Here is a 56253-nt window from a genome sequence, read left to right as displayed (position 1 = left end):
CGAGATTCGGGGGCAACTACGAGTCCGTCGTCGCTGCGATGGCGTCGGCCGTGGAGGCGTGGGAGGAGGTCGCGGACGTCGACTTCATCCACGTCGAGTCCGCCGACTCGAACTGCACGTCGAGCACCAGCAGCGTCCTGTTCGACGTGAACCCCGTGAACGCGGGCGGCCAGTACCTGGCGCGCGCCTTCTTCCCCGGCCAGTCGCGGTCGTCGCGGAACGTCCTGATCGACAGGACCGCTCACAACAGCTCCCAGCCCGATCTCACGGGCATTCTCCGCCACGAGCTGGGTCACACCCTCGGCTTCCGCCACGAGCACACCCGTCCTGAGTCGGGCGCCTGCTTCGAGGACGACAACTGGCGCGCCCTCACCGCGTACGACGGAGCGTCCGTCATGCACTATCCCCAGTGCAACGGCACCGGCGACAGGACGCTCAACCTCACGGAGAAGGACATCGCGGGCATCCAATCGCTCTACGGCGCCCCCGGCGGCGGCGGCGGCGGTGGCGGCGGTGGCGGCGGTGGCGGCGGCGGTGGCGGCGGCGGTGGCGGCGGCGGCGGTGGCGGCGGCGGCGGGGTGCCGACCACCGAGACCTTCAGCGGCCGCGTCGCCCGGGGCGCGTTCGACGCGGTCGGGCCCGCCGAGGGGATCGAGGTCGTCGCCGGAACGACCCTCACCGTGGTCATGACCGGGACCGGGGACCCCGACCTCTACGTGAAGTTCGGCGACGCGCCGACGGCGCGCTCGTTCGACTGCCGGCCGTACCTCAGCGACGCCAACGAGACCTGCACGCTCGAGGTGCCGGAAGGCGAGACGAGGGCCTTCATCAAGGTGCACGGCTACACGGCGTCGAACTTCGAGATCGAGGTGAGCTACTCCGCGCCGGGGGCGGCGGAAGGCGGCGGCAGCGCGACGTCCACGAGCTTCGAGGGCAGCATCTCGCGGCGCGAGACGGCAGCCCACGGGCCGATCGCGGTCGTCCCGGGCACGACCTTCCGGGCGGTGATGAGCGGCTCCGGGGATCCCGATCTCTACGTGCGGTTCGGCGAGCAGCCGACGCTGAGCGCCTACGACTGCCGCCCCTACCTCGACGGCGCGGACGAGACGTGCGAGCTGACGGTCCCCGAAGGTCAGTCGGAGGCCTTCCTCCTCGTGCAGGGATACGCGGCCAGCACGTACACGGTGAACGTCGACTACACGACCCCGTGAAGCGGAGAGGATCCGGGAAGTAAAGGCGATCCGTCTCGCGGAGAGACGCCGAGGAGAGCGGGCGCTCGTCTTCGGTGTCTTCCGCGATCGCGGCGCGAGCGCGGCACCGGATCGCCCGCGGGTGGGCTCACCCGCAGCGCCAGGGAGCCGCGGCGCCGCTCCCCCCCGCCTCGCAGGCCGTCGCCGACGCGGCGGCGCCGAGCGGGAGGGAGGTGATGAACTCGTCATCGGCCGACAGCGCCGCATCGCCGAGCACCACGAACGTGTCGCGACCGTCCTCGACGACCAGCTGATCGCTCAGGACGGCGTGGCTCTCGGCGGTCCCCTCGTCGAACATGCGGACGCTCGGCGCCGCGAGCGCCGCGCGCCGGGCGACCCACGCCGCGACCGGCGTCACGATCGAGCCCACCGGCGCATAGATGGTGGCCTCTCCGGTCGGGATCCGGACGAAGCCGGAGGCGCGGCCGGCCCTGCGGAGCAGCGCGGCGCCGTGCTGCGGATCGAGGATCATCCGCTTCACCACGCCGGCGGCGTCGCTGAGGGAGACGTCGGCGTAGACGAGGCGACCCGAGGGGTCGAGCTCGGCGTACTCGCGGAGAACGCCGCCGGTCGGGGGCGCGCCCTGCGCCGCTGACCCCTGGCCGGCGTCGGCGGGCGAGAGGCGGGTCTCGCTCGAGAGGGTCTCCGACCCATCCGGCCGGATCGCCCGCTCGACCCGGCTCTGCGCGCTGGGGCTGCCGAAGAACGTGTAAACCTTCTTCTCGGCCCGCTCGATCGATTCGCCCGGGAGGCAGGCCGCTGCCCCTCGAGCGACCCGATCCCCGACCGAGCTTGTCGCGCCGTCGCTACAGCCCACGAGCAGGCTGCCCGTGAGCGCGACCGCGAACAAAAGGGAGGTGCGTGTGCTCATACCCACTCTTCGCCGCAGCCTCCTGTTTATTTCGCGCGCGCTCCGTTTTTCGCGGCTGCCGGTTTCGGGCTGGCGGAGCGCGCGGCGAAAACGTGCGGCGCGCGGCGAAAACGTGCGGCGCACGGCAACGGCGAGCGGCGAGCGACAAGTGACAAGAGCGAGCGGCGAGCGGCAAGAGCGGCGAGCGGCAAGAGCGAGCGGCACGGGCGCGCGGCGACGGCGCATGGCGGAGCGCGGCGAAAGGCTGGGGGACAGCGCGCGGCAGGGGCATCGCGAACGCGCGGTGGGGTCGGCGCAGGCAAAATTCGCGGAGAAAGCGCGGCGGGCGGGCCGCCGATGAGGACCTGCACCGCGGGCTCGCCTGCGAGGAAATCGATCTCTGCGCCCCGGTGGATGGTAGGCTGCAGGCCCGGATCCATCACGGACGCCGCCGCTCGCCCATGCCGAACGAGACCCCTCACGCCCATCGCTCCACCCGGCTGCTGGCCGCGCTGCTCGTGGAGTTCGTCGCGCTCGCCGGATGCGTTGGAGAGCCCTTTCAGGTCGGTTACGGCGCCGGGACCGGGGGAGGGACCGGCGGCGGAAGCGGCGGGAGCGAGCCGATGGGCGGCGGCGGGAGCGAGCCGATGGGCGGCGGCGGCACCGGAGGAGGGACCGGCGGAGGGCCGCCCACCGCCGAGGTGACGTGGCCGGACTCGCCGACGAGACGCTGCTCCGACGGGACGATCGTGCTCGAGGCGTGCCCGGGACCGTCGGATCCCTTCTTCGGACAGGACGGCAACTACGAGATCGCCGTCCCCTCCTACACGGAAGGCGACGGCACCGTGAAAGACTCGGTGACCGGGCTCACGTGGGAAAAGGTGACGGAGAACGGGCTGTTCAAGCTGGAGGGCGCGCTGGAGCACTGCACGACGCTCAGCGCCGATCAGGTCGGCGGCATCGCGACGTGGCGCCTGCCGACGCGGCGCGAGCTCGTCTCCATCCTGGATTTTGGCCACACCACGGCGTTTCCGGACGTCTTCTTCACGAGCACCCAGGACAGCTTCTACTGGTCAGCGACCGACGTCGCCGACGACGACAGCTATGCGTGGGGCGTGCTCGCCGCCGACGCGTCCGTGGGGTTCTTCCAGAAGGACATGTCCGGCGCGCGAGCGCTGTGCGTCGGGGGCGAGGGCGGGGTGGAGTCGCCCGATCTGTCGTTCGGCGAGGAGTGGGTGCTCGATGGGCGGACGGGGCTCGTCTGGGAGCGTCACGCCTCCCTGACCCGCTTCATCTGGAACGGCGCGCTCGCCCACTGCGAGGAGCTCACCCTCGCCGGCAAGGGCGACTGGCGGCTGCCGAGCGCGAAGGAGCTGCTCTCGATCGTCGACGATCGACGCTCGGGGCCGGCGATCGACCCAGAGGCCTTCCCGGGGGCGCCGTCCGACGTCTTCTGGTCGTCGACGCCCGCCATCGGCAGCGCCGACAAGGCGATCCTCGTCAACTTCACGAACGGCACATCGCAGGACCACTCGGTCCGCGATCGGCGGCTCACGCGCTGCGTCCGCTCCGACGGGTGAGCGCCGCCCCAGCTCCGCCCGCCAGCAATCCCCGGCGGGATTTCTGACACGCGGAGCGGGCCGCGCGCTCCCTGCCGCGATGGCCGCCGCTCCGCGGCCCGGGCCGATCCGCCGCCCGCCGCGGCTCAGCCGCCGGGCTTGACGAACTTCAGCACGAAGCGGTCGCTCATGCCCCGCTTGTCGCCCGCCACCATGGGCGAGGCGTTCCAGTCGCGCGTGTCGCTCGGCGTCCGGAGGAAGCTCGCCTCGGCCGCGAGCCGGAAGCCGGCCTGCTCGATCTCCTGGCGCACGACCTTCTCCTCGATGCGGTGGAGCGTCTTCACCTCGGTGACGCCCGTCCCGTCGCGCCCCGCGTGATCGATGATCGCGAACACGCCGCCGGGCTTGAGCGCGCGGAAGATCGCGCGGTTCATCGCGGCCCGGTCCACCTCCATCCACACGGCGTCGTGATAGAAGAGGACGAGGAACACGGCGTCGAGATCGCGCGCCTCGGGCGGCAACGGGTCGTCGAGCTCGCGGTCGACCCGGACCACCTGCTTCATCGCGGGCTTCTTGAGCCGCTCGCTCCACGGCTTCTCGGCGAAGCGCTCGAGGACGAAGCGGTTGTTCTGCCCGTAGACGACCCCGCTCGGGCCGACCGCCCGCGCCAGGAGCTCGGCCGTGTAGCCGCCCCCTGCCATGAGCTCCGCGACCTTCATCCCCGGCTGGATGCCGAAGAAGGCGAGCGTCTCCGCGGGCTTCCGGCCAGCGTCGAGCGCCTTGTCGGCGTCCGCGCGGTCGGCGGCCTCCACGACGGCGCGCAGGGCCGCGGGCACGTCGACCGAGGTGGCCTGGGCGGGCGCCGAGGCGGCCGCGTCGGTCGGGGCGGGGGCCGTCGCGGCCGGCGCCGCATCGGGCGAGGCGGCCGGCGCGGCGGGAGGAGCGGACGGCGCCGCAGGAGACGCGGAGGCACACCCGGTGAGCGCGGCGAGGGCGAAGGCGAGGAGGGCGTGAGGACGTTGCACGCAGCGCTGCTAGCCGAGCGGGCTGAGCGCCGCAAGCGGCTCGGGCTGCGGGCGGTCAGCGCAGGGTGGCGGCGGGTGTCGCGCCCGCGGCGGGTGTCGCGCCCGCGGCGGATGTCGCGCCCGCGGCGGGTGTCGCGCCCGCGGCGGGTGTCGCGCCCGCGGCGGATGTCGCGCCCGCGGCTGGCGCTGCGTCGGCCGGGGAGCTCGCCGGCGGCGTCGCCCTTCGCAGGGGCAGGAGCGCCGCCTGCACCGCGGGGGCGAGCCGCGGCTGCGCCACGGCCGCAGCGCGCTGCGCGGCCGCGGGGTGCGCCGCGCTCAACCGGCCCTCACCGACGCGCACGCTGGCGACGGCGATCCCGGCCAGCGCGGCGCAGGCGATCGCCGCCGCGAGCAGGCGCTGCCGCGTCGCCCCGGCCGCCGGGAGGGCCGCGCTCGGCACCGACGCCGGCCGGAGCTCGTCCCGCGGCCGCTGCGAGGGGCTCCCCGGCCTCACGGACGGGGCCAGGAGCGGATCGAGCGAGCTCTCGTCGCTGGAGGGCGGCGCCACCGCATGGAATCCGCCGCTCAGCGGGGCGCTCGACGGCTCCGGCAGCGCCGCGCCGTCCGCGTCGAGCGGCTCGGCGTCGCCGCCGAGCGCCTGCGACGGACCGCTGAGCCGCCGCGTCACGCGCAGGGTGAACGGGCTGTCCTCGTCGACGCGCGCCAGCTCGCCCCCCTCCAGGTCGTCGTCGCCGTCGGCGTCCGGGCGCTCGGACACGGGCGGGCCCGCCGGGCGCGGCTCGGACGGCTCCTTCAGCGCCGCGCCCACGAGCGCCGCGAGATCCTCCGGCGCGCCGATCTCGTGGGCGGCCTCGCGGAGCGCCTCGATCGCCTCCAGCATGGCGCGCGCATCGGGGAAGCGATCCTCCCGCCGGGGCGCGAGCGCGCGCGCGAGGAGCGCCTCGAGGGCGGGGCTCACCTCGGGGCGCAGCTCGCTCGCCCGCAGCATCTGCCCCTCGCGCGCCGCGGCCATGCGCGTGGCGGCGCTGGTCCCGGAGAACGGCCGCGTGCCGGTGAGCATCTGGAAGAGCACCACCCCGAGCGCGAACAGGTCGGCGCGGGCGTCGACCCGCTCCCCGTCGAACTGCTCGGGCGGCATGTAGGTCGGCTTCCCGACGAGATCGCGCCTGGCCGCGTCGCCCGCTTCGCCCCGCGTCGCGATCGCCACGCCGAAGTCCGCGATCTTCACCGCGCCGGCCAGCGAGATGAGCACGTTCCCCGGGCTCACGTCGCGGTGCACCATCAGCCGCCCCTCGGCGGCCGAGCGCTCGTGCGCATAGCCGAGCCCCTTGAGCACCTCGGACGCGACGAAGAGCGCGACCGGCACCGGGACAGACTCCCCGCGCGCCCAGATCCATCGGCAGAGCCGGCCGAGGTCCGTTCCGGACACGAGCTCGAGCACGAGGTAGAAGTCGCCCGCCTCGTCGATGCCGAAGTCGAGCACCTCATCGATGTTGGGGTGCTTGAGGCGGGTCATCATGCTCGCCTCGGCGATGAAGAGCTGCTTGAGATCGTCGCTGCCGGCGTGCATCGGGACGATTCGCTTGATGGCGACCGGGATCTCCTCGCCATCCGGCCCGAGCGCGGCCGCGCGGAACACCTCGCCCATCCCGCCGCGCGCCATCCGCGGTCCGATGGCGTAACGCCCCAGCACAGACCCCCTCGATGGCGCGCTCTCCACGGTGCCCGACTGTAAATGGCTCCGAGGGGCCGGGTAAAGGGGCGACCGCGCTCGACCATCCTGGATGCCGGGGTCGATTGCACAAATCGACTCGCGGTGCTCCCACGCGGCCGAAGCCCGGCTGTCACGCGCGCGAGCGCGGCGGCACGTCCACGACGAATCTACGGCGGTCCGGTGGGGTCGCGCAGGGCCGACGTGCGCCGCAGGGTGCGGTGGATGTCGCTGGACCTGCACCGGTCTGGTACAAGTCCGCTCTGGACATGATGCACGCAGCCCTGAACGATTCGACTCCGGTTGTCTTCATCACCGGCGCTTCCGCTGGCTTCGGCGCGGCGATCGCCCGTCGCTTCGCGGGCCTGGGCGCTCGGCTGGTCCTGGCCGCGCGCCGTTACGAGCGCCTGGAGGCGCTCGCGGCCGAGCTCACGGGCGGCGGGGCGGGCTCGCCGCCCGGGGGTGGGCGGGCGGCCGCGGTCCACCTCGTCCGGCTGGACGTCCGGGATCGGGGCGCGGTGGATCGGGCGATCGCGGAGCTCCCGCCGGAGCTGTCCGAGGTGTCGGTGCTGGTCAACAACGCGGGCGGCGCGCTCGGCCTCTCGCCGGCGCAGACGGCGGATCCCGACGACTGGGAGCAGATGGTCGACACGAACATCAAGGGGCTGCTCCACTGCACGCGGGCGCTCTTGCCCGGGATGGTGGCGCGCGACCGGGGGCACATCATCAACATCGGCTCGGTGGCCGCCGAGACGCCGTATCCCGGGAGCAACGTCTACGGAGCGTGCAAGGCGTTCGTGGCGCAGTTCTCGCTGAACCTGCGCGCGGATCTCCTCGGCAGCCGGGTGCGCGTCACCGACATCGAGCCCGGCATGGCCGAGACGGAGTTCTCGCTGGTGCGCTTCAAGGGCGACCAGGAGAAGGCCGCCGCCGTCTACCAGGGGGTGAAGCCGCTCTCGGCCGAGGACGTGGCCGAGGCCGTGGTCTGGTGCGCGACGCTCCCGGAGCACGTCAACGTGAACCGGCTCGAGCTGATGCCGGTCATGCAGGCGTTCGCCGGCTTCGCGGTCAAGCGCGCTTAAGCGGCGTCGCCAGGGCACTCCCCTGGATGCAGGAGAGAGGGAACCACAGAGGGCACAGAGGAGAGAACAAGAGGAGGAGAGAAACAGCGCTTTTTATTCTTCTCTCCTCTGTGCCCTCTGTGCCTCTGTGGTTCAATCTTCTTCCCCGCGCGCGGCCCGTGCCTCACGCCTGGTGGAGCAAGATCTCGAGGAGCCCGAGCGCCGCGCGCTTGCGCTTCGCGTCGATGGCCTCGGTCGCGCCGACGCACAGGGGGCAGCCGGCCTGGTCGCAGCCGCACCCCGCGATGAGCTGCCGCGTGCGCGCGAGGAGCTCGTCGCGCTGCTCGTAGATGCGCTCGGACAGGCCGACGCCGCCGGGCACGTTGTCGAACAGGAACAGCGTCGGATCGAAGACCCCGGCCCGCTCGGCGCCCTCCGGGACGTCCGGCGTTCGCGCCTCGCTCCCGTCCTCGAGCGTCTGGCCGATGTCCCGCGGATCGCACATGAGCGAGAGCGTCGCGACCGTCTCCAGCGCCCGCGCGATCCCGCGCAGGCCGTCGATCGCGGTCGCGCGGCCGAGGCCGAGCTCCTCGCAGAGCGCCTCGGGCACGGTGAGCCAGAACGAGGTCGTGTGCATCTGGATGTCGGGCAGCCGCACGTCGCCATACCCCGTGTTCTCGTGCGTGTAGAACTTGATCTTCTTGTACCCAACCACCTTCTCCACGATGCTCACCTCGCCGAACGCGGCGGTCGCCCGGCCGAGCTGGGCGCTCGCGCTCTCGTCGAGGATGCTCACCTTTCGATGGGTGAGCGCGGTCGTGAAATAGTCGGGGACGACCTTCGTCACGAACGCCTTGTGGTTCTCGTAGTCGAGCCGCTCGACCTGATACTGCTCGCCGTCGTGCTGGTAGATGGCCTGTTCGTGGAGCATCGTCGGCGCCGCGCGCCAGTCGAGCTCCGCCAGCGTCTTGCCGAGCGCCTTGTCGATGATGACGAAGTTGTCCCAGCCCACCGAGCGCAGGCTCACGTGGTTCGCCGGATAGGCGTCGGTCGCCCAGTGAAAGCGATCGTTCGACTCGTGGACGACCCCGTTGTCCTGGAGGAAGCGGAGCGCCGCGACGGTGTCGTCCGCCGGCATCGCCGCGTAGGGCTCCCCCTTGAGGAACGGCAGCTCGAACGCCGCGCACTTGAGGTGCTGCACCAGGATCTCGGTGTTCTGCGGATCGATCCGGGCCGACTCGGCCCCGCGCTCGAGCAGGTAGCTCGGGTTCCTCGCGAGGTACTGGTCGAGCGCCGCGCTCGTCGCGCACAGGACGGCGATGCTCGTCTTGCCGCGCCGACCCGCGCGGCCGAAGCGCTGCCACGTCTCCGCGACCGACCCGGGGTAGCCGGCGCAGATCACCGCGTCGAGCTCGCCGATGTCGATGCCGAGCTCGAGCGCGTTCGTGGCCACGACGCAGAGGATCTCGCCCTCGCGGAGCCCCCGCTCGACCCGGCGGCGCGTCTCCGGGAGGTAGCCGCCGCGGTACGCCATGATCGCGTCCTCCGCCCCGATCTCCTTGCCGACGCCCTCGCGCAGGTACTTCAGCATGATCTCGACCGAGTTGCGCGACTGGCCGAACACCAACGTCGGCACGCGGGCCCGCGCGAGATCCCCGGCGAGGCGGACCGCGCTCTTCAGCGTGCTCGCGCGCACCCCGAGCTCCGCGTTCACGACGGGCGGGTTGTACAGGAAGAAGCGCCGCGGCCCGCGCGGGGCGCCCGACTCGTCGATGAGCTCGAGCTCGTCCTCGGCGACGCCCAGGAGGCGCGCGGCGTGCGCCCGCGGGTTGCCGATCGTCGCCGTCGCGCAGAGGAACGTCGGGCTCGAGCCGTGGAAGGCGGCGACGCGGCGCAGCCGGGCGAGCACGTGGGCGACGTGCGAGCCGAACACCCCGCGGTAGGTGTGGAGCTCGTCCAGCACGACGTAGCGCAGGCGCTGGAACGTCCGCGCCCAGTGCGCGTGGTGCGGCAGGATCCCCGCGTGAAGCATGTCGGGGTTGGTCATGACGATGGGGCTGCGCTCGCGCGCCGCCCGCCGCGCGTCGCCCGGCGTGTCCCCGTCGTAGACGATGGCCGGGATCGTGAGCCCCGCCTCGCGGATGAGCGCGTGCAGCCCGGCCTCCTGGTCCCGGGCGAGCGCCTTGGTCGGGTACAGGTAGATCGCGCTGCCGCCCTGGCCCGACGCGGCGCCCTCCGCCAGCGCGTCGAGCACCGGGAGGTGGAAGCAGAGGCTCTTGCCGCTCGCCGTCGGCGTCGCGACGACCACGTGCCGCCCGGCCTGCGCGGCCTCCGCCGCGCCGCGCGCCGCGCGGGCCGCCGCGAAGGCCCGCGCCTGGTGGTCGTAGAGCCGCGAGATGCCCCGCCGCTCCAGGGCGCCGCGCAGCGCCGGCGAGAGCGCCTCGGGCATCGGCGCGGTGCGCGCCTCGGCCGGCGGCATCTCGCGGTCCGCGGTGAAACAAGGGCGAACGTAGCCCGACGCGAGCCACGACGCGATGACGCTCTCGACGCCGGTCTCGATCTTCCAGGGGGGCGACGGCATGACGCCGGCATACTAAACAGATGCGCCGTGTCGCTCAACCGGATCGGGCGCGGGTGGGCGCGATGGGTGGATCTGTGGGAAGCTGCCGCACCCGATCGCGGCGGGCGGGTGCCGCGGATGGGCGCGGGGGAGGGCGAGGGCGGGCAGGGCAGGCGCGCGTACAGGGGAGCGGGGAGCGCTCGTGTCCTCGAGCGAATTCGGAGCTCGGCGGCCCTCCCGCCGTGGAGTCGCTGCTCGCGAGGCGCGCGGCGGCGCCGGCGAATGGCTCGTTTGCGCGCAACGGTTGGGCAGCGCGGATACGGCGCGTGAGCCGACGTCTCAGCGCGCGCGGCGATCCTGCTGCACCGACGGACGCCGGGCGGCGCGCCGCGCGGGGGCGCTCAGGCAGAGCCCCACCGCGGGCAGGCCTGGTGTGCTGGTTGCCTGAGGGAGAGCCGACCGGCGACGGAGATCCGACGGAGATCCGGCGTCGAGGTCCACATCGCTCTTTGCCCCGCCTGCTCCGCGCGATCGCTCGTCCGGGGCTGGCCACGAGGTGTCGCACATGAGAAAGGCAGTGATCTTGACGCTCCTCGGCGCGTCGGCGGCGGGGTGCGCCGCGCGCACGGCGACGTTCGGCGATCGGGTCGTCGCCTCGGAGGCGATGATCCGGGCCGCGGAGGAGGGCGGCGCCGACGAGGTCCCGCTGGCGGACGTCCACCTGCGCCTCGCCAGGGAGCAGGTGGAGCGCGCGAGGCGGCTGTCGGCCGAGGGCGTGGCCGATCGGGCGCGGCGCATGCTCCTGCGCGCGCAGGCGGACGCGGAGCTCGCCATGGTCCTCGCGCGGGAGGCGCGGGCCCAGGCGCGCGCGCGCGAGGCGGTCGGGGAGGTCGGATTCATCCATCAGCGGCTCCGGTAGGGGCGCGCGGGAGGAGGCGCGGAACCATGCGATGCAACCCGAGGATGGCGGCCACGACGGTGGCCATGCTGCTCCTCGGCGGCCTCTTGGGGTGCGCGAGCGCCCCGCTGCCGCCGAAGGAGCTCATCAGCGCGCGGGAGAGCTACGCGCGTGCCCGAGCGGGCGCGGCGGCGGAGCTCGCGGCCGCGGACCTGGAGGGCGCCGGCGAGGCGCTGGAGCGCGCAGAGCGCGCGTTCGCCGCGGGGAGGGAGCTCGCGGAGGCGAGGGATCTCGCGTACCTCGCGGGGCGCCGGGCGCAGCTGGCCGACGCGCTCGGGCGCACGGCGGCCGCGGAGCGGCAGCGAGGCGCGGCCCTCCAGGCGTACGCCGAGGTGCAGCTGGCGCTGCGCAGGAAGGGGGCGCCGCCGGCCGACGCGGCGGAGCCGCTCGAGCCGGGCAAACCGACGCAGCCGCCGAAGGCGCCGGCCCGGGCACGCGCCCCGGAGCGCTCGCTGACGCGCGCCCCGGAGCGCTCGCTGACGATCCTGGACGGGCGGTGAACCGCGCCCGGCGCGGCAGACGCCGCGCGGCGGACGGCGCATGGCGACGGACGACAGCGGAGGCGGAGGACGCAGGCGGCGCGAGGACGGCCGACGGCCGGCGGACGGCGTCGCCCTGCTCCGGGCCGTTTGCTCCGCGCGGCGCCATCGCGTAGAAGCGAGGGTGATGTCCTCTGGCGCACCGCAGGCGTCGCCCGCTGCACTCCTCCCGGACGAGCTCCCCCCGGGCGAGCGCGCCTCGCTCGCCTTCCTGGCCGTCGTGTCGCTCGTCTCGTGCGCCGCCGATCTGGCGACCAAGGCGTGGGCGCACGCGCGGCTCGCCGGGTTCGACGCGAAGCGGTCGGGCCCGAAGATCTTCACGGTCATCCCGGACCACCTGGATTTCATCTTCGCGCAGAACCCGGGCGGCGCCTGGAGCTTCCTCCGCAGCCTCCCGGACGGCCTGCGGCGGCCGTTCTTCCTGTTCGTCTCCGCCGCGGCGATCGTCTTCATCGTCTCGATCTACCGGCGCGTCCACAAGGACCAGGCCGCGATGAAGTGGGGGCTCGCGCTGGCGCTCGGCGGCGCGATGGGCAACCTGGTCGACCGGATCCGCTACGGCTGGGTCATCGACTTTATCGACGTCTACGTGATCCGCGGCGGCCAGGAGTTTCACTGGCCGACGTTCAACGTCGCCGACATCGCGATCGTCGCCGGCGTCATCCTCATGTCCACGGACATGATCGCCTCCGCCCGCAACGCGAGCGCTCCCTCGTCAGCGCCGAGCGGCGGGCCCGGCGGCCCGGCGGGCGGCGACGCCGCCCCTCCGCTATCGACGGAAGCGCCTCCGCCCGCCCCGCCGGCCGGCTGAAGGGCCGAAGCGGCCGCGCGGCGCGCGGTCAGAGAGCGGGCTGCGCGCGCACGCGCGCACGCCCGAGAAGCACGACATGACGACGCGCGAGACGGGCGAGGGCGCACAGGGCAGACGGGCGAGACGGCGCGCCCGGAGGGAAGCCTTTGCCGGAGAGCTCGGTTTGTCGTAGAGGAACGCGCTCCGCATGACTGAAGACGCCACGCCGCGAGATGCTGCCGTGAAGACCGAGGGTGCCGATGCGGAGCCGGACCGCGCCGCGCCCGTGAAGGCGCCAGAAGGCGCGCCGCTGGCCGCCGGCGAGCGCGACCCCGAGGGGCGCGGCTCCTCGCTGGAGGACGACGCCGACGATGTGGTCGCGCCGGCGAAGCCGACCTACCGGCCGTCGTACGTGTTCCTGCTCGTCGTGTCGGCCGTCACGCTGGCCGCCGACCTCGGCACGAAGTGGTGGGCCAAGGACCGGCTGGAGCCGCGGGCGCTCGCGGACCTCGCCGACGCGCCCCGGCCGCTCGCGCTCCGGAAGATCGAGGTCATCCCGGATCACCTGAACCTGATCTTCGCGAAGAACCACGGCGGCGCGTGGGGCATCCTGGGCGACGAGAGCGAGGCGATCCGCCGCCCGTTCTTCCTCGTGGTCTCGCTCGCCGCGATCGTCTTCATCGTCTCGCTGTACCGCAAGCTCCACCCCTCGCAGATCGCGCTCCGGTGGGGGCTGCCGCTCGTGCTCGGCGGTGCGCTCGGGAACCTCGTCGACCGGATCCGCTACGGGTACGTCATCGACTTCATCCAGGTGCGGTTCACGCCGACGTTCGTGTGGCCGACGTTCAACGTGGCCGACATCGCGATCGTCGTGGGCGTCGGGCTGATGGCGATCGACATGTTCTCCCCGCAGCGCCCCGAGCTCGCGAGGAAGCCCTCCGGGGCGAAGGCGTCGGCGGGCTGACCATGCGACCCGAGCTGTTCCGCCTGCTCGACGTCGCGTTCCCCGCCTACTTCCTGCTGCTGCTGACCGGCTTCCTCTTCGCGACCGCGATCGGCGCCCTGTGGGCGCGGCGCATCGGCGAGGATCCGGACGTGATCGTCGACCTGGGGCTCGCGTGCCTCCTGGCCGGCGTCGTCGGCGGCCGGCTCCTCCACGTCCTCGCCGACGGGTACTTCTGGGATTACGTGCACCTGTGCACCGACCCGTCGCTCGTCGACTGGAAGGTCGAGCAGGCGCTGTGCGAGCCGCGGTACCACGGCGTCTGGGACGCCGCGAAGGGGGTCTGCCACCCGACCGAGCGCGATTGCCTGGCGTGGGCGAAGTTCTGGGCGGGCGGCCTGACGTACTACGGCGGCTTCGTCGGCGCGTCGGCGATGGCGTACTGGCTGCTGAAGCGCGATCGGTTCCCGTTCTGGAAGGCGGCGGACATGGCGGGCTTCGCCGTCCCGCTGGGCCTCGGGTTCGGGCGGATGGGCTGCCTGCTCGCCGGCTGCTGCTTCGGCCAGCGCACCGACGGCGCGCTCGGGCTCTCGTTCCCGCCGAACAGCCCCGCGAGCGAGGCGCAGTTCAAGCTGCACGAGCTCGCGAGCGCGCGCCTGCCGTCGCACCCCGTGCACCCGACGCAGATCTACGAGTCGGCCATGTCGTTCGCCATCGCGGCGATCTGCCTGCTCTACGTGCACGGGCGGAAGCGGTACGACGGGCAGGTCTTCGCGACGTTCCTCGGCCTCTACGCGCTCGGGCGCTTCACGCTCGAGTTCGCGCGCGCCGACGACCGGGGTGGCCTCATCGGCCTGTCCACGTCGCAGCTCATCGGGGTCGCGATGCTCGGCGCCGCGATCGCGATCCACGTGGCGCGGAGCCGGAAGACCGCGCCCGCGGCGATCGCGCCGGCCGCCTGAGCCGCGGCCCTGACGGCGCGCGGCATGCGCCGTCCGCCAACCGCGACGCTGGAGCGCCGATCACGTCGATCGAGCGAGAGACAAACCGCCGAGGCGCCGAGCCAGGGTCTTTCTCTTGGCGCCCTTGGCGCCTCGGCGGTTCGAGCTCCTGCTCGTCTCAGGCGCCTTCGACCCGTTCGTCGCGCTGGGGACACCGACGAGGCGCGGAGGCGTTGCTGCCTGCGATGTCCGCGCCGCGCCGGACGTCAGCCCTGGGAGACTTCCTTCTGCTTGCGCTTCTTGTACGCGGCGCGCTGGTCGTCCGTCGGCGGCTTGCCGAAGACGTACGCGAGCCCGATCGAGAGCACGTAGAGGAGGCACATCGGCACGGCCATGACCAGCTGGCTGGTGATGTCCGGCGGCGTCAGGATGGCCGCCAGGACGAAGGCGCCGAACACGAACCAGCGGCCGAACAGGATGAGCTGCAGGTAGTTGACGATGCCCGCGATCGAGAGAAACAGCACGATGAGCGGGATCTCGAAGATGATCCCGAAGCCGAGCAGGAGCTGGGCGACGAAGTCCAGGTAGTCGCCCATCATCACCGTCGGCGTGATCGTCACCCCGTCGCCGCCGACCGTGCCGGCCATGCTGAGGAAGTAGCCGAACGAGATCGGAAAGGCCGCGCGCCAGCCGAACAGGCCGCCGCCCACGAACAGGATCGTCGAGAACAGGACGAACGGGATGACGTAGCGCTTCTCGCGGGCGTAGAGGCCCGGCGCGACGAACGCCCACAGCTGGTAGAAGATGAACGGCGAGGCCAGCGCCGCGCCGCCGATCATCGACAGCTTGAAGTAAGCGACGAACGCGGCCGCGGGCGCGCCGAAGTGGAGCGAGGGGTTGCCCGGCAGGCTCTGCTCCCGCCACGCCTGCACGAATGGGACGGTCAGGAAGTGCAGGAGCTTCTCGCGCACCTCCCACCCGGCGATGCAGGCCGCAAAGAAGACGAGGATGCTCCGGACGAGCCGCTTGCGCAGCTCGTCGAGGTGCTCCCAGAAGGACATCGGTTTGTCCTCGTTGAGGTCCTCCTCGGTGTTGTCGCTGGACGCGCCGGCCGCCCCCGGGGAACCGCTCTTCGCCGCCGCCTGCTCCTGGCTCATGACGCCGCTCCGTTCCCCGTCGCTGTCGTCTCCTGCGCCGCCGCGGTCTCCTGCGCCGCCGCGGACCCTGCCGTGCTCGCCGCGCCCTGCGGCGCTGCCGCGGCCGCCGGCGTCGCCGTGGTCGCCGCGCCTGCCGCGCCCTCCGCGCCGCTCGCCGCTGCCGCGGCGGCTCCGCCCTCCACCGGCGCCGCGGCGCCTCCGCCCTCGGCCGCGTCCGCCGGCTTGGGCGCTCCCTCGATCTCGGCGCCGTAGGCGTCGCAGCCGAGGACCGGGTACTCGCGCTCGCGGAGCGGCGGCACGTTCTGCGGCGGCGGCGGCACGTCCGGCGGCGGCGGCAGGGGCTCGGGCTCCGGCGGCCTCACGCGCGGCGTCGCCGAGACGACCGTGCCGATGGTGCCGGCGTCCATGACGGGCTTCACCAGCGTCTCGATCACGTTGACCCGCGAGAGCGCGCGGAGCTCGCGGAGCTCGCGCTCCAGCCCCTCCTGGCGGATCAGGTCGTCGATGCCGCTCTGCGTCCGGAGCTCGGTGGTCATGCGGCGGAGCTTGGCGATCCAGCTCCCCGCCGTCCGCATCATCGCGGGCAACCGTCGTGGGCCGACCACGATGATGCCCACGATGACGAGCACCATTACCTCGCCGAAGCTGAAGCCGAACACGGGCGCAAGCTAGCGCGCGCCGGAGCAGGGATCCATAGCGACCCTCACGCCGGCCGCGGCGGCGCGCTCGGCCCGACGCCGGCCGCCTCCGCCGCCGCGCCGGGCCGGGGCGACGCCCGGCGGCCGCCTGGCCGCTGCGCCTCCGCCGGAGGCCGCGCGAGCTGCCCGCAGGCCGCGCCGACGTCGCCGCCGCCGGAGTAGCGCACGATCGAGCCGACGCCGGCGGCGGAGAGGACCGCGCGGAACGCCTCGAGCCGCGCCGAGCGCGCGAACGGATCGGCCGGCGCGGCGCCGCCCTCGGCGCCGCCGGGCGGGGGAGCGTCGGCCGCGCCGATGGCGTTGTAGGGGATGAGGCTGAGCCGAGGCGAGATGCCGTGCTGCGCGGCGAAGCCGCGGGCGAGCGCGGCCAGGCTCGCGGCGTCCTCGTCCGCGTCGTTCTGGCCCGCGAGCAGCGTGTACGCCCACATCGGCGCGTGCCCGGTCGCGCGCGCGTGCTCGCCCACGGCGGCGAGGACCTCGTCGAGCGGGTGCGCGCCGTCGATCGGCATGAGGTGGCGCCGCCTGCCGGGCCGCACCGAGCCGAGCGAGAGGCCGAGCCGGACGCCCGGGACCTCGGCCGCGAGCCGCCGGATCCCCGACGGGAGCCCCGCCGTGCACACCGTGATGTTGCGCATGTCGATCGCCTGCGCGCTCGGCTCCGAGAGCACCCGGATCGCCTGGATGACGCGATCGGCGTTGGCGAGCGGCTCGCCCATGCCCTGGAACAGCACGCCGTGCACGCGCGCGCCGCCGCCCACGGTGGCGCCGAGATCCCGGCGGATGAGCCGCACCTGCTCGACGATCTCCCAGGCCTCCAGGTTGCGCGCGAGGCCCATGCGCCCGGTGGCGCAGAAGGCGCAGGCGAGCGCGCAGCCGACCTGCGAGCTCACGCACGCCGAGTACCGGCCCGGCCGCTCGAGCGGGATGCGCACCGACTCGACCGCCGCGCCGTCCTCCAGACGGAACGCGTACTTCACGAACGGATCCTCGGCGCTCGCGCGCCGCTCCACGAGCGCGAGCGTCCTGATCTCGCCCGCCGAGCGCGCGGCCTCGAGCGCGGCGCGCCGGACGGTCGCGGGCGCGCGCGCGGGCAGCTCGCCGAGGCGGTGCGCCAGCGAGACGATGCGGCGCGCGTCGGTGAGGTCGATGCCGCAGGCGCCGGCGAGCTCCTCCGGCAGCACGGCCTGGAGCGCGAGGCGGGGGCGGCGTTCGTCCGAGCTGCTTTTAGGGCGGGGATCCACAGCGGATACCGACTAGCGCGCCAGGGCGGCCCAGTCTACGGTCGCCCGCGCATGCTTCGCCCGATCCGCTGGATGCGGCGCGGGTTCGCGCCCCTCGCCGCGGCGGGGCTCGCCCTCGCGCCGGCCGGCGCCGCGCGCGCGTCGCCGGAGGACGTGCTCGGCTTCGGCGCGCGCGCGAGCGCCATGGGCGCGACCGGCGCCGCGGTCGCGGAGGGCTACGAGGCCGTCTACGCGAACCCGGCGCTCCTGTCGCTGTCGCGCGAGCGCCGGCTCACCCTGGGGCTCGAGGGCGCGATCTTCGACCTCCGCGCGGGCGGCCGGCGGCTCTCGTACCCGCCGCTGCGCGGCAGCCTGATCGGCGCCACGGTGCCGATCCCGTTCGGCGGCGCGCTCGCGGACCGCGTGACGATCGGCCTCGGCTTCTTCGCGCCGTTCGACGTGGTGGTCCGCGGGCGGATCCTCTACCCGGAGACGCCGCAGTTCCCGGTCGCGGACCGGACCCAGTCGGTGGCGGTGCAGGCGGCGCTCGGCGCGTCGCTCGGGCGCGGCGTCCGGGTGGGCGCCGGCTTCGCCGCGCTGGCGGCGCTGTCCGGCGCGGTGACGGTGGCGACCGACGCGTCCGGCCGCGTGGGCACGCTGGTCGAGGACACCCTCGTCGCGAGCTACGGGCCGATCCTCGGCGCGAGCTACGACATCGGCGCGTACCGCGTCGGGGCCGCGTTCCGCGGCGAGCTCGCCGGGCGCTTCGACGTCGTCATCCGCGCCGAGGATCTCGGGGGGATCGCCGTGCCGCCGCTCCACATCGCGGGGATCGCGCAGTACGATCCGGCGCAGGTCGCGCTCGAGGTGGCGCGCGTGAAGGGCCCCTGGAAGGTGGCGATCGGCGCGACGTACAAGCGCTGGTCGGCGTACCCCGGCCCGGTCGAGGCGACGGTGCGCTGCCCGGACGTCGACCCCGCCACGGGCGAGCCGTTCGCCGGCCCGTGCGGGGCGCCGGCGCCCGCGGATCCGGGGTACTCGGACACGGTCGTGCCGCGCGTCGGCGTGGAGCGCAGCCTCGCGCTGCGGCCGGGGGCCACGGCGCACGCGCGCGGCGGCGCGTACCTCGAGCCGTCGCCGGCGCCCGAGCAGACGGGCGCGTCGAACCTCTACGACAACGCGCGCGTCGCGCTGTCGCTCGGCTACGGGCTCGCGCTCGCCGCGCCGCTGCCCCGGCTGACGCTGGACCTGTTCGGCGAGGTGCAGCTGCTCCTGCCGCGCGCGCACCGGAAGCGCGGCGAGCCTGCCGCGGGCGGCGGCGAAGGCGGCGCCGGCGCGGTGCGCACGGGGGGCGTCCTGGTCGCGGGCGGGACGACGCTCGGGGTGGCGTTCTGATGCGCCGGCCCGCCTGCGCCGCCGCGCTGCTGGCCGCGCTGACCGCCGGGCCAGCGCGCGCGCACGCGCCCGACGCGTACGGCTTCGGCGCGCGCGGCGCCGCGATGGGCGGCGCGCTCGCGGCGGACGCGACCGATTTCTCGGCGAGCTACTACAACCCGGCGGGCCTCGCCGGCGCGACGGGGCTCGGCCTCTCGCTCGGCTACAGCTACGCGTCGAACGGCCTGCGCACGAACGGCCGCGACAGCGGCGTGCGCGACGTCCACGGGCTGTCGGGCGGCCTCGTCGCGCCAGGCGAGGTGCTCGGCGTCCCATTCGCGTTCGGGCTGGCGACGTTCCTGCCGGACGACGGGCTGTCGCGGATCGAGGCGATCCGCCAGGAGACGCCGCGCTGGGAGCTCTACGACGACCGGCTCTCGATCCTGTTCCTCGCCGCGAACATCGCGGTGCGCCCGCTCCCGTTCCTGGAGCTCGGCGGCGGCGTCGCGTTCCTCGCCTCGACGCGGGGCCGCTTCTCGGTGACGGGCCGCGCCGACGCGCTGTCGCCCTACGACTCCGCGCTCCGCCACGAGGTGGACGCGGATCTCACGTCGATCCGCTACCCGCAGCTCGGCGCGCGGGTGCGCGCCTGGGATCTCGGCTTCGTCGGGGTCGTCTACCGCGGGGAGGCGAAGCTCCCGCTGTCGATCGACGCGCGGCTGCAAGGGGTCGTCGACTTCGCGGGCATCGAGGTGCCGCTCCTCTACGAGCTCGAGTCGCGCACGGTCGACGCGTTCCTGCCGCAGCAGGTCGTCGTGGGGGCGAGCTTCCAGCGGATCCGGGGCCTGCGCGTGAACCTCGACGTCACATGGGTGAACTGGTCGGCCTACGAGAGCCCGGTGGCGAGGGCGCGGGCGCACCTCGAGGCGTCGCCGCCCCCGGAGGTGCCGCTCGACCTGCCCGACGATCCGAGGCCCACGTCCGTGGTGCCGCTCCGGTTCGAGGATCGGCTCGTGCTGCGGCTGGGCGTCGAGTACGCGATCGCCGCGGCGGGGAGCCCGCGCGAGGCGGCCGGGCAAGGCGGGCCGGGGGGAGCGCGGCACGCGATCGAGATCCCGCTCCGCGCGGGGTACGTCTACGAGCGCTCGCCGGTCCCGCCGCAGCGGGGGGTGACGAACTACATCGACGCAGATCGACACACGCTCTCTCTGGGGGCGGGCGTGGTCCTGAATCGGCCTCTGCCGGAGCTGCCGGGCTCGCTCCGGATCGATGTGCACGGGCAGCTGTCCGTGCTGCCGGAAGTGGTGGTGGAGAAGGACAATCCGGCTGATTTCGTCGGGGACTACAGAGCAGACGGCACGATGGTGAACCTTGGAGCGACGGTGACGGCTGCGTTCTGATCCCGTGAACGAGGTGAATCGCGCGGGGATCGACGGTGGCCGTGGCACTCGATGGCTCTTCGCCGGAATGTCGATTCGCCACCTGCGGGGTCGTGCAGGCTTGACATCAGATCGCTTTGCACCGCCATCGCCGCGCGCTTGACGCGCGCTCCAGTTCTTGCGAGACCACCTCATGCCAACGGATGCACCTTCTTCGTCGTCAGGCGAAGCACCCCGCTTCGATTTGAAGGGTCAGGTAGCGCTCGTCACCGGGGCCGCTCGCGGCCTCGGGAACGCATGCGCGCTCGCCCTCGCGCACGCCGGCGCGGACGTCGCCCTTGGCCTGCGCGAGATCGGCTCAGCGGGGGAGCTCGCCGAGTCCATACGCGCCCTCGGCCGACGCGCGCTCCCGCTGCAAATGGACGTGACGCGCACGTCGGAGATCAGGAGCGCGGTGGCCGAAGCGATCCGCCATTTCGGTCGCATCGACATCCTGGTCAACAACGCCGGAATCGGCCCGCCGAGCCCCGCAGAAGACGTGACCGAAGAGGACTTCGATCTCACGGTTGCGGTGAACCTCAAGGGCACGTTCTTCGTGAGCCAGGAGGTCGGGCGGACGATGATCAAGAACCGCAGCGGCAAGATCGTGAACCTGAGCTCGCAGGCGGGGTTCGTCGGTCTACCGACCGAGTCGGTCTACTGCATGACCAAGGCAGGGATCGCGCACCTGACCAAATGCCTCGCGGTCGAGTGGGCCAGGTACGGCATCAACGTGAACGCGGTCGCCCCGACGTTCATCCGGACGCCGGGCACCGTCAAATGGCTCAAAGACGAGGCGTTTCGAGACGATCTCCTGTCGAGGATCCCCCTCGGGCGCGTCGGCGAGCCCGTCGACGTGGCGGGCGCCGTCGTCTTCCTCGCGTCGCCTGCCGCGTCGCTCATCACCGGGACCACCCTCCTCATCGACGGCGGCTTCACCGCCCGGTGACTATCTCCCTCGCACCGACTCCTCCAGGCAACGGTAGGATCCGAGTTTGCGCCCTCGCAGGCCGCTCCCCGCGGGGATGCACTCGTGACTAGTTCCGCCCCGCCAGAAGTCCGGCCAGGGATCCGGAGAGAGAGTTCAACGCCAAGGCGCAAAGACGCAAAAAAGATTTGTAGTTTTGCGCCTTTGCGCCTTTGCGCCTTTGCGCCTTTGCGCCTTTGCGCCTTGGCGTTTATTTCTCTGTCGCTCGCGAGGCAGATCCCTGGCGGGAGTTCTGACCGGCGGTACTAGGATGGAGCGGTGCTCCAGGATCCGACGCGCATCCCCATCCGTGAACCTCGGGGCCCACGCAGGCCTGCATCACGCCTCCGTCCGCGCTTGCCGATGCTGCTCCTCCTCCCTCGAGCGCTCGCCCTCTGCGCGGTTCCGTGGCCGCTCGCTTCCTGCGCGACGCTCCCCTCGGAGGAGGCCGACGAGGGCAGCCTGCCGAACGCCCTCGCCGGTCCGTTCCGGGAGATCGACCAGGAAGAGCTCGGCAACTCCAGGGCGGCCCCGCACGTCATGAACGACGACGAGCGCTTCGCGCGCGACGCCTCGGTGGTCGATCTGGACGGCGATCCCTCGACGCTCGCGGCCGCTGGCTTCTTCGCCGCCACGCTCGGCCCCGACGACGCCGAGCCAGACCCGCTCGCCCCGCCGAACGCGATCGTCCGCTACGAGGCCGCGGACGGCCGCTCGTTCGAGCGATCGCCGGTGACGGTCCTCGCGCCGGAGCTGCCCTGGGAAGGCGGCACGGTGGCCGCCCCTTCGGCGCTCCTCCTGGACGGCGAGATCTGGCTCTACTACGCGGCGGAGGGCGGCATCGGCCTCGCGCGCAGTACCGACGGCGTCGCCTTCGCGCGCGAGCCGGCGCCCGTGCTCGCGCCGACCGCGCCCGACGACGGCGGCTGGGAGCGCGGCGCCATCCCCGGCAGCCCCGGCGTGGTCCGCCTGCCCGACGGCTCGCTCCGGATGTTCTACGTCGTCGCGGGCGACGGGGGCGCGTCCTTCGTGGGCGAGGCGCGCAGCGACGACGGCCTCGCCTGGGCGCGCGTCGGCGACGGCCCCGCGCTCGCGCCGGCGCCCCTGCCGGCCGCCGGCGCGAGCGCGGCGGAGGACGAGCCCTTCGACAGCGCCGCCGTCTTCGATCCCGCGCCGGTGCTCGCCGTCTCCGCGACGGGCCGGCCGAGCCTGCGCGTCTACTACGCCGGCCGCGACAGCGCCGGCCGCTCCGCGATCGGCCTCGCGGCCCGCTTCGGTCACGACGGGCCGCTCCAGCGCGCGGCGGCGCCGGTGTTCGGCGCGTCCTCCGCGCTCGCGCCGCGCGCGCCCTGGGTGGCCGCTTATCCCGGGTTCTCGCTGCTGTTCGTCACGCAGGCGGCGGGGACGCGCGACGGCCAGGGCTACCCCGCGGTCGCCGCCGGCGTCGCGCCGGCCGACGCGTCGCTCCCGCCGCCCGAGCCGTGAGCGCGCCCCGATCGCCCGCCCGCCGCGCCGCCCCGGCCGCCCGCGCCGGCGGCCCAGCGCTCCGCCGTTGACGCTGCGGGCCCCGGCACCACGACCTCCGCGTCGATGCCGTCGATCGACGTCATCGATCGACGTCATCGATCGACGAAATTGCCAGCGCGCCGGCCGATCGAGCTCGCGCTCGACGAGGCCCTCGGAGGAACCATGTCCGTCGCCAGAGTGGGCGAGCCCGCCCCCGAGTTCACGCTCCCCGTGTTCGATCCCGCCGCCCCGAACCGCCACGATCTCACGGTCTCGCTGTCGGATCACAGCGGCCGGTGGCTCCTCTTCTTCTTCTATCCGATGGACTTCACCTTCGTGTGTCCGACGGAGATCCTCGCCCTGGCCGATCGGCGCGCCGACTTCGATCAGCTCGGCACGAGCCTCCTCGGCTGCTCGACCGACACGACCTACACCCATCGGGCCTGGGCGATGACGCCCCGGGAGCAGAACGGCATCGCGGGCGTGAACTACCCGATCGCCGCCGACCACTCGGGCGAGGTGGCGCGCAGGTACGGCGTGCTCATCGAGGGCGTCCACGCGGCGCTGCGCGGGCTCTTCATCGTCGATCCCAAGGGCGTCCTCCAGTACGCCGTGATCCACTCGCTCAACATCGGCCGCTCGACCGACGAGACCCTCCGCGTGCTCGCGGCGCTCCAGACCGGCGGCCTGTGCCCGTCCGACTGGAAGCCGGGCAAGGACACGATCGAGATCGCGGCGGAGCAGCGCCGTGCTGCCTAGCGGCGCGCCGATGCCCTCGTTCGAGGGCGCGACGCGCTGGCTGAACGGCGAGCCCACGCCCGCCGCGCTCCAGGGCGCGCCGGTCGTCGTGCAGTTCTGGGCGGTGTCGTGCTCGCTCTGCAAGGACAACCTGCCCACCCTGCGCGCGTGGAAGGACAGATACGGGCCGCGCGGCGTCCGCTTCGTCTCGGTCCACATGCCTCGCCAGGAGTCCGACACGCGCGTCGATCGGGTGGAGGCCGTCGTGACGGAGAGCGCCATGGACGAGCCGGTCGCCATCGACAACGCGCACGCGATCGGCGACCGCTTCCAGACGGGCGGCCTCTGGCCCGCCTACTTCCTGTTCGACGGCGAGGGGAAGCTGCGGGCGCGATCCGCGGGCGCCGCAGGGCTGTCGCACCTGGAGCGCGCGCTCGCGCAGCTCACGGGCGAGGAGGGCGGCTGAGCGACCCGGCCGGCCGCGCGGGGAGCGCCGGCCCGGCGCGGCCCGCGAGGTCGAGGGCGACCTGGCGCTCGATCCAGAGCAGCAGCGGGCAGAAGACGAGCGCGCAGGCGATCGCCAGCGCGGCCACGCCGGCCATGCCGTCGAGGCGCCCGTCCGGGAGCTCGCGGAGCATCCTGGCGGACACGAACGCGGCGAGCGCGGACGCGAGGTGCTGCACCGCCGACTGCATCGACGCGAAGCGCGCCCGCTCCGAGGGGAGCGGCACCTTCGAGGCGAGCGTGCTGTACGAGATGTTGCAGATCGTCGTGCCGGTCATGAAGCCGACGAACACCGCGAGCACGGGCAGCCCCGGCACGTACGCGTGGAACCCGGCGTAGAGGACGGCCACGAGCAGCGCCGCGCCGGAGAGGCTCGTGCGGAACGCGCCGAGCCGGTCGAGCAGCGGGCCCGCCGTGCGCATCACGACGAAGCTGAGCGCGCCGCCCGCGAGGTAGAGCAGGCCGAGCCGCTCGCGCGGGTAGCCGAGGTTGTTCTGCACGTAGGCCGAGATGTTCGGGATGATCAGGAACGACGCCATCATCAGGGCCGTGGTCGCCAGGTACGAGCGCGCGACGAGCGGGCAGCCGAGCAGGGCGCGGAGCTCGCGGAGGGCGCTCCCCGGCGCCGCCGCGCCGCCGATGTGGCCGCGCATCGAGGGCAGGAGCGCGGTCGCGAGCCCCGCGACGAGGACCCCGAGCCCGGCGACCGCGAAGAAGGGCACCTGGAAGCCGCCGCGCCGCGCGAGCTCGAGCCCGGCCGGCACGCCGAGCACGGCGGCGAACGAGTAGGCGCCCATCACGACGCCCATGGCCTTGCCGCGCCGCTCGGGCGGGATGACGTCGGCGACGATCGACAGGGAGATCGCCGCCGCGGGCCCCCCGAAGGCGCCGGCGAGGACGCGCGCCGCGAGCAGGGTCGAGAGCCCGGTGGCGAGGCCGCCCGCGGCCGTGGCGACGACGAGGCCGAGCATCGCGACCGCGAGCGCGCTGCGCCGGTCGAACCGGTCGAGGAAGAACGCGCCGGCGACGCCCGAGAGCGCCGCGGCCGCGGTGTAGCTGCCGCCGACGAGGCCGAGATCGGACAGCGGGATGCCGAGCGCCGCGGCGAGGTCCGGCCCGAGCGGCATGACCATCATGACGTCGAGGAGGTTGACGAACTGGACCGCCGCGACGAGGAGCAGGATCGTCCGTTCGGAGCGCGCGCTAGCCATGATCGCCTCGCGCCCGGCCCTGGGCCGCCTCCCGTGTCGCGGCGGCGCCCCGGCCCCCGCGCGGTCCCTTTGCGGCGCTCATGACGCCAGCGTGGCCGCCGCGGGCGCGTCGCAGCCCGCGTCCAGCGCCGCCACGAACGCCTGCTGGTGCCCCTCGAGGGTGGCCCGATCGTAGAGCGACGGGTGCCCGTCGAGCGTGAAGTGGATGTCGTCTCCCCAGCTCGAGAAAGCGAAGGAGAGGTCTTCCACCGGGCCGGACGCGACGTTGGTCACGGTCGCCTTGAGCTCGGGGCCGAAGTCGAGCGGCGCGCTGAACGGGATGACGTTCACCTCGGGGCCGAACAGGCGCTTGTGATCCATGTCGCGCCAGAGGTGCAGGTAATGGTACCGCTGGTGGGCGCGCAGGCCGTCGAAGGCGCGCCGCGCGCGCTGCGCGAGCTCGGGGAGGGCGGCGTCCGGATCGACGCGGACCCGGACGGGGATCATGTTCATGGCCATGCACGGCACGTTGAGCGCGGCGCTGCCCATCCGCTGCATCACCGGGACGCCGAGGAGCACGTCGCGCTCCCCGGTCAGGCGCGCGTGGAACGCCGCCACCATGCCGAAGAGCAGGTTGGGCCAGCTGGTCTTGAGCTCGATCGCCCGCCTCTTGAGCTTCGCGCCGAGCCGCGCGGGCAGCGCCGTGCTCGCGCGGTTCCCCCGCAGGAGGCCCAGCTCCTCGAACAGCACCGGCGGCAGGTCGAGCCCGTCGTAAACGCGCATGAGCGCCTCGCGGTCCCGCGCGACCTGCGCGGAGCCCTGGTAGGCGACGTCCTCGGCGATCACCGGGGCGAACCCGGCGAACCGCGGGGAGAGCGGCCCGCCGCCCCCGAGCGCGCGGTAGTGCTCGGCGACCCGGCTCTTGCAGAGCTGGAAGCCGTAGCCGTCGAGGGTGATGTGGTGCGCGCGGAAGACCCAGAGGTGGTGATCGGGCGCGAGCCGGTAAATCGTCTGGTCGTAGAGCCGCCCCTCCTCGAGCGAAAAGGGCGCGTCGAGCCGCTCCAGGATCTCCCTGTCGGCCGCGCGCCGCGGGTCCTCCGCGCCGGTCAGATCGCGCAGCGCGACGGGGGGCTGCGCCGCCTCCCCGAGGCGCTGGCGGGGCTCGCCGTCCTGCTCGAAGAAGCGGATGTGCAGGGCCTCCGCCTCGCCCTGCATGGCGATGAGCGCCTGCCTGAGCCGATCGAGGTCGAGCGGCCCGCGCAGCTCGACGCGCTCCGCCGTGTTGTTGACGGTGCTCTGCGGATCCCTCTTGTGGTCGAGCCACATGGCCGCTTGCGCTTGGGTGAGGGGGTGACTGACGCTCATGGATTCAGGACCTCAGGACGCGGCTTCCACGAAGCGCGCGTGGCTCGTCGTTGTTGTCTTCACTCCGCCGCCGCGCGCCGCCGCCCCTCGCGGGGGCAGCGCGCGGCCTGCGCGCTCGCACGAGGGCCCGAGACGGCGCGCATCGGGCGACAGGGCTGACCGACGTGGCCTCGCCGCCCCGGAGACCGGTCCCGGCGCGCTCGCCCCGGAGCGGTGAACCGGCACTCGGTGGAATACTCGAACATGAAAGTGAAAGCTGCTTTCAATTAGCTAGAGGATCGGGTAGATCCCGTCAAGCGGATTCGCTCGGAGCGGCGCATGGGCCGATTTTCGCGGGATCGCCGTGCGCCGGCCCGAGCGGGCCGCCTCGATGGGCGACCCAGGCCTCCAGGCGCCGCTTCCGCTGCGAGCGATTTTCGATTGACGAGCTGCCAAATTCCATGGTAGACGCTCGATTCGATTAAGTTGAAAGTCACTTTCATTATCATTTCTCGGATCGTCGTGGACGGGAAAGAGGGCCAGGGATGAACGACCTGACGCTGAAACGGGAGGCTCCGTCCGGCGGCCGGTGCGAGCGCTGCGGCGTCGCCGGCCATGGGGGGACCGAGGCCGTGCGCTGCGACTGCGGCAGCATGCTCGCGCGGCACGTGGCCGGCGGCATCGAGCTGAAGTGCCGGCGATGCAAGCGCGTCGTGGTCATCCCGATCGCGCCGGCGGGGGACGACGCGACGGCCGAGACCGAGGTCGAGCTCTGACCCATGCACGCCCGCAGCAGCGCCGAGATGCGAGCGCCGATCGCGGCCCCGCGGGCGAGCGCCGGGTCGACCCGGAGGCGGAACGCCGAGGGCGGCGCGGCGCACGGCCGTCCGGCGCGGCGGCCGGCGGCGATGCGGCGCGCCGGGTTGGAGAGGTGATGACCGGCGGACGCGCCTCCCGCCGCGGCGGGACGTTCTGGATCCTGGCCCTGCTCCTCTGCGGCACGCGCGCCGCCTCCGCGCAGGAGGCGCGGCCGCGCGACGAGGCGCCGCCGAGCGGGGAAGCGCGCGCCGAGGCGCCGCCGAGCGGGGAGGAGCGCGAGCGCGGCGCGGCGTCGGAGGGCGAGGCGGGGCGCGGGGCGCCGGGCGACGGCGCGGCGCTCGAGGCGCGCGCGCCCGAGCTCATCGAGCCCGTGGAGGCCGCGTATCCGGAGGAGGCGCGCGCGGCGGGCAAGGAGGCGAGCGTCGTCCTGAAGCTGACGATCGACGCGGCGGGGCGCGTCACGCAGGCGGACGTCGCGTCGCCCGCAGGTCACGGGTTCGACGAGGCCGCGCAGGAGGCGGCGCTGCGCTTCCGCTTCCGGCCCGCCCTGCGAGGCGGCCGGAGCGTCGCGGCGCGCATCCTCTACCGCTACGACTTCCGGCTGCCCGCGCCGCCCGCGGCGGCGGCGCCGATCGCATCGCCGCCCGCGGCGGCGATGGCGGCGCCAGCGACGTCCGCGGCAGCCACGCCCGCCGCCGCGAGCGTGGTCGGGCGGGTCCTCTGGTCAGGGCCCGGCGCCGAGCCCGTGGCCGGCGTCGAGGTCGCGGTGGCGTCGCCGGACGGCGCCGCGCGCCAGGTCGCGCGCACCGACGAGCACGGCCGCTTCCGGGTCGACGCGCTGGCGCCGGGCCCGTACGACGTCATCGCCGAGGTCGCGTTCGCGCAGCGGCTCCGCGTGCGCGTCGAGGCCGCCGGCGGGCGGGAGGCGGAGGCGACGCTGCGCCTCGTGCCCCTGGCCGCGGCCCCGCCGCTCGAGGTGAGCGTGCGCGGCGCCTCGGAGGCCGAGCGGCTGCGCCGATCTGCCGAGGCCGTGCGGGTCGTCGAGACCGCGCAGGCGCGGCGGCAGTCCGCGGATCTCGGCGAGGTGCTCGCCCGCTCCGAGGGCGTGAGCGTGCGCCGCGGCGGCGGGCTCGGCTCCGCCGCCCGCTTCTCGCTGAACGGCCTCACCGGCGACCAGATCCGCTTCTTCCTCGACGGCGTGCCGCTCGCGCTGGCGGGCTACTCGGCGGGGATCGCCAGCGTCCCGGTCAACCTCGTCGAGCGGGTCGAGATCTACCGCGGCGTCGTGCCCGTGCGCTTCGGCGCGGACGCGCTCGGCGGCGCGGTGAACCTCGTGACCGATCGCGAGACCCGCGGGACGGGCGGCTCGGCGTCTTACCAGGTCGGCTCCTTCGGCACGTACCGGGCGACCCTGAGCGCGCGCCACGCCGACGAGCCGAGCGGGCTGTTCGCGCGCGCGAGCGCCTTCGCCGACCACGCGCGGAACGACTACCCGATGCAGGACGTCGAGGTGGTGGCCGCGAACGGGCGCCTCACGCCCGCCGAGGTCCGCCGGTTCCACGACCGCTACCGCGCGGCCGGCGGCTCGATCGAGGGCGGGTGGCTCCGGCGGCCCTGGGCCGATCGGCTGCTCCTGCGGGCCTTCTACGCCGCGCACGACCGCGACGTGCAGCACAACCTGTACATGAAGGTGCCCTACGGCGAGGTCACCTACGGCAGGCAGGCCGGCGGCGGCCACGCGCGGTATGCGCAGCCGCTCTCGAAGAGCCTCCGGCTCGACGCCATGGCGGGGTACGCGCTCGCGCGCACCGTCTTCCGCGATCTCGGGACCTGCCGTTACGGCTGGCGAGGTCGCTGCATGGCGCCGCTCCCGCAGCGCGGGGAGATGGGCCGCGCGGCCGACCAGGCCGTCCTCCAGCACACGGCGTTCGCCACCGTGAGCCTGGCCTACCGCGCCGCGCCCGATCACCTCCTGCGCTTCGGGGTGTCGCCGACCTACGCGACCCGCACCGGGAAGAACAGCGCGATCCGCGACCGGTACGATCCGCTCACCGCGCGGCGGGCGGTGCTCGGCGGCGTGGCAGGCGTCGAGTACGAGGCGAAGGGGCTCGATGGCCGGCTCGCGAACATCGCCTTCGCCAAGGGCTATGCGCAGGTGATCGGGACCAGGGAGCTGCTCCCGAGCGGCGCCCTCCGCGATCTCGATCTGACGCGCCACAGGTTCGGGATCGGCGACAGCCTGCGCTTCCGCTTCACGGACGCGCTCTACGCGAAGGCCTCGTACGAGCTGGCCACCCGGCTGCCCAACGCGGAAGAGCTGTTCGGCGACGGCGGGGTCATCACCGACAGCCTGCACCTCGCGCCGGAGGTGAGCCACAACGTGAACGTCGGCGTGACCCTGGAGCGCGCGGAGACCGGCTTCGGGGAGCTCCGCTTCGACGTGAACGGCTTCGGCCGCTTCGCCGAGGATCTCATCCGGCTGGGCGGAGAGGCCAGCTACGCCAAGTACGAGAACTTCCCGTCGGCCCGGTCCGTGGGCTTCGAGTCGGCGATCGGGTGGACGTCCCCGGGGGAGTGGCTGGCCCTCGACGGTCAGCTCACATGGCAGGACTTCCGCAACACGACCGGCACAGGCCCGCTCGCCCGCTTCAAGGGCGAGCGCATGCTCAACCAGCCTTACCTGTTCGCCGACGCCTCCGCGCGCCTCACGTGGCCCGAGCCGTTCCACCCGCACGACGCGCTGTCGCTGACCTGGAGCACGCGTTACGTCGGCGAGTTCTTCCTCGGCTGGGAGAGCGCCGGGGACGAGAAGCACGCTTTCGAGCCGCAGCTCCTGCACGCGCTCACGCTCGCCTATGCGGTGCAGCGCGGCGGACGATCGGTGAGCGGTAGCCTCGAGGTCCACAACCTCACTGACGAAAAAGCCTTTGATTTCTTCGGTGTACAGCGTCCCGGTCGAGCGGCTTACGCCAAGCTCGTCCTCGATCTGTAACCACGTGATCGATCGAACCAAGGAGTGTTTTCCATGTCGCGTTCTCTGCGCCTGCTCACGCCGTTCCTGTTCACCCTGATCGTCCCTTGCCTCGCCGCGTGCGGCGACGATGAGAGCGACGGTGTCGGCGGCAACGGGGGTGACAGCGGCACCGGGGGCGAGGGCGGCGCCACGGGGGAGGTCATCGCGCTCACCACGCAGGTGTTCGGCGTCGAGGCGGCCGACACGCTGAGCTACATCCTCCTGACCGATACGCTCGACAGCGATCAGCCGCTGTCGCTCGACAGCGGCACCGAGATCCTGGGGCGCGGCATCGGCGCGGGCCCCGACGGCGGGGGCGCCCTGTTCGTGGCGAGCGACGCCGGGCCGACCGTGACCCGTTACGACCTCGGGGCGAACGGCAGCCTGAAGAAGGGCGCCACCGTGAGCTTCCAGGGCCAGGGGCTCGCGAAGATCGACGAGTACGGGGGGCAGTTCCAGTTCGTGTCGGAGACCAAGGCGTACTTCTTCGACGGGTACACCGCGCAGGTGGTGATCTGGAATCCGAAGGAGATGACGGTCACCGGCGCCATCCCGCTCGACGCGCTCGTGCTCGGGGACGCGACGCTGACGTTCACGGCGGCGCCCCTGCGCGTGGACGGCGCGGTGATCTCCTTCGCCGGCTGGAGGAACGGGCCCGAGGTGCCGAGCCAGGCCGGGATCGTCGTCGTGGACACGGCGACGGACGAGGCGACCGTGGTCACCGACGATCGGTGCGGCTACGTGCGCGACGGCGCGGTGGGGCCCGACGGCAAGATCTACATGGCCACCGAGGCGTACGGCGCCGCGGTGCACCGGCTCAACCCCGACAGCGCGGCGGCGCCGTGCATGCTGCGGTTCGACCTCGAGGCCGGGCAGTTCGACCCCGACTTCCACGTCGAGCTCGGCTCGCTGTTCGACGGCGACGCGGCCGGCTCGCTGATCGTCGGCTCCGGCGGCGAGGCGTACCTGCGCGTGCTCGACGAGGGCGCGTTCGCGATCAAGGAGGACACCCACCCGCGGGTGCTCGCGAGCGCCGCGGCGTGGCGGTGGGCCAGCGTCACCCTCGGCGACGCCCCGGAGGCCACGCTGCTCGACGCCGAGCCCACGAGCGGCAGCGTCGTGAGCGTGTCGCTCGGCGGCAAGAGCTTCGTGCTCCAGTTCCTCGGCCAGGACTCCACCACCTTCCGCGAGCTCGGCGGGGACGGCCCCGGCGAGGTGAGCCTGACCGCGCCCGGCGTCGTGTTCTCGGCCGCGAAGCTGCGATGATGCTGGCGCCCGATCGCGAAGGTGCGACGAGCGACGGCCCCGCGCGGGAGCCCCGCGCCCCGCAGGGCCGCCGCCCGCGGCCGCGGTACGGCGCCGCCATGAAGGTCGTGCGGCGCGCGCATATGTACCTCGGGCTGCTCGTGTTTCCCTGGATCCTGCTGTTCGGGATCAGCGGCGTGCTGTTCAACCACCCGCAGATCGGGCGCGACTTCGAGCGGCGGTCGATCTCGGCCGAGCAGGTGTCGGCGCTCACCGGGTTCACGCCGTGGGATCCCGACGCCGTGGCGCGCAAGGTCGTCGAGCAGCTCAACGCCGGCTCTCCGTCCCGCTACACGCTCGACGCGTCGACCCCCGGCGCGTTCTCGGGCTGGCCCGAGCTCATCGGCTCGACCAGCGAGGGGGGGCGCACCATGGTGCTCGTCCGCCTGGACGACGGCGCCGCGACGCTCTCCACGTTCCCGCCCGAGCCCGCGAAGGCCCCCGAGCCTCCCTTCGCCGGCGCGACGGTCGAGCTGCCCGAGCACCGGATGGCGGCCGTGGAGGCGCAGGTGAAGGATCTGCTGCCCAAGCTGGGCATCGACGGCGCGGGGCCGCTGCGCGCCCACCCGAAGGTCAGCCCCGAGCTGCGCTTTCGCATGCGCGACGCGGAAGGCCGCCTGTGGAACGTCACGTACGACCTGGGCGCGGGCCGCCTCGACGGGCGGCTCGACGGCGGCGCCGGACAGCCGCTCTTCGTGGAGCTGCTCGGGATGCTCCACAAGACACATCATTTCCCGGTGCACGGCGGCATGACCTGGATCTGGGCGCTGTTCGCGGACATCACCGGGATCACCCTGGTCCTCTGGGCGCTGACCGGCCTCGCGATGTGGTGGCAGATGAAGCCGTCCCGGGTCGTCGGCGCGGTCGCCGTCGCGGTCGCCATCGCCGTGGCCGCCGTGGTGATGAGCGGCACGGCGTCGGACATCGTGTTCGGCAAGGTCGAGAAGGGCGGGGCGTGAGCGCTAGAGGGTGAAGCTGCCCGAACAGCGCAGAACGTGAAACGGCCGAGACGCCAAGGACGCCAAGAGGGGATTCGCCTCGTGGCGTTCTTGGCGTCTCGGCGGTTCGTTCTTCGCCGGATCGACGTGCTCGGCGCGCTACGCGCCGAGCGTGGCGCCGCCGTCGACGCAGAGGTCGTGCATCGTGATGTGCCGCGCCTGATCCGAGGCGAGGAACAGCACCGCCGCGGCGACGTCCTCGGTCTCGGCGATCCGGTTCAGCGGGATCCCCAGCTTGAACGCCTCGGGGGAGCCGGCGATGACCGCGCGCGCCCCGCGCCCGTCGGTCCAGAGCGCGCGCTGCATCGGCGTGTCCGTCGAGCCCGGGGAGACCACGTTGCACCGGATATTGTATCTCGCGAGCTCCAGGCCGAGGCACTTCGTGAACATGGTCGTGGCCGCCTTCGAGGCGGCATAAGCGGCCATGTGCACCCGCGGGGTCCGCGCGGCGTTGGACCCGACCGTCACGATCGCCCCCGAAGCGCGCCCCGTCATGCGCCGCGCCACGGCCCGGCTCACGTTGACCACGCCCCGGGTGTTGACCGCGAAGGTCCGCTCCCAGTCGTCGTCGCTCAGCTCCAGGACCGGGCCGACGCGCAGGATGCCCGCCACGTTGACAAGGATGTCCAGCGGCCCGAGCTCCCGCTCGACCCGGTCCACGACCCTGTCGACGGCCTCGCCGTCCGACACATCCGCCGGGAACGCCGCGGCGCGGCGGCCGCCCGCCGTCAGATCGGCGACCACGGCGGCGAGGCGCTCCCGGTTCGCGTCGAGCGCCGCCACGGCCGCGCCCCGCGCCGCGAGGGCCCGCGCGACGGCCTCGCCGATCCCCTGGGCGGCGCCCGTGACGAGCGCGACCTTGTGCTTGAAGTCCATCTCCATATCTCTCGCTCTCCGTCAGGTGGGGTCGAGCTCATCCATGAACCGATGGCGCTCCTCGTGATACGCCTCCTCGGCGCGATCGGCCTTCCAGTACGGCACGGCGTACATCGCGTCGCGCCCGAGGCCGCGCTCGTTCCGCAGGTGGTCGCGGATCGCGCGGACCGACGACGCCTCGCCGGCGACCCAGGCGAAGGCCCGGCCCGGCGGCCACTCGAAGGCGCGCACCGCGTCCTCCAGCTCGGGGCCGGGCGCGTGCTTTCCGCCGAGCGGTAACCAGGTCAGCGCGACGGCCGGCGGACACGCGATCGGCTGCACGTCGGCCGCGTCCGGGACCGCGATGAAGGCGTGTCCGCGCGCCGTCGCCGGCAGGGCCTCCAGCAGCGCGCCGATCGCCGGAAGCGCGGCGAGATCGCCGGCCAGGAGGTACCAGTCGGCGGGCCTCAGCATCGGATCCGGGCCGCTGGGCCCGGCGACGCCGACCCGACCGCCCGGCTCGACCCGGCGGGCCCAGCGCGACGCGGGGCCGTCGTCCCCGTGCAGCACGAAGTCGACCTCCAGCTCGCCCGCCCGCGCGTCGTACCGGCGCACCGAGTACGTGCGCGTGATCGGCCGCCGCGGCGCGGGAGGCCAGACCGGGCCGTCCGGACCGAGCGTGGGCAGCTCCGGCGCCGACTGGCCGTCCCGCGGGAGGAACACCTTGATGTGCGCGCCGCCGGAGCCCGCAGGGAACCCCGCGAGCGCCTCGCCGCCGAGGGTGATCCGCCGCAGATGAGGCGTGATCGAGGTCGCGCGCAGCACCTCGAGGAGACGCGGCGGCGTGCGCGTTGCCGCCCCTTGCGGGGGAGTCGCGGTGTGGCTCATGGTGAGTCCGGGCTCGTCGACGCACGGTGACGCGGGCGTCAGCCGGCGGCCTCCTGGCTGAGCGCCTCTCCGCCCTGCCGGTGGGCGTGCCGGCTCTCGCGCGGCAGCCGGGTCGACAGGAGCTCCCACCACTGCGCCAGCGTCTCTAGCTCGCCGAGCTCCACGAACGTCACGTCGAGCCCCGCGGCGCGCCATCGCTCGACGAGGGTCATGAGGCGGATGGAGTCGAGCCCCAGGTCGAGCACGTGCTCGCGATCCGAGAGCGCCGAGGCGGGCTGATCGAGGATCTCGGCGACGTCGCCGCGCAGGCGATCGAGCCAGGCCGCCCGGCCCTGCGCCCGCCCGAGCGGCGCCGCCTCGCGCGGCGCGGCGCCCGCGTCGTCCCGGGGCGCGAGCGCGGCCACGACGGCGCTGGTCGGCAGCGCGACGCCGCACCGCTGCGCCACGTAGGCGATGGCCATCTCGTGCTGCGCCCGGGAGAAATCGGCGGTCGCGTCGGTCACGAAGAACGGCTGGATGTCGTTCATGAACGCCTCGCACGCGGTCATCAGGCACCCGATATGGGCGTAGATCCCGCACACGATCAGCTGATCGCGCCCCCACCGGCGCAGGAGGTCGAGGAGCTCGGTGCGCTGGAAGGCGCTGTAACGCCACTTGGTGAGGACCGTATCGGCGCTCCCCGGCGCGAGATCGCTCACGATCGCCTCCTTGTGCGGGTGCTGCGTCAGCCCGGGCCCCCAGAGATCGAGCAGCAGGCCGCGCTGCGCCCTCGTTTGCTCGGCGGGCTGCTTCGTGTAGACGACCGGGATCCCGCTCGCCGCGCACCGCTCGCGGAGCAGGCGGGTGTTGGCGAGCAGCTCGACGACCGGCGGCGCCTTGGCGTCGTAGTAGCCGAGAAAGTAGTCCTGCATGTCGTGGATCAAGAGGACCGCGCGCCTCGGATCCGGCCGCCAGGGCACCCGGCTCTCCGGGAGCTCGTCGACGCGCGGCATGGAATAGGTCTGGATGCTGGGGATGGCCATGGTTGTTCCTCTCTCACGTGGTCACAGCGTTTCATCTCGGCGGCTCGAGCGACGCGCCGTCGCCCCGCCGCCCCGGCCCGCGCCGCGCTTCAGCGCGCGGCGCCCTGCGCGAGCCGATCGGCGATCCACTTGCGGAGCGCCTTCTTGTCCACCTTGCCGACGCTCGTCGTCGGGAGCGTGTCGAGCCACTCGATGCGATCGGGCACCTTGTACGGGGCGACCCCGCGCTCGCGCAGGAAGGCGTTGATCTCGCGCGCGGCCGGCGGCTGCCCGCGGGGCACGAGGAACGCGCACGACCGCTCGCCGAGCCGCTCGTCCGGCATGGCCACGAGCGCCGCGTCGCGCACCGCCGGGTGGGCGAGGACGTGGTTCTCGACCTCCTCGGCCGCGATCTTCTCGCCGCCGCGGTTGATCTGGTCCTTTGCGCGGCCCTCGACGACCAGGTAGCCCGACGGCGTGCGCCGCACGAGATCGCCCGTGCGGTAGAAGCCGTCGCGCGTGAACGCCTTCGCGTTGTGCGCGTCTGCCTTGTAATAGCCGCGGATCGTGTAAGGCCCGCGCGTGAGCAGGTGACCGACCTGCCCGTCCTCGACGTCGCGGTCCTCGTCGTCCACGACGCGGACCTCGTCGTGGGGCGAGATGGGCCGGCCCTGGGTCTCACTCGTGATCTCCTCGGGATCGTCGAGGCGGGTGTAGTTGACCAGCCCCTCGGCCATCCCGAACACCTGTTGCAGGGCGCAGCCCAGCGTCGGCCGCACCCGGCGCGCCACCTCCGCGGCGAGCTTGGCGCCGCCCACCTGGAGCACCTTCAAGCTCGACAGGTCGTGCCGCGTCGTCCGGGCCGACTCCAGCCACAGCGCGGCGAGCGGCGGCACGAGCGCGGTGATCGTGACCTTCTCCCGCTCGATCCACGGGAACGCCTCGTCCGGGCTGGGACGGCGGCTGAGCACCACGCGGCCGCCGGCGCAGAGCGCGCCGAGGCTCCCCGGCGAGCTCAGGGTGAAGTTGTGCGCGACGGGCAGGACGGCCAGGTACACGCTGCCCGCGTCGAGCGCGCAGATCTCCGCGCTGGCCCGCACGCTGTAGAGATAATCGTCGTGCGTCCGCGGGATCAGCTTGGGCACTCCGGTGCTCCCGCCGGACAGCTGGAAGAAGGCCACGTCGCCCGCCGCGGGCCTCGGCAGCTCCACGGGCTCGGCGTACACGCCCTCGAGCGCGGTGTGCTCGCCGGGCTGGCCGGCCACGAGGACGTGCTTCAAGGTCTTCACGTCCCGCCGGACCTGACTCGCCAGCTCCCGGTAATCGAACCCGCCGTCCCGGTCGGCGACGACGTAGGCGACCGCCTCCGTGTGCTCGCAGAAATACGTGATCTCGGCGCGCCGGTGGGCGGGCAGGGCGAGGACGGGGAGGGCGCCGAGGCGGAACAGCGCAAAGCACACCTCGAAGAACTCCACGATGTTCGGGAGCTGGACCACCACGCGATCCCGCGGCTGGATCCCGAGGCGCAGGAGGCCCGCGGCGAGGCGGTCGGCGCGCCGATCGAGCTCGCCGTAGCTCAGCCGGCGGTCGTCGCCGACGAGGGCGATCCGGTGCGGGTGCCGCGCGGCCCGCTCGCGGAGCAGGTCCCCGAACGTCTCGCCGCGCCAGTAGCCTTCGCGCCGGTAGAGCTCGGCCACCTCGGGCGGCCAAGGGGTCCAGCCGGAGAGCGCCTGTCGGCTTTCGTCGGCGGGCATCACCCGATCTCCGGCGCCTGGTCGAGGCCGAGCGCGTTGAGCATCGTGCGGAGCTTGGCGGACGTCTCGTCGAGCTCGCGCTGGCCTTCGGAGCCGACGACGATCCCGGCACCGGCGTAGAGCCGGAGCGCCCGCCCGGCGACGTCGGCGCAGCGGATGACGACGGCCCACTCGCCGTCTCCGGCGGCGTCGCACCAGCCCACGAGGCCCGTGAAGAACCCGCGATCGAAGGGCTCGAGCGCCTCGATGGCGGCGCGGGCGCGCTCGGTGGGGTATCCGCACACCGCGGGGGTCGGGTGCAGCGCGGCGGCGAGCCTCATCGAGGAGATCGAGAGATCGCGGAGCTCGCCCGTGAGCCGGCTGGACAGGTGCCACAGGTTCGCCGTCTGCGTGAGCGACGGCTCCTCGGGGACGCTCAGGTGCCTGCAGAACGGCCGGAGCGCGGCGGCGACGGCGTCGACCACGATCGCGTGCTCGTGCCGGTCCTTCTCGGACGCGAGCAGGGCGATGGCGCGCCGCCGGTCCTCGTCCGGATCCGGGCTGCGGATCGCGGAGCCGGCCAGCGGGTTGGCGACCACCCGGAGCCCGGAGCGGGACAGGAGCAGCTCGGGGCTCGCGCCGATCAGCGTCCGCGGCCGCGAGCTCGGGCCGCGCTCCGAGCCGGACAGGCCCGCCATCGGATCGGAGAGGTTGGCGGCGAAGGTGTAGCCGCTCCGGTTCTGCTGCGAGAGGCGCTGCAGGACGGCGCGGAGGTCGACCGCCTCTCGCAGCGTCATCTCCAGCATCCTGGAGAGGACCACCTTGCTCAGCGCCTCGTTCCGCATCAGGCCCACGGCCAGCTCGACGCCGCGCACGTAATCGCGGGGCTCGGGGACCTTCCGCAGCGTCTGGAGGGAGGCCTGCGGCTGGGGCCTGAGCGCGTCGGCCGCGGCGCTCAGCGGCCCGGCGCTCTGGATCGTCTTCGGCACGATGAGGTGCGCGGGCGAGGTGCTGTTGAACGGCACCGCGCCGACCGCCATGGGGACGCCGTGGCCCGCCCGCCCCTGCGCCGCGAGCACCCGGGTGATGCGGTCCGAGAGGCGCTCGCCGCGGTCGGTGCCGATCGTCTCGAGGATCATGTCGTGCACGCCCTGCGCGAGGAGCGTGCGCGTCGGCGACGCGAAGAAGAACGCCGATTCAGGGGTGTATTGCTTGAGGATCTGCCCGGCGTTCGACAAGGGATGAGCGACGGCAGCCGGCATCGAGAAGGAATTCATCGAACACTCCTTGAAAGGTGTGGAATCGGGGGGCGCCCGCGGCGCGGCGCGCGCGCCAGGGCGCGTGTCCGTCACCGCGCGACGGCGGCAGCGCTCTCGGCGCTAGCGCGGGGGCGCGCGGTGGCCCGCGCGCCCGGGACACGGCGCGCCGCGCGTCTCATGGCACCGAGCTGCGGGGCGCTGGACCATCGAGGCGAGCGCGGCGGGGGCGCGCCGGCTCCTCGAGGCGAGCGCGGCGGGGGCGCGCCGGCTCCTCGAGGCGAGCGCGGCGGGGGCGCGCCGCTGGCCCATCGACCGGCTCAGGGCCGCGCGCCCGGCGCCGTCACGCCACCGGGCGCCTTGGAGGCTCGGCCGCAGAGGCTCCACCGCGGCGCGCAGGCGCGCGGCCAAAGGCCGGCACGCGCGCTCCGCCCGCGAGGGCGTCGAGGCGCGGAGTCGGCCCGAATGTCGAAATGGGCACGTCGTCACATCCAGCTCCGATGGGCTTCGAGAGCCGCGTGGGCTCGGTTCATCGGGCTCTGGACGTGAAGTCGCGGGCCGCTACAGAAACCTGATAAGGAAAATCAGTTTCAAAAGCTTGATGTCACGTTCAATAAGAACTGTCAAGGTTTCCTGGTGCAGGCCCGGGGCCGCGTGGGCATGGGAATGGGCTGCGTACGGCAGCCATTTCCGCGTTGACAATCCACGCTACATCTGCCAGGAGTCGCCCCGCCATCGGTGCTCGCCTGGCCATCGCCCGGCGAGCTGAAAAGGGAACCCGGTGAGAATCCGGGACTGCCCCCGCAGCGGTGAACGGGAACGACCATCACCATCGAGCACTGGGCCGCGCTTGAGCGGCCTGGGAAGCGGTGATCAGTAGGAAAGCGTCCGGCGACGGCCGCAGCGCCCGTGAGTCCGAAGACCTGCCGACGGTGCGCGCGCCGGTGCTCCGGCGCGCGCTGACCTGAGCCTTCGAGGGGAAGGCGCGCAGGCTCTGGACCACCTCGCTCAGGCGCGGTGCCGTAGCCCGTCTGCAGTCCCCCCGATTCGGCTCTCAGCTCACCCGAGCAGTGCTGGGTCGACGCGGGCAGGCGGGCGTGAATGGTTCAATCCCTTGAGCGTGTGGTGCGTCGCCGGCGGAGCGACGGCGCGGGGCGCTGGCTCGTGCTCGCCGCCGGCAGCGCCCTGGCGGCCGCGCCGGCAGCCGTCGCGGAAGAGCTGCGCGGGGCAGGGGCCGAGCAGGGCGGCGGTCGCGCTGCCGCCGCGACAGCCCCGCTGGAGGTGCGCGTCGAGGGGGAGCGCGCGCGCGCGCCCGCGCCGCCCAAGGACCGATCCGTCGCGGGATCCGTGCTGACCCGCGACCGCCTGACCGGAGCGGGGCTCGAGGCCGCGGACGTGCTCCGCACGCAGCCGGGCGTCCAGGTGACCGAGTCGGGCGGCTTCGGCGGGCCGGCGACCGCCGCCATCCGGGGCGCGACCGCCGCGCAGACGCCGGTGTACCTCGCCGGCGTTCGCCTGAACGACGACGTCGCGGGGACCGCGGATCTCTCGCTCGTGCCGCTCTGGCTCGTCGAGCGCGTCGAGATCTACCGGGGCAACGCTCCCATCGAGGCCGATCGCCTCGGGCCGGGCGGCGCGATCTTCTTCGAGCCACGCCGGCCGTCCCGGACGACGGCCGGCGTGGGCGCCATGGCAGGCTCGTTCGGGGCCAGGCGCGGGTGGGCGTTCGCCGGCGTCAGCGCCGGCCCGGTGAGCTCGATCGTCGGGGTGAGCGCCGAGGCCGCGGCGAACCGCTATGCGTTCGTCGACGATCGCGGGACGCTCTTCGACGCGAGCGACGACACCGTCCGGCGCCGGCAGAACGCCGACGTGCGCGCCGTCGACGCCTGGGCGCTCGCGCGCTTCGATCTCGGCCACGGCGCGACCGTCGACGTGATCGCGAACGGCCTCGATCGCGAGCAGGGCGTGCCGCGGCTCGCGCTCTTGCCCTCCCGGCAGGCTCGCGGGGAATCCCGGCGCGCGCTCGCGTCCGTCGTGACGCGGGTTCCGTTCGGCGGCGAGGCGCAGCACACGCTCGAGGCGCGCACCTCGTTCATCGAGGCGCGGTCCGAGTTCCACGACCCCCTCCTCGAGCTCGCGCTCCTCACGCGCGAGCTCCGCCTCGCCGGCCGCCGCCTGGAGCAGACGCTGGGAGCGACCCTCTACCTCTCCGATCGCCTCACGGTGCGACCCATGCTCTCGGTCGCGCGCGAGGGCATCTCGCGCGAGCCGGACGACATCCCGCTCGCGCGCGCGCGGCGCACGTCGGCGCGAGGCGCCGTCAGCGCGGAGCTGCGCCTCGGCGAGTGGCTCGCGCTGCGCGCCCTCGGGAGCGGCGAGTGCCACGCCACCGGCGCGGACCCGGGCCGCCCCTGCGACGTGCTCGCGCCCTCCGGACGTATCGGCGCCGAGGCGGGGAGCGGCCGGGTTCGGCTGCTCGCGACCGTGGGGCGCTACCTCCGCGTCCCGACGCTCGGCGAGGTGTACGGCATCTCCGGCGTCGTCCACGGCAATGCGGAGCTCGAGCCGGAGTCCAGCGTCACGCTCGAGGCCGGGATCCGGGCGCAGACGCGGCCCGGCGCGGTGCTCCGAGGCGCCTACATCGACGCGTTCGTGTTCGGGCGCGCTTCGTCGGGGCTCATCGCGTACGCGCGCTCCGGTCAGGGCTACGTGGCCCCGTACAACGTCGACCGCGCCCGCGTGCTGGGCGCGGAGCTGTTGACAGGGATCGAGGTGACCTCGTTCCTCCGCGCCGAGGTCGCGGCGACGCTCCTCGATCCGCGGGACACGACGCCGCGGCGGACGACCGCCAACGACGTCCTGCCGTTTCGCCCTCGCCTCGTCGTCGCGCCGCGCCTTCGCGCCGACTGGAAGCCCGCGGACGGCGGCGTGCTCTCGGGCGCCTCCGGCGAGCTCCGGGCCGTCTACCAGTCGAGCCGGTACGCCGACCCTGCCGGCCTCGGCGTGATCGCGGAGCAGGCGACCGTCGACGTCGAGGCAGAGGCGACATGGCTCCGGGGGCACCTCGCGGCGAGGGCGCGCGTCGCGGATCTCCTGGACGCGCGGCGTACGGACGTCGTCGGGTATCCGCTCCCGGGGCGGAGCGTGTTTCTCACACTGGAGTCCACATGGTGAAGATCCGTCGATTCGCGATAGCAATCTCGATCCCGTTCCTGGGCTGCAACGTGGATCCGCCGCCGCCGTCGACGGGCGGTGTCGAAGGAGGCGGCGGGCGCGATCCGGGCACGCCGGGCGCCTGCGAGCGCGGCGTCGTCATCGTGACGAGCGATTACCAGTCGACGAACATCGCGATCTCGGAGCTCGACGGGACCACGCTTTCGCCCTCCTTCGTGTCGAGCGGCGCGACAAAGCCGGGGCTCAGCCTCGCGCTGTCGGGCGACGTGGACGTCCCGGCGACGGCGCCGCCGTCCGGCCGCGTCGTCCTGCTCGATCGGTATGGCACGAACGTGATCACCTGGATGGATCTCGAGACCGCCGAGGTCATCGCGCAGCTCCCGGTCGGGCAGGGATTCGAGTCCAACCCTCATGATTACATCGAGGTGGACGCGGAACGCGCGTTCGTCTCACGCTTCGGGAGCAACCCCACCTCAGGCGCCGAACCCTTCGACGAGGGCAGCGATCTCCTCATCGTCGACACCCGCAAGTACGCTATCGAGGGGCGCATCGCCCTGCCGGAGGAGAAAGCGGGGCTCCTGCCGCGTCCGTCGGGGATGGCGCGCGTCGGCGACGACGTGGTCGTGTCGCTCGGCCGGCTGGCGGAAGATTTCTCGGAGGTGGGCGAGGGGCGCCTCGTGGGCGTCTCGCCGGAGCAGAACGCCGTCACGTGGACGGTCGACATCCACGGGCTCTACGGTTGCGGGCGCGTCGCCGTGTCACCCTCGGGGATCCGACTGGCCGTCGCCTGCTCGAGCCGCTTCGACGCGGACGCGATGAAGTACGATCCGGCGACCAGCGATATCGTGATCTACGACGCTCGCACGTCGCCGCCCGAGGAGATCGAGCGGCTCGGCGTGGCCGAGGCGCTGGACGCTGGGATCCAGCCCTCGCTCGCCTTCGCGTCGGAGGACGTCCTCCTCGCGACGGCGTACGGGGGCAACGCGTCCGCCGGCGACCGGGTCTTCTCGGTGAACGTGGACAGCGGCGATATCACGCCGCTCGGCGAGGCGCGCCAGCCCTTCGTCTTCGGCGGCATACACTGCGCGCCCGGCTGCGGCGACGTCTGCCTGCTGAGCGACGCGGAGAGGAACAAGCTCCGGCGCTGGAAAGCGACGGCGAACGGCGCGCTCGAGCCGCTGGAGGACGTGACCGTCGACACCGAGGTTGGGCTCCCGCCGCGATCCATCGGCGGCCTCTGATGGGGCGTATCAAGGGCGAGGGCGGGTGAGATGACCATCCAGGGAGTCGGCGCCGAGGGCGCCCCGCGCGCGCTGGACGAGCCGGCGACGCCGCGTCCGGGACGCCGCGCGCTCGTCGCGTACGCGGTCCTGCTCGCCCTGCTCGCGGCGGTCGTCGCGGCCTCGCTCGCGCTCGGCGCGGCGAGCCTCTCCGACGCGAGCCTGCGGGCGACCCTGCTGACGCTGCGCGCCGCGCGCCTCGGGGCGGCGCTGCTCGTCGGCGCCGCGCTCGCGGTCGGGGGCGTCGTGGTGCAGGGCCTCTTCCGGAACCCGCTCGCCGAGCCCTCGGTGCTCGGCACGACCGCGGGCGCGGCGCTGGGCGGCAAGATCGCCCTCCTCGTCGTGGAGCTCGCCGTCGCCGAGCGCGGGATCCGCGGGCTACCGCCGGAGATGGTGCTCCCGGCCGGGTGCCTCGCCGGGGCGATCGTCAGCCTGGGGCTCGTGCTCGTGCTGGTGCGCGCGCCGGGAGATCTCCTGAGCATCCTCCTCGTCGGGTTCCTCCTCTCCTCGCTGTTCCTCAGCCTCGGGAGCCTCGCCACGAGCCTCGCGCAGGAGCGATGGGAGCTCGGCCGCGCCGTCGTCGCCTTCGCGCTCGGCGGCCTGTCGGGCACGAGCCCACGGCACGTCGGACTCGCCGCGCCGCTCGTGCTCACCGGCGTCGTGGCCGCGTGGTTCTGGGGAAAGCCCCTCGATCTGCTCCTCTCCGGGGAGGAGGAAGCGGCCTCGCTGGGCGTGGACGTGCCCCTGGTGCGCCGCTTATGCATCCTCTGGATCGCGGTGCTCACCGCCGGCGCGGTCGCGCTCGGGGGCAACGTCGCCTTCGTGGGGCTGCTCGTGCCGCACGCGCTGAGGCCGCTGCTGGGCGTCGACCATCGGCGCTTGATCCCCGTCGCGGCGCTGGGCGGCGCCGTCTTCGTCGCCGCGTGCGATCTCGCCGCGCGCCTCTTGCCCGCGCGCGGGGAGGTGCCGCTCGGCGTCATCACCGGGCTCATCGGCGCGCCGGCGTTTTTGGTGCTGCTCGCGCGCTCGCAGCGGGAGGCGGAGCGTGCCTGAAGCCGTCGGCGTATCCGGGCTGCGCGTCCGTCGCGGGGGGCGGGTCGTCGTCGACGACGTGTCGTTCACGGCGCCCTTCGGCGGCGTGCTCGCCGTGCTCGGGCCGAACGGGGCGGGCAAGTCCTCCCTCCTCAAGGCGCTCGCCGGCGTCGTGCCCTTCGACGGGGACATCCGGCTGAACGCGCGTGGCGCGCGCGATCTCCGCGCGCATGAGCGAGCCCGGCTCGCGGCGTACGTCCCCCAGCAGTCCGAGCTCCGCTCCGCGCTCACGGTCGAGAGCGTCGTCGCGCAGGGCCGGTATGCGCACCACGTCGGGCGCGTGCGCGCTACCGCAGCCGACGAGCAGGCGGTCGAGCGCGCCTTGCGGCTGACGGACACCGCGCCGCTCGCCTCCCGGCCCTTTCCCACGCTGTCGCAGGGCGAGCGGCAGCGCGCGCTCCTCGCGCGGGCGATCGCGACCGAGGCCAGGATCCTCCTGCTCGACGAGCCCACCTCGGCGCTCGACGTCGGGCACGCCCTTCGCCTTTACGCGCTGTTCCAGCGTCTCGCGGCCGACGGGTACTGCGTCGTCGTTGTACTCCATCCCCTCGCGGAGGCGCTCGACTGGACCGACAGCGCCGTGCTCATCGAGCGCGGGCGGCTCCGCCAGCAGGGGGCGACGCGTGACGTCGTCAAGCCGGGCGTCGTGGAGTCGATCTACGGCGTGCGGCTCGTCCCCGGCGGCGCGCTCGGCTTCCGGCTGCCCATGGAGGACGAGCCCCGCTGCGAGGGAGCGACTTCATGAGCGCGCTCGCCTGGATCAACTACGGCGCGCTCACCGGCGCGCTCGCGCTGTCGGTGGCCGCGGCCGCGCTGCCGCGCGCCTCCGACCAGCGGCCGGCTCCCGGACGGGAGGGCGCCGCCGCGGACGAGCGCCCGGCCGCTCTCGAGGACCACACGGGAGCCGCCGTCGCGCTCCGCGACTTCCGCCGGATCGCGTCGGCGAGCACGGTCGCGGACGCGCTGCTCCTCGAGCTCTGCGAGCCCGATCGCATCGTCGCGCTCACCGGGTACGGAGCGCGCCGCTCGCCGCGCGGCTATCGCTACGCGGGCAAGGCCCTCCTCGAGGACATCGCCGATATCGAGGCGCTCCTCGCGTTGCGGCCCGATCTCGTCCTCCTCAATGGTTACGGGGATCCGCGCCGCATCGCGCGCCTGCGCGAGGCGGGCCTGACCGTCTACGATCTCGGCCCGATGCGCGGGCTCGCGACGCTGCTGCCGAACGTGCGCGAGGTCGCCGCGCTGGTCGGTCACCCGGAGCGCGGCCGGTGGCTCGCGACGGCGCTCGCGGAGGGCATGGCGTCGGTCGCCGCCGACATCGAGCCTCCACGGCGCCGTCGTGGCATGTACGTGAGCGGCTACGGCGGCCGGCTCTTCGGCGGCACCGCGGGCACGAGCTACCATGACGTCCTCGTGTCGGCGGGGCTCTCCGACGCGGCCGCCGGCGCGCACTGCGACTGGCCGGAGTACACGGCGGAGGAGGTCCTCGCGCTCGACCCCGATGTCCTCGTGACGAATGCAGGAATGCGAGCGACCCTGTGCGGACAGGCTGGCCTCGACCGGCTCCGCGCCTGCAGCGCGGCCGGAGGCGTCGTCGAGCTGGACGACGCGCTCCTCGGCGATCCAGGGCCGGCGATGGTCGACGCCGCTCGCGCCGTTCGACGCGCCGTCTATGGCGCTCCCCCTGCCCCGGACGCAGCGCGCGCCGGCGGCGAGTAGCTCGTGTGCAACCCTGCCGACCTGCGGAGATGGAGAACAGAGACGATGGGCGACGACGCGACTGAACGCTCGACCGAGCGCAACCTCGACGGGACGACGACGGAGTATTTCGACGTGCCGAGAGCGGAAGAGACGTACCGCGCGCTGGTGCGCGCGCTGTTCGAGGACCACTGGAACGCCATCGATTTCGGCCCGTGCCTCCAGGGCGCCGTGTTCGAGCTGCGCTTCGCGAGCAAGCCGCGGGTCGGATACCTCGACGGCTACTTCACGATCGGGCCGGATGAGCCGGGCGCGTGGCATTTCCACCTCTGCGTCGGAGCCCACAAGGGGACGAAGGCGCGGCCCACGCCTCCTGAGCTCGCGCGGTGGCGGCAGTGCGCGCGCGCCGCGTTCTACCGCGACCTCGACGCGAGCGGGCGACCGAGGAGCTGGGGATTGAGGCTCTGGAACGGCCGGAATGAGCAGATGATGACGGTGTTCTTCCCGAACCCGTGGCTCAACCCGGAGCGGACGAAGCCCGTCAAGGAGCCGGACTGGTCGAGGCTCGCGCTCTGGATGGACCTGCGCGCGCGCTTCGCGGGCGTGCCGCCCGAGCCCGCGCCGGTGGACGACGCTCGGCGTCCCCAGATGTGCGGATAAGGCGCCTCCGCAGAGCATCGTCCCGGCGCGAGCCGGAGGCAGGCCATCTCCCCCGCACGAGGCGGTTGATCCGCTCGAGCGCCTTGGCCGGATCCCTCCGCCCCGTCGCAGCGGCGGCGCGCGGTCCGCTCGACGTCAGAAGGAGGCGTCGAGGACGACCTCGCCGGCGACGCCGACCTGATACGCCGAGACACGGCGCTCGAAGAAGTTCGTGACCTCCTGGACGTCCTGCAGATCCATGAAGGACAGCGGGTTCTTCGCCCCGTAGCGCCTCGGTATGCCGAGCGTGACGAGCCGCTGGTCCGCGCAGAACTCGAGGTAGCCGCGCACGTCGCGCGCCGACAGGCCCGCGACGCCGGCGCCGAGCAGATCCTCCGCGAACTGGGCCTCGCAGTCGATCGCCTCGTCCATCATGTCGAGGATCGACCGCGAGAGGCCGGCGTCGAAGAGCTCGGGCTCCTCGCGCCGCACCGTGCTCACGACCTCGAAGGCGAAGCGCATGTGCGCGCTCTCGTCGCGGAACACCCAGCTCGTCCCCGCGGCGAGCCCGTGCAGCAGGCCGCGCGAGCGCAGGAAGTACACGTACGCGAACGCGCCGAAGAAGAAGAGCCCCTCGACGCACGCGGCGAAGCAGACGAGGTTCAGGAGGAACTGGCGTCTCTCGGAGCGTGACTCCAGCCGATCCAGCGACTGGACGGAGTCGAGCCAGCGCATGCAGAAGTCGGCCTTCTTCCGGATCGACGGGATGCTCTCGACGGCGGCGAAGGCGCGGTGGCGCTCCTCCGGATCGGGGATGTACGTGTCGAGGAGCGTCAGGTAGAACTGGACGTGCAGCGCCTCTTCATAGAGCTGCCGCGACAGGTACATCCGCGCCTCCGGGGCGTTAATGTGCCTGTACAGGTTGAGCACGAGGTTGTTCGCCACGATGGAGTCTCCCGTGGCGAAGAACGCGACGAGGCGCTGCACGAGGTGGCGCTCCGCGGAGGACATCCTCCTCAGGTCGCCGACGTCCGTCGAGAAATCGACCTCCTCGACCGTCCACGTGTTTTTGATGGCGGCGCGGTACATCTCGAAGAAGGCCGGGTAGGCCATCGGGCGCAGCGTGAGGCAGAGGCCCGGATCGAGCAGGCGCGCGGGGCGGCTCGCGCGGCTCACTGGCAGGCCTCGCACGCCTCGGGGTTCTCGAGCGCGCACGCCACGTCCGCGGCCGCCTTCGCCGGCGCGGGCGTCCATCCGCGGCCCTCGGGGGGCCCGGCGTCGCCCGCGGACATCCCGTCCGGAGCCGCACCCACGGTGGCCTTGGCGATGCGCGTCGCGGGGCGAGATCGCAGGTAATAGGTCGTCTTGAGCCCCTTCTTCCATGCGTGGAAATACATGCTCGAGAGCTGGCCGATGGTCGGGTTCTCGACGAACAGGTTCAGCGACTGGCTCTGGTCGATGAAGGCGCCGCGATCCGCGGCCATGTCGATGAGCGACCGCATCGGGATCTCCCACGCCGTCCGGTACACGGCGCGGACCTCCTCGGGCAGCTCCTCGATGCCCTGGACCGAGCCCTCCGCGAGCTTGAGCCGGGCGCGCACCGCGTCGTTCCAGGCGCCGCGCCGCTTGAGCTCCGCGACGAGATAACGGTTCACCTGCAGGAAGTCCCCGGACAGCGTCTCGCGCTTGAACAGGTTCGACACCTGCGGTTCGATGCACTCATAGCAGCCGGCGATCGACGCGATCGTGGCGGTCGGCGCGATCGCGACGAGCAGCGAGTTCCGCAGCCCTTCGGCGCGGATGCGGGCGCGGAGCGCCTCCCAGCGCGCCGCGTCGTCCGGCGCGACGCCCCACGCGTCGAACTGGAGCTCGCCGCGCGCCGCGCGCGTCTCGTCGAAGGCCGGGTGGCGCCCCTTCTCGGCGGCGAGGTCCGCGGACGTCGAGAGCGCGTGGTAATACACCTCCTCGGAGATCCGCCTCGAGAGCTCCCGCGCGGCCTCGGCGTCGAAGGGCAGGCGCATCTGGAAGAACACGTCCTGCAAGCCCATGAGCCCGAGCCCCACGGGCCGCCAGCGGAGATTCGAGCGCCTCGTCGAGGCGATGGGGTAGTAGTTGAGGTCGATGACGCGGTCGAGCTGGCGGATCGCCGTCCGCACCGTGCACGCGAGCTTGTCGAAATCGAAGGCCACGGTGCCGTCCGCGCGCGCGACCGTGTGGCGCGCGAGGTTGATCGAGCCGAGATTGCAGACGGCCGTCTCCTCCTTCGAGGTCACCTCCACGATCTCGGTGCAGAGGTTCGAGAGGTGCACGATCCGGCCCGGCAGCGCCGCCTGGTTGCAGGCGCGGTTCGCCTTGTCCTTGAACGTCATCCAGCCGTTGCCGGTCTGCGCGAGCGTGCGCATCATGCGCGCGTAGAGCTCGCGCGCCTTCATCGTCTTCTTGGCGAGGCCCGCCCCCTCGGCCTCGGTATAGCGGCGCTCGAACTCGTCGCCGTAGAGATCGGGCAGATCGCGCACGTCCTTGGGATCGAACAGGCTCCATTCGCCGTCCGCCTCGACCCTCTTCATGAACAGGTCCGGGACCCAGTTGGCGAGGTTCAGGTTGTGCGTGCGCGCGGCCTCGTCGCCCGTATTGTCGCGCAGCGCGAGGAACTCCTCGACGTCGGCGTGCCACGGCTCGAGGTACACGCAGCAGGCGCCCTTGCGCTTGCCGCCCTGGTTCACGGCCGCCACCGACGCGTCGAGCGTCTTGAGCCACGGCACGATGCCGCTCGAGTGCCCGTTGGTGCTCTCGATGAGCGAGCCGCGGGACCGCACGCGGTGATAGGCGAGCCCGATACCCCCCGAGAACTTCGAGAGCATCGCGACGTCGGTGTAGCGCTGGTAGATGGTCTCGAGGTGGTCCTCGGGCGAGTCGAGGAGGAAGCAGCTCGAGAGCTGCTCGTGGGCCGTCCCGGCGTTGAACAGCGTGGGCGAGCTCGGGAGGTAGTCGAGCGAGGAGAAGGTCTGATAAAGCTCGATGGCCTGCGCCGCCGTCTCGGACAGCGCGCAGGCGACGCGCAGGAAGAACTGCTGCGGCGTCTCGATGACGAGGCGCGTCTCGGGGTGCTTGAGGAGGTAGCGATCGTAGAGGGTCCGCAGCCCGAAATACTCGAGCTCGCGATCCCGCTCCGGCTCGATCGCGTCGTTCAGCTTGCGGGCGTTCTGCGCCACGAAGCCGTGGAGCCGCTCGTTGATGAGGCCGAGCCGCCGCCCGACGGCGACGGACTGGGAGAAGGCGTGGATCTCCTGGTTGCGGACCTCCTTGTCGATGTAGGTGGCGAGCAGGCGCGCTGCGAGCTTCGCATACTGGGGCTCCTCCGCGATGAGCGACGCCGCGGTCTGGATGGAGAGCTTGTCGAGCTCGCGCGTCGTCGCGCCGTCGTAGAGGCCGCTGATGGTCTTTGTGGCGACGCGGAGCGCGTCCACGTCGGACAGCGCCGCGCAGCAGCGGCTCACGGCCCGGACGATCTTGTTGACGTCGACGGGCTCGCTCGACCCGTTGCGCTTCGTCACCCGCATCGTCGTGTGCGGGAGCGCCTCCTCCGCGCTTCGGCTCCTCGTGTGGGGCGCCCGCAACGGCGCCGCGCCGTTGCTCCTCGTCATGGTGTCGCTCAGCATGGCATTCTCCTCGTCGTGCTTCGTTCGGAGCGGTCCCGGACCGCTCGCGTCGAAACCGCGAGAGCGAAGAGGCCAGCCGATGCGCGCGAGCGCGCAGGCTCTCCTGGAGAGCCCTCGGACCGACCGCTCGCCCCCGCGGGCGAAAGGAAGACAACGCGGGAGGGGGTCGGAACCGGGACGAGCGCGAGAATCCGCGCCAGCTCGGACCTCCCCGCCTCCCTCGAGGCTTCCAGGTCAAACCGGCGCGGGATGTCTCCCCGACGCAGGATGTTGGCAGGTCTTCGGGCTCGCGAGCGCTCCGGCTCTCGCCGGCTTCCTACGGTCCACCGCTTCCCAGCCCGGAGGCCAGTGCGCGTCGTGGAGATCGTTCTCGCTTACCGCTGCGGGGCAGCCCCGGATTCGCACCGGGTTCCCTTTTGAGCCCCGGGCCGAAGCCCGAGGCACCAACACGAGGCACTACATATTGCGGTGCGGGGCTCCGGTCAAGCGATATGTTGGGGGTGTCGGGCGAGCGGACGGATGTCGCGCGATCGCTGTCCAACGACCGATGCGCTCGCGCTCGACGGTCACATCGGTCGCGCCGATCACACCGATCACACCGATCACACCAATCATACCGATTACCTTGAACAACTGAGAATTGAACCGCCAAGCCACCAAGGGCGCCAAGATGGAATTCTGTTCTTGGCGTTCTTGGTGGCTTGGCGGCTCGAAGTTCTGCGCTTTTCAGCCGGTTTCGACCCGATGGTCGCTCTACGGGCAGGATGCGTTGGCGATCGCCACGGCGTCGAGATCGAAGACGCCCGTCGCGCCGGTCAAATCCGGCCGATCGGTGATTCGCACGTAGCGCGCGAAGCTGAGATCGAGATCGGCGAGGTCGAAGGCGTCGCCGCCCGCGACTTCGGGGTCGGTTGGATCGAGGATGTTCGTGTCGGGGTTCGCCAGCACGGGGCGCCAGCCGGCGCAGGAGCCGTAGGGGGCCTCCGTGGCGGTGCACGGGAAGGCGAGCCAGTCGACGCCGTCCTGGCTCACCTCGACGGTCGCGAGCTCGGCGAACACGGCGGTCGGGCTGGTCTCGAAGGCGTTCTCGAAGACGATGAAGTCCGGGCCTGGCCCATCGACGATGAGATTGCCCGAGAAGCCGAAGGTGACGGTGCCGCCGTTGCCGAGGGACACCACGTCGGTCGAGCCCCTGCAGCAACCTCCGCCCTTGGGAGGACCGAACGCGACGTCCGGGAACCTGTCCTGTCCATAGCTCTGACCCGTTCCGAAGAGGTGGCTTACCACCTCGGAGGCGAACACCGTCTCCGCGCCCGTGCAGTCCTCGACGACGCCGCCCGCGCCGCCGCCGCCGCCGCCCGCGCCGGCGCCGCCGCCGCCGCCGCCGGCCGAGCCGCCGCCGCCGCCGCCGCCCGCGCCACCACTGCCGCCATCGGCCGAACCGCCGCCGCCCGCAGCACCGCCGCCGGCGCCGCCCGCGCCGCCGCCGCCCGCGGCACCGCCGCCGCCGCCGCCCGCGCCGCCGCCGCCGGCCCCCCCTGCGCCTCCCGCGCCGCTCCCGGCGTCGCTCGACGACGTGGTTGGCCCGCCGCCCGATCCCGTGGCACCGCCCTGACCGGCCGCGCCGCCGGCGCCCTGCGCCGCCGTTCCTCCCATCCCCCCGGAGCCGCTCCCGGGCGGCGCGTCCTCGGAGGAACAGGCGATGATCGTGAGCACCGACAGAAGCACGCTCGCGCGCGCGATACGAGAAATCATGAGACCTCCGAAGGCGGGCGCGCACCGCGCCGGAACGGACCCGGCGCGGCGCGCGGCCCGCGTGCTGATCAGTAGAACGGCGCCGACGTCCCGTACCGCGCGAGGTGAATGTTGTAGTCGGCAGCGTTGATGCTCCCATCTCCATTGAAGTCGGCGTGCTGGTTGTACCCGGGGTTGCCCCGCTGGGTGCTCCACGACGCCGCCAGGATGTTGTAATCTGCGGTGTCCACGTCGCCGTCATTGTCGAGATCCGCGTCCGCGATGTTCCCGAAGCCGTCGCCGTCGGTGTCTCGCTGGTCCGCGTTCGCCGTGAGATACGCGTTGTCCGCGCCGTCCGGCACGCCGTCGCTGTCGGCGTCCGGCGCGCCGTCGGGGAAATAGAGCGTCACCTTCGGCGTCACCCCGATCTCCCAGAAATCCGAGGCGCTCCCGGCCGAGTAGCACTGCCCCGCGGGGGACGAGTACTCGTCGCCCGACGGGTTCCAGGCGATCGCCAGGGCGCTCGTGTGGCCGACGAACGCGATGGGCGACGTCGCGTTGTCGTCCTCGCACGCATCAGGCGTCAGCTCGAGGTACTGCGACGAGCTCCCCTCGTTCACCGGCGTCTGGCTGCCCCCGACGACGCTCGCGACCACGCTGGCGCGGATGAGCGCGGCATAGCCATTCTCGCTCGTGCCGCCGACGCCGAATGCGTCCCCGCCGCCCACGTGCAGGGCGCCGTCCCCGTCGAAGCCGAGCGCCGCCGCGTTCAGCACGTTGCTCGCCAGGAGCGAGCCCTCGCTGCCGCCGTAGACGTACGCGCTCGCCGTGCCGTCGATGACGTCCTGGATGTCGGCCGCCGCCCAGATCCTGAGCTCGCCGGTCCGGTTGGGCGAGGTCTGATAGCCGATCCCGGTGACGAGGTTGCCCGCGGAGTCCACCGCGATCCCCCCGGAGGCGCCCGGGATGCTCGTGATCAGCGGGATCTCCGCGATCTGCGGCGCGGTCAGATCGAGGGCGTAGACGCCGCTCGTGTAGCCGCTCGGCCCGCTCCAGCCGCCGTTGATGACGAGCGTGTCGTTACCGTACCAGGCCCCGTCGTAGTAGTTGACGTCGAGCTCGATCACGTCCCCGTGGCCGAGCAGGTCGGGCGGCGAGGTGACGCTGAGGATCGAGCTCGGGAACACGAGCAGCGGCGCCCCGTAGCCGACGCCGAGCGCGATCGTGCTGCCGTCCGGCGAGATGGCGAGGAAGCTCGGATCCATCGGCCCGTCGCTCAGCGTCGCGACGGGCACGTAGACGCTCGAGCCATAGTTTTTCTGGAGGTACAAGGTCTGATCGTTGGCGACGAGGAGCCGCCCGGCCAGCTCGTATCCATCGATCTCCTCGGATGTCGTCGGGAACCCGTCCAGGGCTATGGACCACCCGTCGGCGATGGCGGGTAGGTCGAATGTATACGACGTGTTCCCCGCGTACTCGTCGAAGGCGTCCGCCAAGGCCGGCGGCGAGAGCAGGAGGAGCGCTGCGGCGACAGAAGATGCAGAAATGCGCGCAGAGCCAGCCGCGACGCGCGGCGGCGCTGAACCTTGGGAGATGATCATCGGACCGACCCTTCGCCCCCGCGGGCGATTGCGAAAGAAAGCTCGGGGGACGGATCGGAACCGGGACGGCGCGTGCGTCAGCGCCAGCTCGGACCTCCCCGCCTCCCTCGAGGCTTCCAGGTCAAACCGGCGCGGGATGTCTCCCCGACGCAGGATGTTGGCAGGTCTTCGGGCTCGCGAGCGCTCCGGCTCTCGCCGGGTTCCTACGGTCCACCGCTTCCCAGCCCGAGGGCCAGTGCGCGTCGTGGAGATCGTTCTCGCTTACCGCTGCGGGGCAGCCCCGGATTCGCACCGGGTTCCCTTTTGAGCCCTGGGCCGAAGCCAAGGGCACCAACACGAGGCGCTACATATTGCGGTGCGGCGCGCAGGTCAAGCGAGATGTCGCGGAGGAAGCCGGACGAGGGGAGCGACTACCGCCTTACCAGCGGGGGCGTGCTCACGCGTCGCGCGCCCGGAGCTCGTCGTCGAGGCGCTCGTCATACTCGTCGCGAACGGCCCCCGCGGCGGCGCCGCTCGGCGGGGTTGGCTGCGCGGCGCCGCGCCTCCACGAGCGCAGCAGGGCGAAGACCCCGAGGAAGGTCGCCGCGATGCCCAGCATCAATGCCAGCGCGACCTTGCCGAGGACGCCGGACGAAGGCGCCGCGCGGAGGCGGTCGCCATAACGAACGACGAGGTCCTGTTCGATCGCGTCGGCGGCCTCTCCCCGGCGGAGGCGGGCGCGGATCTCGCGACGAAGATCGCTCGCCACCGGGGATTCGTGCACATCGAGCGTCTGATTCCAGCAACAAGGCGCGAGCAGGCGCGCCGCGAGCGCCTTCTCGCCGGGCGCGGGCGCCGAGTCGACGAGCTCGGTCGCGGCCTCGCTGGGCGTCGCCGGCTCGGCCCTGCCGCTGAGCGCGACGCCCGCGATGGCGGCGGCCAGCGCCGCCGCGCGGCGCCAGCGTGAGCTCCGCAGAAGCCGGAGACGCACGGGCGAGCTCACTGCGCGTGCGCCGTGCGGGGAACGGGCCGGGTCATCCGCGGACGCGCCGCGCTCTCGCTGGATCATGGTGAGACAGGCTAGCGCGACCGGCCGCAAGGGCCCTGCGACACGATGTCGCGCTCATCCCAGCGCCGCCACGGGCTCGCCAAAGGCCGCGATATCGCTGCATCGTTCGAGGGGATGCGACACCGTGACGCATTGCCCGCGCCTCCTTGCAACTCCTAATGTCGCGCGCATGCCAAACGAGGTTCTCTGCTCCACGTCTCCTGGGTCCTCCTCGGCCGGCGACGGAGCGCCGGCCCGCCGGCGCGGGCGGCTCCGGCCGGTGCGGATCGGGCTCTGGGTCTCTGCGCTCGCGGGGCTCGCCGTCTTCGGCGCGGTGTCGCGCGCGCGCGAGGCGCCCGCCTCGCCGCCCGTGCTCGGCGAGATGCCGGCGTTCTCGATGACGGACCAGGACGGCCGCCCCGTCACGCGGGAGTCGCTCCGCGGGCAGACGCTGATCGTCGACTTCTTCTATGCGAGCTGTCCCGTGTCGTGCCCGAGGCTCTCGGCGCAGATGGCGGCGTTCCAGGAGCGGCTGGCCCAGCGCGGCGAGGCGCGCGGACAGGCGCTCCCCATCCACCTCATCTCGATCACGCTGGACCCGGAGAACGATACACCCGACGTGCTGCGCTCGTACGCGGCGCGCTACAGCAGCGGCCGCGGCGCCTGGTCGTTCCTCTCCGGCCGGAGCGAGGAGCTGAACCGCGTCGTGGTGAAGGGGTTCAAGGTGCGCTTCGAGCGAGCCGACCCGTCGGCCGGGCTCGGCGCGATCATGCACGGGGAATGGTTCGTCCTTGTCGATGGGCAGGGCCGTATCCGTGGCTATTACCAGATCGGCGATGAAGAACGAATGAACGAGCTCGTCCGCGACGCGGAGCGACTGGCCTCGAAGGAGCTGACATGAATCGATCGATGCGCTCTCGCCTCCGCGCCGCGCATCTCGCGCGATCCCTGCTGCTCGGGGCGTCGCTCGCGACGAGCCTCACGCTCTCGTGCGCGAAGGCGTCCACCGCCGCTCCGCGCGTCCAACACGCGACGGGCGCTGTCCGTTCGCTCGGCCCGGGGCGCGCCTACGTCAACATCGCGCACGACGACATCCCGGGCTACATGAGCGCGATGACGATGTCGTTCGAGCCCCAGAGCCCGTCACAGCTCGACGGCATCGAGGTCGGCGATCGCATCGCCTTCGACTTCTACGAGACGGAGGACGCGCGCCGCGTCCTTACACGGGTCGAACGAAGCTCCCACCCGCGTTGATCATGGCGAGCCGTGCTGATGAACGTCTGCCACGAGAGAAGAACGTCGTGCCAGCGACACGATCCCGTATCCGCGCTCGTTCAGGGAGCGCAAGGCCGAGCCCGAGGCGGCCGGATCTGCCGCCGATCTTCACCCAGGCTCATCCTCCGCAACCCTCGATCCCGGCCGAGCAGTACGCGCTCCACCAGGGGTTGCACGGGTCTGCGTCCTGCTCGTCGCCTTGGCTCATGTCGAGCAGCTCGGCGAAGCTCGACCCGGCGTCTCCGTACCGCAGGTGCATGTGCTTGGCGGCGCCCTCGCCATGCGGCGGGCGCATGATCACGTAGTGGAACGCCTCGCAGCCGGCCCCGCCGGCGGTGAGCGCGAACTTTAGCCACACCGACTCCGGGGACTCCGGGAAGTAGTGGGGATCCGGCGCGAAGCCCTCGTAGGAATACGCGCATCCCTCGGCGAGCGGCATCTCGCCTTCTCGGTCGCTGTAGAACGATATCTCTCTCATCTCCTTGAGGGCCACGCGCCCCGGATTGCGCGGATCGTCCGGGCACTCCGGGGCCAGCGGGTCCGACGTGAACTCGCCGTCCACGCCGAGGTAAGGGACACCCTGGTTCGGTTCCTCGGCGACGACCTCGTCCTTGCCGGAATCGTCGTCACCACAACCGAGCAGCAGCACAAAAGCCAATGTCGCGCACAGCGCGCCAGTGAGTCGAGACGCCATGTCCTAGAGGGCTCCTTCGCCTGCAGGGCTCCTTCGCCACCGCGAGCCGACCGGCTCCGATCGAAGACAGGAGAACCGAGCAGGCCGGCGACCCATAACACGCCGCGGGTGCGTTCGTGGCACGAATATGAAAATTCGTGCTACTGCGGCCGAGCCCCCGTCCCAGCGGCGGGTCGGGGAGGGCGCGGCGAGCTCGCCGGCGTGCGCGC

General features: G+C 72.9%; 47 protein-coding genes and 3 riboswitches (1 of these 50 only partly in view). Of the genes, 26 read left to right on the top strand and 21 right to left on the bottom strand.

Annotated features, from left to right (window positions below):
* On the top strand, positions 1 to 1211 hold the 3' portion of the coding sequence (locus WMF33_RS23435) for a M57 family metalloprotease (RefSeq protein WP_437339208.1). 352 nt of this gene lie to the left of the window's left edge; 1211 of the gene's 1563 nt are visible here — the last part of the coding sequence; its start codon lies off the left edge, out of view; the stop codon is at positions 1209 to 1211.
* 127 nt (positions 1212 to 1338) lie between these two features.
* Here WMF33_RS23435 and WMF33_RS23430 read toward each other — a convergent pair whose 3' ends face one another.
* A complete protein-coding gene (locus WMF33_RS23430; RefSeq protein WP_437339207.1) occupies positions 1339 to 2121 on the bottom strand; it encodes a hypothetical protein in 783 nt (260 codons plus the stop codon).
* A gap of 440 nt (positions 2122 to 2561) precedes the next feature.
* Here WMF33_RS23430 and WMF33_RS23425 point away from each other — a divergent pair, with 440 nt between their 5' ends.
* Positions 2562 to 3680 (top strand): DUF1566 domain-containing protein, encoded by a 1119-nt coding sequence (locus WMF33_RS23425; RefSeq protein WP_437339206.1) that lies wholly within the window; start codon positions 2562 to 2564, stop codon positions 3678 to 3680.
* 125 nt (positions 3681 to 3805) lie between these two features.
* On the opposite strand, the gene WMF33_RS23420 is transcribed toward WMF33_RS23425, so the two are convergent.
* Positions 3806 to 4684 carry a class I SAM-dependent methyltransferase gene (locus WMF33_RS23420; protein ID WP_437339205.1) on the bottom strand — a complete coding sequence of 293 codons (879 nt, stop codon included), beginning with the start codon at positions 4682 to 4684 and terminating at the stop codon, positions 3806 to 3808.
* A 55-nt stretch (positions 4685 to 4739) separates the two neighbouring features.
* Entirely contained in the window at positions 4740 to 6347 is a 1608-nt protein-coding gene (locus tag WMF33_RS23415) for a serine/threonine protein kinase (RefSeq protein WP_437339204.1), read from the bottom strand.
* 317 nt (positions 6348 to 6664) lie between these two features.
* On the opposite strand from WMF33_RS23415, the gene WMF33_RS23410 reads away from it, so the two are divergent.
* The gene (locus tag WMF33_RS23410; protein WP_437339203.1) at positions 6665 to 7477 is read left to right on the top strand and encodes an SDR family oxidoreductase; all 813 of its coding nucleotides are present in this window, start codon (positions 6665 to 6667) and stop codon (positions 7475 to 7477) included.
* Positions 7478 to 7640: 163 nt separating this feature from the next.
* On the opposite strand, the gene WMF33_RS23405 is transcribed toward WMF33_RS23410, so the two are convergent.
* Positions 7641 to 10037, bottom strand: a complete 2397-nt coding sequence (locus tag WMF33_RS23405) for a DEAD/DEAH box helicase (RefSeq protein WP_437339202.1) — start codon at positions 10035 to 10037, stop codon at positions 7641 to 7643.
* A gap of 544 nt (positions 10038 to 10581) precedes the next feature.
* On the opposite strand from WMF33_RS23405, the gene WMF33_RS23400 reads away from it, so the two are divergent.
* From WMF33_RS23400 to WMF33_RS23380, 5 genes are all read left to right on the top strand, one after another.
* On the top strand, positions 10582 to 10935 hold the full coding sequence (locus WMF33_RS23400) for a DUF4398 domain-containing protein (RefSeq protein ID WP_437339201.1): 354 nt from the start codon (positions 10582 to 10584) through the stop codon (positions 10933 to 10935).
* A gap of 26 nt (positions 10936 to 10961) precedes the next feature.
* Positions 10962 to 11474: a DUF4398 domain-containing protein gene (locus tag WMF33_RS23395; protein ID WP_437339200.1), complete on the top strand. Its 513-nt coding sequence runs from the start codon at positions 10962 to 10964 to the stop codon at positions 11472 to 11474.
* 166 nt (positions 11475 to 11640) lie between these two features.
* Positions 11641 to 12324: a signal peptidase II gene (gene lspA, locus WMF33_RS23390; protein WP_437339199.1), complete on the top strand. Its 684-nt coding sequence runs from the start codon at positions 11641 to 11643 to the stop codon at positions 12322 to 12324.
* 220 nt (positions 12325 to 12544) lie between these two features.
* Positions 12545 to 13267 (top strand): signal peptidase II, encoded by a 723-nt coding sequence (lspA, locus tag WMF33_RS23385; protein WP_437339198.1) that lies wholly within the window; start codon positions 12545 to 12547, stop codon positions 13265 to 13267.
* Positions 13268 to 13269: 2 nt separating this feature from the next.
* Positions 13270 to 14208: a prolipoprotein diacylglyceryl transferase gene (locus WMF33_RS23380; protein ID WP_437339197.1), complete on the top strand. Its 939-nt coding sequence runs from the start codon at positions 13270 to 13272 to the stop codon at positions 14206 to 14208.
* 245 nt (positions 14209 to 14453) lie between these two features.
* Here the strand turns inward: WMF33_RS23380 and tatC are convergent, their stop codons facing one another.
* From tatC to rlmN, 3 genes are read right to left on the bottom strand one after another with little or no spacing between them, the layout of a single operon-like run.
* A complete protein-coding gene (gene tatC / locus WMF33_RS23375; RefSeq protein ID WP_437339196.1) occupies positions 14454 to 15344 on the bottom strand; it encodes a twin-arginine translocase subunit TatC in 891 nt (296 codons plus the stop codon).
* Positions 15341 to 16003 carry a Sec-independent protein translocase protein TatB gene (tatB, locus tag WMF33_RS23370; protein WP_437339195.1) on the bottom strand — a complete coding sequence of 221 codons (663 nt, stop codon included), beginning with the start codon at positions 16001 to 16003 and terminating at the stop codon, positions 15341 to 15343. The genes tatC and tatB overlap by 4 nt, the downstream gene beginning before the upstream one ends.
* A gap of 44 nt (positions 16004 to 16047) precedes the next feature.
* Complete coding sequence (gene rlmN, locus WMF33_RS23365; RefSeq protein WP_437339194.1) at positions 16048 to 17283, bottom strand: 23S rRNA (adenine(2503)-C(2))-methyltransferase RlmN; 1236 nt, start codon at positions 17281 to 17283, stop codon at positions 16048 to 16050.
* A 51-nt stretch (positions 17284 to 17334) separates the two neighbouring features.
* Here rlmN and WMF33_RS23360 point away from each other — a divergent pair, with 51 nt between their 5' ends.
* The 6 genes from WMF33_RS23360 to WMF33_RS23335 all read left to right on the top strand — a co-directional run bounded on the left by WMF33_RS23360 (position 17335) and on the right by WMF33_RS23335 (position 23731).
* A complete protein-coding gene (locus tag WMF33_RS23360) occupies positions 17335 to 18657 on the top strand; it encodes an OmpP1/FadL family transporter (RefSeq protein ID WP_437339193.1) in 1323 nt (440 codons plus the stop codon).
* Positions 18657 to 20036, top strand: a complete 1380-nt coding sequence (locus tag WMF33_RS23355; RefSeq protein ID WP_437339192.1) for an OmpP1/FadL family transporter — start codon at positions 18657 to 18659, stop codon at positions 20034 to 20036. Before WMF33_RS23360 ends, WMF33_RS23355 begins: the two co-directional genes overlap by 1 nt.
* Positions 20037 to 20208: 172 nt before the next feature.
* The gene (locus WMF33_RS23350) at positions 20209 to 21003 is read left to right on the top strand and encodes an SDR family NAD(P)-dependent oxidoreductase (protein WP_437339191.1); all 795 of its coding nucleotides are present in this window, start codon (positions 20209 to 20211) and stop codon (positions 21001 to 21003) included.
* A 381-nt stretch (positions 21004 to 21384) separates the two neighbouring features.
* The gene (locus WMF33_RS23345; RefSeq protein ID WP_437339190.1) at positions 21385 to 22506 is read left to right on the top strand and encodes a hypothetical protein; all 1122 of its coding nucleotides are present in this window, start codon (positions 21385 to 21387) and stop codon (positions 22504 to 22506) included.
* 204 nt (positions 22507 to 22710) lie between these two features.
* Positions 22711 to 23286: a peroxiredoxin gene (locus WMF33_RS23340; protein ID WP_437339189.1), complete on the top strand. Its 576-nt coding sequence runs from the start codon at positions 22711 to 22713 to the stop codon at positions 23284 to 23286.
* Positions 23287 to 23296: 10 nt separating this feature from the next.
* Positions 23297 to 23731 (top strand): TlpA family protein disulfide reductase, encoded by a 435-nt coding sequence (locus WMF33_RS23335; protein WP_437339188.1) that lies wholly within the window; start codon positions 23297 to 23299, stop codon positions 23729 to 23731.
* Here WMF33_RS23335 and WMF33_RS23330 read toward each other — a convergent pair.
* Together WMF33_RS23330 and WMF33_RS23325 are read right to left on the bottom strand one after the other, a co-directional pair.
* The gene (locus tag WMF33_RS23330) at positions 23709 to 24980 is read right to left on the bottom strand and encodes an MFS transporter (protein ID WP_437339187.1); all 1272 of its coding nucleotides are present in this window, start codon (positions 24978 to 24980) and stop codon (positions 23709 to 23711) included. The genes WMF33_RS23335 and WMF33_RS23330 overlap by 23 nt on opposite strands.
* A gap of 78 nt (positions 24981 to 25058) precedes the next feature.
* Positions 25059 to 26324, bottom strand: coding sequence for a condensation domain-containing protein (locus WMF33_RS23325; protein WP_437339186.1), 1266 nt, complete (start codon positions 26322 to 26324; stop codon positions 25059 to 25061).
* A 524-nt stretch (positions 26325 to 26848) separates the two neighbouring features.
* On the opposite strand from WMF33_RS23325, the gene WMF33_RS23320 reads away from it, so the two are divergent.
* From WMF33_RS23320 to WMF33_RS23305, 4 genes are all read left to right on the top strand, one after another.
* Entirely contained in the window at positions 26849 to 27079 is a 231-nt protein-coding gene (locus WMF33_RS23320) for a hypothetical protein (RefSeq protein WP_437339185.1), read from the top strand.
* Positions 27080 to 27237: 158 nt separating this feature from the next.
* Positions 27238 to 30114 carry a TonB-dependent siderophore myxochelin receptor MxcH gene (mxcH, locus tag WMF33_RS23315; RefSeq protein WP_437339184.1) on the top strand — a complete coding sequence of 959 codons (2877 nt, stop codon included), beginning with the start codon at positions 27238 to 27240 and terminating at the stop codon, positions 30112 to 30114.
* A 33-nt stretch (positions 30115 to 30147) separates the two neighbouring features.
* Positions 30148 to 31401: a hypothetical protein gene (locus tag WMF33_RS23310; RefSeq protein ID WP_437339183.1), complete on the top strand. Its 1254-nt coding sequence runs from the start codon at positions 30148 to 30150 to the stop codon at positions 31399 to 31401.
* A complete protein-coding gene (locus tag WMF33_RS23305; protein WP_437339182.1) occupies positions 31401 to 32399 on the top strand; it encodes a PepSY domain-containing protein in 999 nt (332 codons plus the stop codon). The genes WMF33_RS23310 and WMF33_RS23305 overlap by 1 nt, the downstream gene beginning before the upstream one ends.
* A gap of 138 nt (positions 32400 to 32537) precedes the next feature.
* On the opposite strand, the gene WMF33_RS23300 is transcribed toward WMF33_RS23305, so the two are convergent.
* The 5 genes from WMF33_RS23300 to dhbC form a co-directional block, all read right to left on the bottom strand.
* Complete coding sequence (locus tag WMF33_RS23300; RefSeq protein ID WP_437339181.1) at positions 32538 to 33314, bottom strand: 2,3-dihydro-2,3-dihydroxybenzoate dehydrogenase; 777 nt, start codon at positions 33312 to 33314, stop codon at positions 32538 to 32540.
* Between the two features lie 21 nt (positions 33315 to 33335).
* On the bottom strand, positions 33336 to 34181 hold the full coding sequence (locus WMF33_RS23295) for a siderophore-interacting protein (RefSeq protein WP_437339180.1): 846 nt from the start codon (positions 34179 to 34181) through the stop codon (positions 33336 to 33338).
* 38 nt (positions 34182 to 34219) lie between these two features.
* Positions 34220 to 35203, bottom strand: a complete 984-nt coding sequence (locus tag WMF33_RS23290) for an isochorismatase family protein (protein WP_437339179.1) — start codon at positions 35201 to 35203, stop codon at positions 34220 to 34222.
* Between the two features lie 89 nt (positions 35204 to 35292).
* Complete coding sequence (locus WMF33_RS23285) at positions 35293 to 36936, bottom strand: (2,3-dihydroxybenzoyl)adenylate synthase (protein WP_437339178.1); 1644 nt, start codon at positions 36934 to 36936, stop codon at positions 35293 to 35295.
* Positions 36936 to 38192, bottom strand: coding sequence for an isochorismate synthase DhbC (gene dhbC / locus WMF33_RS23280; protein WP_437339177.1), 1257 nt, complete (start codon positions 38190 to 38192; stop codon positions 36936 to 36938). Before dhbC ends, WMF33_RS23285 begins: the two co-directional genes overlap by 1 nt.
* Before the next feature lie 698 nt (positions 38193 to 38890).
* A riboswitch (cobalamin riboswitch) is annotated at positions 38891 to 39116 on the top strand.
* A gap of 156 nt (positions 39117 to 39272) precedes the next feature.
* Here dhbC and WMF33_RS23275 point away from each other — a divergent pair.
* From WMF33_RS23275 to WMF33_RS23250, 6 genes are read left to right on the top strand one after another with little or no spacing between them, the layout of a single operon-like run.
* Positions 39273 to 41345: a TonB-dependent receptor plug domain-containing protein gene (locus tag WMF33_RS23275; RefSeq protein ID WP_437339176.1), complete on the top strand. Its 2073-nt coding sequence runs from the start codon at positions 39273 to 39275 to the stop codon at positions 41343 to 41345.
* Entirely contained in the window at positions 41339 to 42586 is a 1248-nt protein-coding gene (locus WMF33_RS23270) for a YncE family protein (protein WP_437339175.1), read from the top strand. The genes WMF33_RS23275 and WMF33_RS23270 overlap by 7 nt, the downstream gene beginning before the upstream one ends.
* A gap of 30 nt (positions 42587 to 42616) precedes the next feature.
* Complete coding sequence (locus tag WMF33_RS23265; protein WP_437339174.1) at positions 42617 to 43678, top strand: FecCD family ABC transporter permease; 1062 nt, start codon at positions 42617 to 42619, stop codon at positions 43676 to 43678.
* The gene (locus WMF33_RS23260) at positions 43671 to 44462 is read left to right on the top strand and encodes an ABC transporter ATP-binding protein (RefSeq protein WP_437339173.1); all 792 of its coding nucleotides are present in this window, start codon (positions 43671 to 43673) and stop codon (positions 44460 to 44462) included. The genes WMF33_RS23265 and WMF33_RS23260 overlap by 8 nt, the downstream gene beginning before the upstream one ends.
* Positions 44459 to 45436, top strand: a complete 978-nt coding sequence (locus WMF33_RS23255; protein ID WP_437339172.1) for an ABC transporter substrate-binding protein — start codon at positions 44459 to 44461, stop codon at positions 45434 to 45436. The genes WMF33_RS23260 and WMF33_RS23255 overlap by 4 nt, the downstream gene beginning before the upstream one ends.
* A gap of 45 nt (positions 45437 to 45481) precedes the next feature.
* A complete protein-coding gene (locus WMF33_RS23250; RefSeq protein WP_437339171.1) occupies positions 45482 to 46075 on the top strand; it encodes a DUF7676 family protein in 594 nt (197 codons plus the stop codon).
* Between the two features lie 135 nt (positions 46076 to 46210).
* Here WMF33_RS23250 and WMF33_RS23245 read toward each other — a convergent pair whose 3' ends face one another.
* From WMF33_RS23245 to WMF33_RS23220, 6 genes are all read right to left on the bottom strand, one after another.
* Positions 46211 to 47167, bottom strand: coding sequence for a ribonucleotide-diphosphate reductase subunit beta (locus WMF33_RS23245; RefSeq protein WP_437339509.1), 957 nt, complete (start codon positions 47165 to 47167; stop codon positions 46211 to 46213).
* A gap of 59 nt (positions 47168 to 47226) precedes the next feature.
* Positions 47227 to 49713 (bottom strand): ribonucleoside-diphosphate reductase subunit alpha, encoded by a 2487-nt coding sequence (locus tag WMF33_RS23240; RefSeq protein WP_437339170.1) that lies wholly within the window; start codon positions 49711 to 49713, stop codon positions 47227 to 47229.
* Positions 49714 to 49968: 255 nt separating this feature from the next.
* A riboswitch (cobalamin riboswitch) is annotated at positions 49969 to 50176 on the bottom strand.
* A complete protein-coding gene (locus WMF33_RS23235) occupies positions 50170 to 50328 on the bottom strand; it encodes a hypothetical protein (RefSeq protein WP_437339169.1) in 159 nt (52 codons plus the stop codon). It overlaps the preceding riboswitch by 7 nt.
* Before the next feature lie 138 nt (positions 50329 to 50466).
* On the bottom strand, positions 50467 to 51468 hold the full coding sequence (locus tag WMF33_RS23230; protein ID WP_437339168.1) for a cell surface protein: 1002 nt from the start codon (positions 51466 to 51468) through the stop codon (positions 50467 to 50469).
* Between the two features lie 68 nt (positions 51469 to 51536).
* On the bottom strand, positions 51537 to 52943 hold the full coding sequence (locus WMF33_RS23225; RefSeq protein WP_437339167.1) for a dockerin type I domain-containing protein: 1407 nt from the start codon (positions 52941 to 52943) through the stop codon (positions 51537 to 51539).
* Positions 52944 to 53190: 247 nt separating this feature from the next.
* Positions 53191 to 53398: riboswitch (cobalamin riboswitch) on the bottom strand.
* 86 nt (positions 53399 to 53484) lie between these two features.
* On the bottom strand, positions 53485 to 54018 hold the full coding sequence (locus WMF33_RS23220) for a cytochrome c-type biogenesis protein (protein ID WP_437339166.1): 534 nt from the start codon (positions 54016 to 54018) through the stop codon (positions 53485 to 53487).
* A gap of 247 nt (positions 54019 to 54265) precedes the next feature.
* Here WMF33_RS23220 and WMF33_RS23215 point away from each other — a divergent pair, with 247 nt between their 5' ends.
* Positions 54266 to 54976 carry an SCO family protein gene (locus WMF33_RS23215; protein WP_437339165.1) on the top strand — a complete coding sequence of 237 codons (711 nt, stop codon included), beginning with the start codon at positions 54266 to 54268 and terminating at the stop codon, positions 54974 to 54976.
* Positions 54973 to 55329 carry a copper-binding protein gene (locus WMF33_RS23210; protein WP_437339164.1) on the top strand — a complete coding sequence of 119 codons (357 nt, stop codon included), beginning with the start codon at positions 54973 to 54975 and terminating at the stop codon, positions 55327 to 55329. The genes WMF33_RS23215 and WMF33_RS23210 overlap by 4 nt, the downstream gene beginning before the upstream one ends.
* 139 nt (positions 55330 to 55468) lie before the next feature.
* On the opposite strand, the gene WMF33_RS23205 is transcribed toward WMF33_RS23210, so the two are convergent.
* A complete protein-coding gene (locus WMF33_RS23205; protein ID WP_437339163.1) occupies positions 55469 to 56044 on the bottom strand; it encodes a hypothetical protein in 576 nt (191 codons plus the stop codon).
* Between the last annotated feature and the right edge of the window lie 209 nt (positions 56045 to 56253).

The organism is Sorangium sp. So ce394 (assembly GCF_051474665.1).
Classification (GTDB): Bacteria; Myxococcota_A; Polyangia; order Polyangiales; family Polyangiaceae; genus Sorangium; species Sorangium cellulosum_D.
Note: the sequence above shows the minus strand (reverse complement) of the source record. Positions and strands in the feature narration are given on the sequence as shown.

Excerpts from the sequence above, each read along its gene's own strand:
- WMF33_RS23430 (WP_437339207.1), bottom strand. The coding sequence starts at position 2,121 with ATGAGCACACGCACCTCCCTTTTGTTCGCGGTCGCGCTCACGGGCAGC.
- WMF33_RS23425 (WP_437339206.1), top strand. The coding sequence starts at position 2,562 with ATGCCGAACGAGACCCCTCACGCCCATCGCTCCACCCGGCTGCTGGCC.
- WMF33_RS23415 (WP_437339204.1), bottom strand. The coding sequence starts at position 6,347 with ATGGCGCGCGGCGGGATGGGCGAGGTGTTCCGCGCGGCCGCGCTCGGG.
- WMF33_RS23410 (WP_437339203.1), top strand. The coding sequence starts at position 6,665 with ATGATGCACGCAGCCCTGAACGATTCGACTCCGGTTGTCTTCATCACC.
- WMF33_RS23405 (WP_437339202.1), bottom strand. The coding sequence starts at position 10,037 with ATGCCGTCGCCCCCCTGGAAGATCGAGACCGGCGTCGAGAGCGTCATC.
- WMF33_RS23400 (WP_437339201.1), top strand. The coding sequence starts at position 10,582 with ATGAGAAAGGCAGTGATCTTGACGCTCCTCGGCGCGTCGGCGGCGGGG.
- WMF33_RS23395 (WP_437339200.1), top strand. The coding sequence starts at position 10,962 with ATGCGATGCAACCCGAGGATGGCGGCCACGACGGTGGCCATGCTGCTC.
- lspA (WP_437339199.1), top strand. The coding sequence starts at position 11,641 with ATGTCCTCTGGCGCACCGCAGGCGTCGCCCGCTGCACTCCTCCCGGAC.
- WMF33_RS23380 (WP_437339197.1), top strand. The coding sequence starts at position 13,270 with ATGCGACCCGAGCTGTTCCGCCTGCTCGACGTCGCGTTCCCCGCCTAC.
- tatC (WP_437339196.1), bottom strand. The coding sequence starts at position 15,344 with ATGAGCCAGGAGCAGGCGGCGGCGAAGAGCGGTTCCCCGGGGGCGGCC.
- WMF33_RS23360 (WP_437339193.1), top strand. The coding sequence starts at position 17,335 with ATGCTTCGCCCGATCCGCTGGATGCGGCGCGGGTTCGCGCCCCTCGCC.
- WMF33_RS23355 (WP_437339192.1), top strand. The coding sequence starts at position 18,657 with ATGCGCCGGCCCGCCTGCGCCGCCGCGCTGCTGGCCGCGCTGACCGCC.
- WMF33_RS23350 (WP_437339191.1), top strand. The coding sequence starts at position 20,209 with ATGCCAACGGATGCACCTTCTTCGTCGTCAGGCGAAGCACCCCGCTTC.
- WMF33_RS23345 (WP_437339190.1), top strand. The coding sequence starts at position 21,385 with ATGCTGCTCCTCCTCCCTCGAGCGCTCGCCCTCTGCGCGGTTCCGTGG.
- WMF33_RS23340 (WP_437339189.1), top strand. The coding sequence starts at position 22,711 with ATGTCCGTCGCCAGAGTGGGCGAGCCCGCCCCCGAGTTCACGCTCCCC.
- WMF33_RS23335 (WP_437339188.1), top strand. The coding sequence starts at position 23,297 with ATGCCCTCGTTCGAGGGCGCGACGCGCTGGCTGAACGGCGAGCCCACG.
- WMF33_RS23330 (WP_437339187.1), bottom strand. The coding sequence starts at position 24,980 with ATGGCTAGCGCGCGCTCCGAACGGACGATCCTGCTCCTCGTCGCGGCG.
- WMF33_RS23325 (WP_437339186.1), bottom strand. The coding sequence starts at position 26,324 with ATGAGCGTCAGTCACCCCCTCACCCAAGCGCAAGCGGCCATGTGGCTC.
- WMF33_RS23320 (WP_437339185.1), top strand. The coding sequence starts at position 26,849 with ATGAACGACCTGACGCTGAAACGGGAGGCTCCGTCCGGCGGCCGGTGC.
- mxcH (WP_437339184.1), top strand. The coding sequence starts at position 27,238 with ATGACCGGCGGACGCGCCTCCCGCCGCGGCGGGACGTTCTGGATCCTG.
- WMF33_RS23310 (WP_437339183.1), top strand. The coding sequence starts at position 30,148 with ATGTCGCGTTCTCTGCGCCTGCTCACGCCGTTCCTGTTCACCCTGATC.
- WMF33_RS23305 (WP_437339182.1), top strand. The coding sequence starts at position 31,401 with ATGCTGGCGCCCGATCGCGAAGGTGCGACGAGCGACGGCCCCGCGCGG.
- WMF33_RS23300 (WP_437339181.1), bottom strand. The coding sequence starts at position 33,314 with ATGGACTTCAAGCACAAGGTCGCGCTCGTCACGGGCGCCGCCCAGGGG.
- WMF33_RS23295 (WP_437339180.1), bottom strand. The coding sequence starts at position 34,181 with ATGAGCCACACCGCGACTCCCCCGCAAGGGGCGGCAACGCGCACGCCG.
- WMF33_RS23290 (WP_437339179.1), bottom strand. The coding sequence starts at position 35,203 with ATGGCCATCCCCAGCATCCAGACCTATTCCATGCCGCGCGTCGACGAG.
- WMF33_RS23285 (WP_437339178.1), bottom strand. The coding sequence starts at position 36,936 with ATGCCCGCCGACGAAAGCCGACAGGCGCTCTCCGGCTGGACCCCTTGG.
- dhbC (WP_437339177.1), bottom strand. The coding sequence starts at position 38,192 with ATGAATTCCTTCTCGATGCCGGCTGCCGTCGCTCATCCCTTGTCGAAC.
- WMF33_RS23275 (WP_437339176.1), top strand. The coding sequence starts at position 39,273 with ATGGTTCAATCCCTTGAGCGTGTGGTGCGTCGCCGGCGGAGCGACGGC.
- WMF33_RS23270 (WP_437339175.1), top strand. The coding sequence starts at position 41,339 with ATGGTGAAGATCCGTCGATTCGCGATAGCAATCTCGATCCCGTTCCTG.
- WMF33_RS23265 (WP_437339174.1), top strand. The coding sequence starts at position 42,617 with ATGACCATCCAGGGAGTCGGCGCCGAGGGCGCCCCGCGCGCGCTGGAC.
- WMF33_RS23255 (WP_437339172.1), top strand. The coding sequence starts at position 44,459 with ATGAGCGCGCTCGCCTGGATCAACTACGGCGCGCTCACCGGCGCGCTC.
- WMF33_RS23250 (WP_437339171.1), top strand. The coding sequence starts at position 45,482 with ATGGGCGACGACGCGACTGAACGCTCGACCGAGCGCAACCTCGACGGG.
- WMF33_RS23245 (WP_437339509.1), bottom strand. The coding sequence starts at position 47,167 with ATGGCCTACCCGGCCTTCTTCGAGATGTACCGCGCCGCCATCAAAAAC.
- WMF33_RS23240 (WP_437339170.1), bottom strand. The coding sequence starts at position 49,713 with ATGCTGAGCGACACCATGACGAGGAGCAACGGCGCGGCGCCGTTGCGG.
- WMF33_RS23235 (WP_437339169.1), bottom strand. The coding sequence starts at position 50,328 with ATGATTGGTGTGATCGGTGTGATCGGTGTGATCGGCGCGACCGATGTG.
- WMF33_RS23230 (WP_437339168.1), bottom strand. The coding sequence starts at position 51,468 with ATGATTTCTCGTATCGCGCGCGCGAGCGTGCTTCTGTCGGTGCTCACG.
- WMF33_RS23215 (WP_437339165.1), top strand. The coding sequence starts at position 54,266 with ATGCCAAACGAGGTTCTCTGCTCCACGTCTCCTGGGTCCTCCTCGGCC.
- WMF33_RS23210 (WP_437339164.1), top strand. The coding sequence starts at position 54,973 with ATGAATCGATCGATGCGCTCTCGCCTCCGCGCCGCGCATCTCGCGCGA.
- WMF33_RS23205 (WP_437339163.1), bottom strand. The coding sequence starts at position 56,044 with ATGGCGTCTCGACTCACTGGCGCGCTGTGCGCGACATTGGCTTTTGTG.